36 protein-coding genes and 1 pseudogene (1 of these 37 running past the window's edge) are annotated in these 47170 nt (G+C 72.4%); 29 read left to right on the forward strand and 8 right to left on the reverse strand.

Going from position 1 to position 47170, the window contains the following annotated elements:
- A protein-coding gene (locus tag Q8R60_07240) for a glycosyltransferase family 4 protein (protein ID MDP3712261.1) crosses the window boundary here: on the reverse strand, nt 1-303 show its 5' end (the start). The gene continues 864 nt to the left of window position 1, outside the view; the window shows 303 of its 1167 coding nt (coding positions 1-303); its start codon is at nt 301-303; its stop codon lies off the left edge, out of view.
- A 271-nt stretch (nt 304-574) separates the two neighbouring features.
- Between Q8R60_07240 and Q8R60_07245 the strand changes: the two genes are divergently transcribed.
- Entirely contained in the window at nt 575-1354 is a 780-nt protein-coding gene (locus Q8R60_07245) for a class I SAM-dependent methyltransferase (GenBank protein ID MDP3712262.1), read from the forward strand.
- A complete protein-coding gene (locus Q8R60_07250; protein ID MDP3712263.1) occupies nt 1351-5625 on the forward strand; it encodes an alpha-(1->3)-arabinofuranosyltransferase family protein in 4275 nt (1424 codons plus the stop codon). Before Q8R60_07245 ends, Q8R60_07250 begins: the two co-directional genes overlap by 4 nt.
- Before the next feature lie 34 nt (nt 5626-5659).
- On the opposite strand, the pseudogene Q8R60_07255 reads toward Q8R60_07250, so the two are convergent.
- Nucleotides 5660-6691: pseudogene (locus Q8R60_07255) on the reverse strand (acyltransferase).
- Between the two features lie 112 nt (nt 6692-6803).
- Here Q8R60_07255 and Q8R60_07260 point away from each other — a divergent pair.
- Nucleotides 6804-7805, forward strand: a complete 1002-nt coding sequence (locus Q8R60_07260; protein MDP3712264.1) for a porin PorA family protein — start codon at nt 6804-6806, stop codon at nt 7803-7805.
- A 27-nt stretch (nt 7806-7832) separates the two neighbouring features.
- Here Q8R60_07260 and Q8R60_07265 read toward each other — a convergent pair whose 3' ends face one another.
- Nucleotides 7833-8639 carry a class I SAM-dependent methyltransferase gene (locus Q8R60_07265; GenBank protein ID MDP3712265.1) on the reverse strand — a complete coding sequence of 269 codons (807 nt, stop codon included), beginning with the start codon at nt 8637-8639 and terminating at the stop codon, nt 7833-7835.
- A 238-nt stretch (nt 8640-8877) separates the two neighbouring features.
- Between Q8R60_07265 and rpsA the strand changes: the two genes are divergently transcribed.
- The 9 genes from rpsA to Q8R60_07310 all read left to right on the forward strand — a co-directional run bounded on the left by rpsA (nt 8878) and on the right by Q8R60_07310 (nt 19479).
- On the forward strand, nt 8878-10329 hold the full coding sequence (rpsA, locus tag Q8R60_07270; GenBank protein MDP3712266.1) for a 30S ribosomal protein S1: 1452 nt from the start codon (nt 8878-8880) through the stop codon (nt 10327-10329).
- 242 nt (nt 10330-10571) lie between these two features.
- The gene (locus tag Q8R60_07275; protein MDP3712267.1) at nt 10572-11519 is read left to right on the forward strand and encodes a DUF559 domain-containing protein; all 948 of its coding nucleotides are present in this window, start codon (nt 10572-10574) and stop codon (nt 11517-11519) included.
- A gap of 250 nt (nt 11520-11769) precedes the next feature.
- Nucleotides 11770-12453 carry a dephospho-CoA kinase gene (gene coaE / locus Q8R60_07280; GenBank protein ID MDP3712268.1) on the forward strand — a complete coding sequence of 228 codons (684 nt, stop codon included), beginning with the start codon at nt 11770-11772 and terminating at the stop codon, nt 12451-12453.
- A gap of 59 nt (nt 12454-12512) precedes the next feature.
- Nucleotides 12513-13667, forward strand: a complete 1155-nt coding sequence (locus tag Q8R60_07285; protein MDP3712269.1) for a hypothetical protein — start codon at nt 12513-12515, stop codon at nt 13665-13667.
- A 51-nt stretch (nt 13668-13718) separates the two neighbouring features.
- Entirely contained in the window at nt 13719-15866 is a 2148-nt protein-coding gene (gene uvrB / locus Q8R60_07290) for an excinuclease ABC subunit UvrB (GenBank protein MDP3712270.1), read from the forward strand.
- A gap of 155 nt (nt 15867-16021) precedes the next feature.
- Nucleotides 16022-17278, forward strand: a complete 1257-nt coding sequence (locus Q8R60_07295) for a glycosyltransferase family 4 protein (GenBank protein ID MDP3712271.1) — start codon at nt 16022-16024, stop codon at nt 17276-17278.
- Nucleotides 17272-18003 (forward strand): class I SAM-dependent methyltransferase, encoded by a 732-nt coding sequence (locus tag Q8R60_07300; protein ID MDP3712272.1) that lies wholly within the window; start codon nt 17272-17274, stop codon nt 18001-18003. The genes Q8R60_07295 and Q8R60_07300 overlap by 7 nt, the downstream gene beginning before the upstream one ends.
- Complete coding sequence (locus Q8R60_07305; protein ID MDP3712273.1) at nt 17990-19057, forward strand: prenyltransferase/squalene oxidase repeat-containing protein; 1068 nt, start codon at nt 17990-17992, stop codon at nt 19055-19057. The genes Q8R60_07300 and Q8R60_07305 overlap by 14 nt, the downstream gene beginning before the upstream one ends.
- Nucleotides 19045-19479 carry a hypothetical protein gene (locus Q8R60_07310; protein MDP3712274.1) on the forward strand — a complete coding sequence of 145 codons (435 nt, stop codon included), beginning with the start codon at nt 19045-19047 and terminating at the stop codon, nt 19477-19479. Before Q8R60_07305 ends, Q8R60_07310 begins: the two co-directional genes overlap by 13 nt.
- 5 nt (nt 19480-19484) lie before the next feature.
- On the opposite strand, the gene Q8R60_07315 is transcribed toward Q8R60_07310, so the two are convergent.
- Nucleotides 19485-20078: a class I SAM-dependent methyltransferase gene (locus Q8R60_07315; protein ID MDP3712275.1), complete on the reverse strand. Its 594-nt coding sequence runs from the start codon at nt 20076-20078 to the stop codon at nt 19485-19487.
- A gap of 182 nt (nt 20079-20260) precedes the next feature.
- On the opposite strand from Q8R60_07315, the gene Q8R60_07320 reads away from it, so the two are divergent.
- From Q8R60_07320 to Q8R60_07335, 4 genes are all read left to right on the forward strand, one after another.
- Nucleotides 20261-21283, forward strand: a complete 1023-nt coding sequence (locus tag Q8R60_07320; protein MDP3712276.1) for a TerC family protein — start codon at nt 20261-20263, stop codon at nt 21281-21283.
- A gap of 103 nt (nt 21284-21386) precedes the next feature.
- Nucleotides 21387-23216: a right-handed parallel beta-helix repeat-containing protein gene (locus Q8R60_07325; GenBank protein MDP3712277.1), complete on the forward strand. Its 1830-nt coding sequence runs from the start codon at nt 21387-21389 to the stop codon at nt 23214-23216.
- On the forward strand, nt 23213-23758 hold the full coding sequence (locus Q8R60_07330; GenBank protein MDP3712278.1) for a hypothetical protein: 546 nt from the start codon (nt 23213-23215) through the stop codon (nt 23756-23758). Before Q8R60_07325 ends, Q8R60_07330 begins: the two co-directional genes overlap by 4 nt.
- 17 nt (nt 23759-23775) lie before the next feature.
- A complete protein-coding gene (locus tag Q8R60_07335; protein MDP3712279.1) occupies nt 23776-24612 on the forward strand; it encodes a phosphotransferase in 837 nt (278 codons plus the stop codon).
- A 75-nt stretch (nt 24613-24687) separates the two neighbouring features.
- Here Q8R60_07335 and Q8R60_07340 read toward each other — a convergent pair whose 3' ends face one another.
- The 3 genes from Q8R60_07340 to Q8R60_07350 form a co-directional block, all read right to left on the reverse strand.
- Nucleotides 24688-24828: a hypothetical protein gene (locus Q8R60_07340; GenBank protein MDP3712280.1), complete on the reverse strand. Its 141-nt coding sequence runs from the start codon at nt 24826-24828 to the stop codon at nt 24688-24690.
- 47 nt (nt 24829-24875) lie between these two features.
- Nucleotides 24876-25889, reverse strand: a complete 1014-nt coding sequence (locus Q8R60_07345) for a TerC/Alx family metal homeostasis membrane protein (protein ID MDP3712281.1) — start codon at nt 25887-25889, stop codon at nt 24876-24878.
- Nucleotides 25890-26116: 227 nt separating this feature from the next.
- Nucleotides 26117-26767: an MBL fold metallo-hydrolase gene (locus Q8R60_07350; protein ID MDP3712282.1), complete on the reverse strand. Its 651-nt coding sequence runs from the start codon at nt 26765-26767 to the stop codon at nt 26117-26119.
- Between the two features lie 111 nt (nt 26768-26878).
- Here Q8R60_07350 and uvrA point away from each other — a divergent pair, with 111 nt between their 5' ends.
- Nucleotides 26879-29845 (forward strand): excinuclease ABC subunit UvrA, encoded by a 2967-nt coding sequence (uvrA, locus tag Q8R60_07355; GenBank protein MDP3712283.1) that lies wholly within the window; start codon nt 26879-26881, stop codon nt 29843-29845.
- A gap of 11 nt (nt 29846-29856) precedes the next feature.
- Here uvrA and Q8R60_07360 read toward each other — a convergent pair whose 3' ends face one another.
- A complete protein-coding gene (locus Q8R60_07360) occupies nt 29857-31587 on the reverse strand; it encodes a CocE/NonD family hydrolase (protein MDP3712284.1) in 1731 nt (576 codons plus the stop codon).
- Between the two features lie 98 nt (nt 31588-31685).
- Here Q8R60_07360 and Q8R60_07365 point away from each other — a divergent pair, with 98 nt between their 5' ends.
- The 12 genes from Q8R60_07365 (at nt 31686) to Q8R60_07420 (ending at nt 46835) form a co-directional block, all read left to right on the forward strand.
- Nucleotides 31686-33479 carry a L,D-transpeptidase family protein gene (locus Q8R60_07365; GenBank protein ID MDP3712285.1) on the forward strand — a complete coding sequence of 598 codons (1794 nt, stop codon included), beginning with the start codon at nt 31686-31688 and terminating at the stop codon, nt 33477-33479.
- Between the two features lie 41 nt (nt 33480-33520).
- Nucleotides 33521-35551, forward strand: coding sequence for an excinuclease ABC subunit UvrC (gene uvrC / locus Q8R60_07370; GenBank protein MDP3712286.1), 2031 nt, complete (start codon nt 33521-33523; stop codon nt 35549-35551).
- The gene (rapZ, locus tag Q8R60_07375) at nt 35548-36423 is read left to right on the forward strand and encodes an RNase adapter RapZ (GenBank protein ID MDP3712287.1); all 876 of its coding nucleotides are present in this window, start codon (nt 35548-35550) and stop codon (nt 36421-36423) included. Before uvrC ends, rapZ begins: the two co-directional genes overlap by 4 nt.
- Entirely contained in the window at nt 36420-37400 is a 981-nt protein-coding gene (yvcK, locus tag Q8R60_07380; GenBank protein ID MDP3712288.1) for a uridine diphosphate-N-acetylglucosamine-binding protein YvcK, read from the forward strand. Before rapZ ends, yvcK begins: the two co-directional genes overlap by 4 nt.
- Before the next feature lie 13 nt (nt 37401-37413).
- Nucleotides 37414-38394 carry a DNA-binding protein WhiA gene (whiA, locus tag Q8R60_07385; protein MDP3712289.1) on the forward strand — a complete coding sequence of 327 codons (981 nt, stop codon included), beginning with the start codon at nt 37414-37416 and terminating at the stop codon, nt 38392-38394.
- Nucleotides 38395-38462: 68 nt separating this feature from the next.
- Nucleotides 38463-39464: a type I glyceraldehyde-3-phosphate dehydrogenase gene (gap, locus tag Q8R60_07390; protein ID MDP3712290.1), complete on the forward strand. Its 1002-nt coding sequence runs from the start codon at nt 38463-38465 to the stop codon at nt 39462-39464.
- Nucleotides 39464-40639 (forward strand): phosphoglycerate kinase, encoded by a 1176-nt coding sequence (locus Q8R60_07395; protein ID MDP3712291.1) that lies wholly within the window; start codon nt 39464-39466, stop codon nt 40637-40639. Before gap ends, Q8R60_07395 begins: the two co-directional genes overlap by 1 nt.
- Nucleotides 40636-41412, forward strand: a complete 777-nt coding sequence (gene tpiA / locus Q8R60_07400) for a triose-phosphate isomerase (GenBank protein MDP3712292.1) — start codon at nt 40636-40638, stop codon at nt 41410-41412. Before Q8R60_07395 ends, tpiA begins: the two co-directional genes overlap by 4 nt.
- A 211-nt stretch (nt 41413-41623) precedes the next feature.
- Nucleotides 41624-42634, forward strand: coding sequence for an ABC transporter permease (locus Q8R60_07405; GenBank protein ID MDP3712293.1), 1011 nt, complete (start codon nt 41624-41626; stop codon nt 42632-42634).
- 89 nt (nt 42635-42723) lie between these two features.
- The gene (locus Q8R60_07410; protein MDP3712294.1) at nt 42724-44415 is read left to right on the forward strand and encodes an ABC transporter substrate-binding protein; all 1692 of its coding nucleotides are present in this window, start codon (nt 42724-42726) and stop codon (nt 44413-44415) included.
- A gap of 181 nt (nt 44416-44596) precedes the next feature.
- Nucleotides 44597-45583 (forward strand): ABC transporter permease, encoded by a 987-nt coding sequence (locus Q8R60_07415; protein MDP3712295.1) that lies wholly within the window; start codon nt 44597-44599, stop codon nt 45581-45583.
- A 163-nt stretch (nt 45584-45746) separates the two neighbouring features.
- Entirely contained in the window at nt 45747-46835 is a 1089-nt protein-coding gene (locus Q8R60_07420; protein MDP3712296.1) for an ABC transporter ATP-binding protein, read from the forward strand.
- Nucleotides 46836-47170 lie beyond the last annotated feature (335 nt).

Below are 47170 nucleotides of genomic sequence, written 5' to 3' on the forward strand. Positions count from 1 at the left end.
CATGAGCACCGCGGCCCAGGCGTAGACGCTGAGGCGGTTGCCGCGCCGGACGTAGCGCACGCCGTTCTTCACCTCGTCGCGGGGGGCGTTGCGGTGCGCCGCGCAGAAGAAGGTGACGTGGTCGCCGGCAGCGGCGAGCCGGGCGGCGACCTGCTCGACGTAGAGCTCGGAGCCACCGCCCTCGGGGTTGGCGAGGTCGCGCCAGTTGAGGATGAGCACGTCGCGGCCGGCGGGCGGCGCGGTCGGGCGGACGGAGGGGCGGCGGGGCGACGGGACGAGGTCAGCTAGCGGCGCGTCGGGCACGGGGAGGGGTCGCTCCGCGTGCGCCGAGCCCGAAGTCAGGGAGCTCGTGGTGCGCGTGGTCACGCTGGTCTCGGGTCCTCTCGTCGCACGGCCGGGGCTCCTGTCCGTGCTGGGTCGGGTCGTGCCGCGTGCGGTGCACCGGCGTTGCACCAGCCTCCGTCAGTGGGACGCTCTTGGACATGGCCCGACGGGACCATCCTGAGGTGGTCCTTTTAGGCGGTACCGGGACGATGTGGGCAGGACGGGACGGTCGGGCCGTAGGGTCGCGGGCGTGGTGACGCCGGGTGAGCAGACGTCCGTCGGAGCGGAGCCGCTGCCGCCGCTCGGCTCGCTGGCCCGCAGCCGGGCGCTGTGGAGCGCCTACGGCTACGAGCAGAGCGACCCAGCCCGCTTCTACTCGCTGCTCGCCCGCGACAGCGCGCGCCAGGTGGCCAGCTACGCCGACCTGACGGGTGCGCTGCTGCTCGACGTCGGAGGTGGCCCCGGCTACTTCGCCGACGCCTTCCGGGCCCTCGGCGCGCACTACGTCGGCCTCGACGCCGATGCGGGGGAGCTGTCCCTGCACGGCCGTGACGTCGCGGCGGGCACGGTCCTCGGGAGCGGGCTCGCGCTTCCCTTCCGGGACGGCGCCGTGGACGTCTGCTACTCCAGCAACGTCCTCGAGCACGTCGCGCAGCCGGTGGTGATGGCCGACGAGATGGTGCGGGTGACCCGGCCGGGCGGCGTGGTCTTCCTGTCCTACAACAACTGGCTGGCCCCGAACGGCGGCCACGAGACCGCGCCCTGGCACTACCTGGGCGGCCACTTCGCCGCCGAGCGCTGGGCCCGTCGTCACGGGCAGCGCCCGAAGAACGACTACGGCCACTCGCTGTTTCGCACCTCGGTCGCCCAGATGCTGCGGTGGAAGGACGAGCGGGTCGCAGCGGGCGTCGTCGAGGTCGTCGAGGTCCTCCCGCGCTACCACCCGCGGTGGGCGTCCTGGGTGGTGCGCGTGCCCGCGCTGCGCGAGGTCGCGACGTGGAACCTCGCCCTGGTGCTGCGCCGCCGGTGACCGAGCCACCGCGGCCGGCAGCACCCGGCTCCGGCGCCGTCGAACGCCTGCGCGTCGCGGTCGCCTGCCTGGTCCTGACCGCGGTGGTCGCCCGTCAGGAGGGCGGCCGGGTCGTCGGTGACACCAAGCTCGACCTCACCGCCGACCCGCTGGGCCTGCTGGCCCGGGCCCTGCACCTGTGGGACCCCGAGGGCGGCGCCGGTCAGCTGCAGAACCAGGCCTACGGCTACCTGTTCCCGCTGGGCCCGGTGATGCTGGCGCTGCAGTCGGCCGGCGTCCCCGACTGGTTCGCGCAGCGGCTGTGGCAGGCGCTCGTGCTGTGCGTCGCCCTGCTCGGCGTGCGCGCGCTCGCAGAGCGCCTCGGCATCGGGACGCCGTCGACCCGGCTGCTCGCCGGGCTGGCCTACGCGCTCGCGGCCCGACCCGTGTCGCAGCTGGGTGCCATCAGTGTCGAGGTCTGGCCCTACGCGCTCGCTCCCTGGGTGCTCGTGCCGCTGGTCACCGGTGCCCAGCGGGGGAGTCCGCGCCGTGCCGCGGCCCTGTCGGGCCTCGCGGTCCTCCTCGTCGGTGGCGTCAACGCCGCGGCGACGCTGGCCGTCGTACCCCTCGGCGTGCTCTGGATCGCGCTGCAGCCACCCGGTCCTCGTCGCCGCAGGCTCGCGGCCTGGTGGTCGGTGTCGCTCATCGGCGCGACCGCCTGGTGGCTCGGGCCGCTGCTGGTGCTCGGGCGCTACTCGCCACCGTTTCTCGACGTCATCGAGTCCGCGGCCACGACCACCCGCCAGACCGGTCTGTGGTCGGTCCTCACCGGCAATGACCTGTGGCTGCAGTACCTCGCGCTCGGTGCGCCGGCCCGCCCGGCCGGTCACCTGCTCGTCACCGAGGCCGCGCTGGTCGTCTGCTCGACAGCGGTGGCCGCGCTCGGGCTGGTCGGTGTCCTGCACCGCCGCACACCGCACCGCGCCTTCCTCGTCGGAGGTGTGCTGCTCGGCCTGCTCGTCGTCGGTGCCGGCCACGTCGGGGACCTCGACGGTCCGTTCGCGGCCGTGGAGCGCGACCTGCTCGACGGGGCGCTGTCGCCGTTGCGCAACGTCCACAAGTACGACCTGCTCCTCCGGCTCCCGCTGGCGCTCGGTCTCGCGGCAGCCGCGGCCACGGTGCGCCGGCCGCTCCGGCACCTCGGGCGAGGTCGGGTGCCGCGGGCCGCGACCCGGCCGGTCGCGGTGCTCGCGGCCCTCGCGATCGCGGGAGCGGCCACCCCCGCGCTGACGTCGCTGCAGCCGACGGGATCGCACCAGGGCGTGCCCGGCTACTGGCGCGACGTCGCCGAGTGGCTCGCCGACGCCGAGCCCGGACCAGCTCCCGCGCGGGCGATGGTCGTGCCGGCCGCACCCTTCGGCAACAACGCCTGGGGCCGCACCGGCGACGAGCCGCTGCAGGTGCTCGCGCGCTCGCCCTGGGTGGTCCGCGACGCAGTGCCGCTCGGCGGGCCGGGCGTGACCCGGGTGCTCGACGCGGTCGAGGAGGCGCTGCGCTCCGGCCGCGGCTCGCCCGCGCTGGCCGCCTACCTGGCGCGGGCCGGTGTGCGCCACCTCGTGGTGCGCAACGACCTCGACACGACAGCGAGCGGCGCGACCCGACCGCTGGTCGTCCATGCCGCGCTGGCCGCGTCGCCGGGCCTGCGGCGGGTCGCCGTGTTCGGGCCCCCGGTGGGCGCCGGCTTCGGCACGGGCAGCCAGGTGTACGACGCAGGGCTGTCCCCGACGTACCCCGCCGTCGAGGTCTTCGAGGTCCTCGACGGCGACGGGGTGGTGGCCGTCGAGTCGTGGTCGCGGGCCGGCACGCAGCGGGTCTCGGGCGGCCCCGAGTCGGTCCTCCCGCTGCTCGAGACCGGTGCCCTCGCGGTACGCGGCGCCGTCCGCCTGGCGGGCGAGCCGGAGCTGCCCGGGGAGCAGAGCGAGCTCCGCACGGTCACTGACGGCTACCGCGACCGCGAGGTCGACGTCGGTCGAGCCAGCGACGGCCCGTCCGCCACGCTCGGCGGGGGGAGCGGGCGGCGGCTCGAGCGACCGGTCGCCGACTACCTCCCCCTGCCGGTGGGTCCGACGCGCACGACCGCCGTGGTCACGGGCGTGACGGCGGTCCTCGCCTCGTCCTCGGCGTCGGACGCCGACGCGTTGCTGCTGCGCGGCCGCGACCACCACTCGGCCGCCGCCTTCGACGGCGACGGCGCGACGACCTGGGCGACGGGCGGAGTGGTCCCGGTCGGGCAGTGGGTCGAGGCCCGCTTCCCCCGCACGACCCTGACCGCCGTCGAGCTCACCGCGCCGCTGCTCGCCGGGGCCGCTGCCGTGCCGTCTCGCGTCCGCGTCACCACCGACGACGGCAGCACCGAGGTGCCGCTTGCCGGCGGGACGACCAGGGTCGGCCTCGGCGGGTCGACAACGCGGCTGCGACTCACGATCACGTCCGTCACCGGCGCGGGGAGCTCCGGCCTCGGCGTCAGCGCCCTCGAGGGCCGGTTGCTGACCGGCGACGGGGACCTGCTGGCCAGCCGGGCCCTGCGTGTGCCGGCCGATGCCGCCGTGCTGACCGGCGGTCGCCCCGCTGCGGGCCCGGCGTCGTTCGTGCTCTCGGCCGGCCGCCGCGACCGTGCGGGCTGCCTGCTCGTCGGCGACCGCCCGACCTGCTCGCCGGCGCTCCCGCTCGACGACGAGGACGACGAGGCTGTCGACCGCGTCCTCACCGTCGACGAGGCGGCCTTGCTCGGGGTGGCGCTGCGCGGGCGGGCACGGGGCGGCGAGGCCCTCGACGCCCTGCTGCAGCAGGGTCAGCCGATCACCGCCCGGGCCAGCAGCCGGGCCGTCGCCGACCCGGCCGCGCGTCCCGCGGCGGTGCTCGACCGTGACTTCCGCACCGCGTGGTCGGCCGCGCCCCTCGACCCCGACCCCATCGTGGTGCTGGAGCTGCCGACCGCCCAGCGGATCACCGGCGTCACCGTCGTCGTCGACCCCTTCCTGCCGGCCTCGCGCCCGCGCTCGGTCTCCGTCCGCGTCGACGGCGGGCCGGTGCGCACCGCGGCGCTCACCCCGGCCGGCGAAGGGGTCGTCCCGGCCGCGGTGGGGCGTCGCGTCGAGATCGGCTTCCCCGACGTCGAGCGCCGCACGAGCATCCGCCCGGACGGGCTCGTCGAGGAGTTGCCGGTGGGCGTGACGGAGCTCCGGCTGCTGGGCCCGCCCCGCGACCTGCGGCAGTCGGTGCCCGCGGACCGACCGCTCGCCCTGCCGTGCGGGCAGGGCCCAGCGGTCGCCGTCGATGGAGCGCTGCGGGTCGTCACCCGGGTCACGACGACCGTCGGCGACGTCCTCGCCGGCCGCGACGTGACGGTGCTCCCCTGCGGGGGCGGCCCGCTCGAGCTGTCCGCCGGGGAGCACCGGGTGCAGGCGGCGCGCACCGCCACGGTGCAGGTCACCGGGCTCGTCCTCACCGACCTGGCGCGCGGGGCCCCGACCGTGGCTGCGGACCGCGTCGACGCGGTGCGCAGCTGGGGTCCCGTCCGCCGCTCCCTCGACGTGGCGGCCGGTCCCGAGGCCTGGCTGGTCGTGCACGAGGCCTTCAACGAGGGGTGGACCGCGCGCCTCGGGGACGAGCGCCTGCGGCCCGTGCGGCTCGACGGGTGGCAGCAGGGCTTCCTGCTGCCGACCGGCGGTGGTCAGGTCGTCCTCGAGTTCGCACCCGACCGGCCCTACCGCCTGGCGCTGCTCGGCGGCGCGGCGCTCGCGGTGTGGCTCGTGCTGCTGGCCGCGGTGCGGCCGAGGCGCCCCGCTCCCGACCTGCGCCTCGACGCACGCCGCCGGCGGTGGCCCGGGCTGCTCCTGGCCGCGGTCGCGGTGCCGATCGTCGGGGGACCGGCCGGTGTGGTGGCCGGGCTCGGGGCCGCCGCCCTGGTCCGCCTCGGCGGCTGGCGGCTCCTCACCCCCCTCGGAGTGGCGGGCCTCGTGGCCGCGGGCAGCCTGGTGGCCCTGGAGCCCTGGCCCGGTCGGGCCCTCGTCGCGGCACCCGCGCAGGCCTGTGCGCTGCTCGCCGTGGCAGCGCTGGCCGTCAGCCTGTGGCGACCGGCCCCTGCCCTGCCGTCCCCCGACCCTCGCCCGGACCAGGGCCAGGACCCCGAGCCCCAGGCCGATCCCTCGTCCGACCCGGACCCCGGCCGCGCAGCCGCATCGCCGGCTCCTCCACGGCCCGCTGCAGGGCCCACGACACCGCCAGGGTGACCCCGACCGTCACGGCGAGCACGGTCCAGAACCGCCCGGTGAAGAAGCCGATCTCCAGGCCGTCGAAGACGAGCGCCAGCACGACGAGGTGCAGGAGGAAGATGCCGTAGGAGATGCGCCCCAGCCAGGCCACCGGCCGGCTGGTTAGCAGTGCGCCGACCGCTCCGGTGGACCCTTTCCCGGGTGCCGCCGCCGCCGTGGCGGGCAGGACGAGCAGCACCGCAGCGGCGCCGTAGAGCAGCGTGCGCGAGAGCGTCTCGCTCGGGGTCAGCAGTGCCAACCCGTAGGGGCCGGTCAAGGGCGTCGTCGCGACCGCGAACAGTGCCGCCGCACCCACCCAGCAGGTCGTGCCGTCGCCGGCCAGGTCGCGCAGCCACGGCACGCCGCTCGCCGACAGGGCCGCCAATCCCATGCCCAGCCCAAACCAGTCCGCGTGCCCCGGCAGCCAGTAGCCGGCGTGCGGTGGGAGCAGGTCGTGCGCGACCGCCGCCTGCCAGCCAAGACCCACACCGACCATCAGCCCGCACAGCCGGAGCTGGCTGCGCAGGGTCCGGCCGGCGAGCCGGCCCAGCAGCGGCAGTGCCAGGTAGAAGGTGACCTCGGTCGCGAGCGACCACATCTGGGTGAGGCCAGCGGGGAGGCCGCTCTCGACGTAGACCTGGGTCAGGGTCAGCTGCCGCACCCAGTCGACCGCTGTGAGCCCGTCGTTGGCCGGCAGCAGCAGCAGCGCCGCCAGCACGGCCACCCAGTAGCCGGGGAGGACCCGCAACGCGCGACGCCAGAGGTAGGGGACGACGGCGGGCAGCGGAGCACCGCGCAGCGCCGCCACCGCCTGCGGGCGGTGGAGCAGGAAGCCCGACAGCACGAAGAAGACGGCCACCCCGATGTCGAGGCGGGCCAGGGCGGCCCGGGCCGGACCGGAGACGGCCTCGCCGGTCTGGAAGCCCACGTGGGTCAGCACGACCGCGAGGGCAGCCACCGCGCGGACGCCGTCGAGCGCCGGGAAGCGCTCGGGGGAGCTGACCCGACCCACGACCGGAGCCGGACCGCGTGGGGCGGTCGACATGTCTGGGCTGTCCAAATCTGGTCCTTTCGGGCCATGGCGTGCGGGCGGGTCTCGCTTGAGACTGGCATGCAACGAAGCAGCACCCTGCGTCCGTGCTCAAAGAGGAGACACCGTGCCCCGAAAGACCGCCACCGCACTGATCGGAGCCGGTGCGTTCTCGCTGGCACTCGCGGTCATGGTGCCTGCTGTGATCGCCCCCGCGCTGCTGAAGGCCCCGGGCACGCAGGACCTGGTGACGCACTCGCGAGGCGAGGCCCAGAAGCTCAACAGCGCGACGGGCGAGCTCGAGCCGATCACGGTCGACCTGACCCGCACCCTGACCACTCACGCCGACGCCGAGGGCAACCTCGTCGGCAGCAGCAGCACCGCCGTCTACGACGAGCTGCTCAACCTGGCGGTGGTCGGCCCTGACGGCGACGTCCAGACCGTCGACGCGCGCGGTCGCTACACCGGGCTGCGCGCCGGCTCGTCCGTCATCGCCTTCGACCGCTCGACCGGCGAGGGGGTCCCCGGCGAGTTCGGGGAGACCTACGGCACGACGGCCCACACCGTGAAGCTGCCGTTCGACACCCAGCAGACCACTTACGACTTCTACGACCAGTCGTCCAGGAAGGGCTGGCCGGTCTCCTACACCCGCACTCTCGAGGTCGACGGCCTGGAGGTCTACGAGTTCGTGGGGAGCATCCCGGAGGTCTCGCTCGGTCAGTACGGCGTGCTCGAGGGCACCGACACCCTCTACTCCAACCCCAACCGCACCCTGCTCGTCGAGCCGGTGACCGGGTCCATCGTCAGCATCGTCAGCTCGCCGCAGACCTCGATCCGCTTCGCGGACGGCAAGGTCAGCCCGGCGCTGCTGGTCGACGCGCTCGGGCCCACCGCCGACACCGTCGCCGGTCGCGTGGCCGACGCCAAGGACAGCAAGAGCAGCGCGTTGCTCCTGCAGCGCGCCCCCTGGGTCCTCGGTGGCCTGGGCCTGCTGCTGCTCGCCGGCGGACTGCTCGCCCGCCGCCGCCGCACGACTGCCCGCGCCGACGACGATCTGCGCCCCGACGTGTCGCACGTCCTGCCCGTCGCGCGCGGCGAGGCCCCCGCGGAGCAGCGCCTCGCCCGCTAGTCCACCCCGTCACGAGGCCCGTCACCGTCAGCCGGTGGCGGGCCTCGCGGCGTGCAGGACGAGGGTGCCCGGCAGCAGCCGGCCGCGCAGCGGTGACCACTGGCCCCACTCCTGCGTGTGACCGTCGGGCCACTCCGGCTCGAGCAGGTCGGTGAGGACGAGCCCCGCGCCGACGACGGCGCGCACCCAGTCGCCGACGGTGCGGTGGTGCTCGACGTAGGTCGCCACCCCCCGCTCGTCCTGCTCGACGTAGGGCGTGCGGTCGAAGTAGCTCTGCCGCACGACCAGCCCGTCTGGTCCCGGGTCGTCGGCGAAGGCCCACCGGAAGGGGTGCGACACCGAGGCCACGAGGCGCCCGCCGGGCCGCAGCAGCCGTCGTACCTCCTGCATCGTCCCCGGGGCGTCGGCGACGAAGGGCAGGGCGCCGAAGGCCGAGACCACGAGGTCGTACGACGCGTCGGCGAGCGGGACCGCCTGCGCATCGGCCTGCAGGTAGGCGATCCCGGTGGTCCCGGTGCGGGCGTCGATCTCCCGGGCCTGGTCCAGCTGACCGCGGCTCACGTCGTACGCCGTGACCCTCGCCCCCTCCCGCGTCAGCCAGCGCGCGCCCTGCGCGGCCCCGCAGCCCATCTCCAGCACGTCGAGGCCGCGCACGTCGCCGAGCAGGCGAGCCTCGGCCTCGCGCAGCCGCTCGGGGCACCAGACGAGGTCGGTGTCGCCGAGGAACGCGCCGTGCTCGGCGTAGTAGTCCTGCGCCGCGCCGTCCCACCAGCTGCGGTTGGCTGCGGCGCTCTCCCCGGGGCCCGGCGCGCGGTTCGACGGGGGAGCGTCCATGCGCCTACTATGGACGAACGCGCTGCGGGCGCGCGCTCACGCGTGCCCGTGCTCGTCCCTGTTGGTCTGACTCCCGTCCGTCCGCCTCGACGATCCGCCCGCTGCGCGCACCTTGACTCGCCCACCAGGGGCGGGTCACGATCCCACCGCAGCCGGAGCAGACTCCTTGACCAGCACCCTCGACACCCCCGCGGTCCCCTACGCGGCGCCCCAGGTCGCCATCAACGACATCGGGTCCATGGAGGACTTCCTCGCCGCCATCGACGAGACGATCAAGTACTTCAACGACGGCGACATCGTCGAGGGCACGATCGTCAAGGTCGACCGCGACGAGGTGCTCCTCGACATCGGCTACAAGACCGAGGGCGTCATCCCCTCGCGCGAGCTGAGCATCAAGCACGACGTCGACCCCAACGAGGTCGTCGCCGTGGGCGACATCGTCGAGGCGCTCGTCCTCCAGAAGGAGGACAAGGAGGGTCGTCTGATCCTGTCCAAGAAGCGCGCGCAGTACGAGCGCGCCTGGGGCACGATCGAGAAGATCAAGGACGAGGACGGCATCGTCACCGGCACCGTCATCGAGGTCGTCAAGGGCGGTCTCATCCTCGACATCGGCCTGCGCGGCTTCCTCCCGGCGTCGCTGGTCGAGATGCGCCGCGTGCGCGACCTCCAGCCCTACGTCGGCAAGGAGCTCGAGGCGAAGATCATCGAGCTGGACAAGAACCGCAACAACGTGGTCCTGTCCCGCCGCCAGTGGCTCGAGCAGACCCAGTCCGAGGTCCGCTCCACCTTCCTGTCCACCCTGCAGAAGGGCCAGGTCCGGTCGGGTGTCGTCTCCTCGATCGTCAACTTCGGCGCCTTCGTCGACCTCGGTGGCGTCGACGGCCTCGTGCACGTCTCCGAGCTGTCCTGGAAGCACATCGACCACCCGTCCGAGGTCGTCGAGGTCGGCCAGGAGGTCACCGTCGAGGTGCTCGACGTCGACCTGGAGCGCGAGCGCGTCTCCCTGTCGCTGAAGGCGACCCAGGAGGACCCGTGGCAGCAGTTCGCCCGGACCCACGCGATCGCCCAGGTCGTGCCGGGCAAGGTCACCAAGCTCGTCCCGTTCGGTGCGTTCGTGCGCGTCGACGAGGGCATCGAGGGCCTGGTCCACATCTCCGAGCTGGCCGAGCGCCACGTCGAGATCCCCGAGCAGGTCGTCAACGTCGGCGACGAGCTGCTCGTCAAGGTCATCGACATCGACCTCGAGCGTCGCCGCATCTCGCTGTCCCTCAAGCAGGCCAACGAGAACGGCCCGCAGGCCGAGGAGCACTTCGACCCGGCGCAGTACGGCATGAACGCCTCCTACGACGACGCCGGCAACTACATCTACCCGGAGGGCTTCGACCCGGAGACCGGCGACTGGCTGCCGGGCTACGAGTCGGCCAAGGAGGCCTGGGAGAAGCAGTACGCCGACGCCCAGAAGCGCTTCCAGGCCCACCAGGAGCAGATCAAGCGGATGGCTGCCGCCGACGCGGAGGCCGCCGTCCCGACGTCGTACTCCTCGGAGTCCGGCGAGGACGGCGACGAGGCCGTCGAGGGCGAGGAGGGCGCTGCTGCGCCGCGTCCGACCCCGGCCCCGTCCGGCGGCACCCTGGCCTCCGACGAGGCCCTGCAGGCGCTGCGCGAGAAGCTCTCGGGCGGCGGCGCGTAGTCCAGCCGGCATGCACGTCGCGGAGGCCCGCACCCCTCGGGGTGCGGGCCTCCGCCGTGTCCCGGTCCCTCACGTCGGCCCCACGGCGGCGGATCTGCGTGCACGTGGCGCAGGTCGGCGCGTTCCCGGTGGCCGTCTCGCGTGCACGGTGCGTGGGCAGCGGCAAGTGCACGCAGATGCGCCTGTCCACAGGTTGGGTGCGGGTCCCGTCGACGGGCCGTTTGACGCGGCAAGGTAACGCTGTGGACACGCTCTCTGCCGTGACGACCTGCGGTTGCCGCCGCGAGGGCCTGTCGTCGCTGCGCTCCCTGCGCGCGGCAGGGCTGGATGTGCGTCGGCTGCACAGCACCGAGGGCGTGCACCGGCTGTTGCGAGGCGTCTACTCGTCCCGGCCGCTCCCGCCGTGGCCGCGCTTCGTCCTCAAGGACGCGATGCTGTCCGAGGCCTACGTCGTACGCGTGCGTGCGGCGCTGCTCCACCTCGGCCCGCGTGCTGTCGCCTCCGGGCGCACGGCGGCTCTGCTCCGCGGCTGGGCGCTGCTGATGGAGCCCCGTTCGGTCGAGGTGGCACTGCCCAACGGACGTCGGCAGCCGAGCGCCACCTGGGTCGTCGTCCGTCAACGGCGCGGGGACGTGGCACGCGAGCTGCTGCACGAGTCCCTCGGGCGGGAGGGGCTGTGGGCGACCGCGGCCGTGCAGACCGCGGTCGACTGCCTCGTCCAGCTCTCGCGCCTCGAGGCGGTCGTCGCGGTGGACAGCGCGCTGCGCTCGAAGCAGGTGACCCTGCAGCAGGTCGCCGACGCCGTGGACGCACTGCCTGGCCGGCCCGAGCGTGCTCGGGCACGACGCGCGCTGGCGCAGTGCGACCCGCTGAGCGAGTCCGTGCTGGAGTCGGTCCTGCGGGTCCGCATGCTCGACGCCGGCCTGGTGGGCTTCGCCAGCCAGTCACCGCTGCGCTGCGCCGACGGCACGAAGCGTGCGGACTTCTGCTTCGCAGCAGCGCGGCTCGTGGTCGAGGCCGACGGTGCCCGGTGGCACCCCGACGGGAGCCTCGACCGTCAGCGCGACAACCAGCTCGCAGCCGCGGGCTGGCGCGTCCTCCGCTTCACGTGGGCTGAGGTGGTCCACCGCCCGGCGACGGTCATCGCGTTGATCCGCGCGGCGCTCGCCGCGGTGTCGGCAGCGGCGTGACCGGCCGGGGATCCGGCAACGGCGACGGCGGCATCGCGTGCGCTTCACGGACGGTCACGTCCGGCCGGGCGTGACGTCGCGTCTCACGTCCGCCCGCGGCTCCAGGTGCACGCAGATGTGCCGACCGGCAGGCGCTGCCGTGTCGCCAGGGCGGCGAGGCGCGGGGTGGGCGCGGGGTGGGCGCGGAGGGGGCGCGGAGGGGGCGCGGGGTGGGCGCGGCGAGCGCGGCGGCTCCGCTAGGGTCCGGCGGGTGCTGGTCGTGGGACTCACCGGGGGCATCGGGTCGGGCAAGTCGGCCGTGAGCGGCATGCTCACCGAGCGCGGTGCCGTGGTGCTCGACGCGGACGTGCACGCCCGCGAGGTCGTCGCACCGGGGACGCTCGGGCTCGCGGCCGTCGTCGCGGCCTTCGGCGACGCGGTGCTCGCGGCCGACGGCACCCTCGACCGCGAGGCCCTGGGCTCGATCGTCTTCACCGACCCGGAGGCGCTGGCCCGGCTCAACGCGATCGTGCACCCGCTGGTGGGCGAGCTGTCGGACCGGCGGCGGCGCGAGGCGGAGGCGGCCGGCATCGAGGTCGTGGTCCACGACGTGCCGCTGCTCGCGGAGAACGGCCTCGCGGCGATGTACGACGTCGTGGTGGTCGTCGACTGCGCCGAGACCACGCAGATCGCGCGGCTCACCGGCCAGCGCGGCATGACGCAGCGCGACGCCGAGGCGCGGATGGCGCGCCAGGCCAGCAGGGAGCAGCGGCTGGCCGTCGCCGACGAGGTGATCCGCAACGAGGGGACGCTGGCCGAGCTCGAGGATCAGGTCGACGCCCTGTGGGCCAGGCTGCGGGCACGGGTCGACCACGAGGCCCACGCCGGACGCGTCGACACCGCCACCGGGGACAGCAAGGACCAGGACAGCAAGGACCAGGACAGCAAGGAGTGACGGTGCGGCCAGGTGCCGTTTCGCGGACAGCGGGCATCCCGAGTCCTTAGCGTCAGCGGGTGCCCCCCACACCCCCCGTCCGCCGGCGCACCCGCCCGGTCCGTGCGGTCGCGGCCGCCGCCACCCTGACCCTCGCGCTCGGGGTAGGTGCCGCCGCCTCACACGACGCACCCGCGCCCGCGGTGCGGGCCGTCACCGCGGCGTCCGTCGTCGTACCCCCGGTGGCCGGCAGCGTCGCGAGCACCCTCGCCGACGCGGCCGCCCGGGCGCTGCCCGAGGCCGCGCCGTCCGCCCCGGCGCCGACCGCCCGCGCCACGAAGGCCCCTGCCGCGCCGCGGCCGAAGGTCGCGCACGCCAAGGTCGCCCGCTGGCTCCCCACCGGCACCGGCATGTGGCTGCACGAGTGGCAGCGCTCCGAGCAGGGCCACGCACCGGTGGTCGTGAAGCGCGCCCAGGCCGCGGGCCTCACCCACCTCTACGTCCAGACCGGCTCGAGCCGCAAGGGCTGGATCGGCGACGAGGTGCTGGGCCAGCTGCTGCCCGCCACCAAGGGCACCCAGCTCCGCGTCATCGCCTGGGACTTCCCGAAGCTCGTCGACCCGGTCGCGGATGCCCGCCGGATGGCGCGGGCTGCGCTCTACCGCAAGGCCGGCGCGCCCCGCGTCGCCGCTGTCGCGCCGGACGTCGAGACCGGCAGCGAGGGCACCCACCTGTCGGCCCGCGGCATCGACCTCTACTACTCCACGCTGCGGCGGCTGCTGCCCCCGCACATCGCGATCCTGCCGACGGTGCCGTGGCCGAGCGAGCACCGCATCACCAGCTACCCCTACGAGCGCACCGCCCGCTTCGCCGACGCGATCGTCCCGATGGCCTACTGGTACAACCGCGACCCCGCCCGCGTCACCGCCACCTCCATGCGGGTGCTGACGCGCTACGGCAAGCCCGTCATGCCGGTCGGACAGGGGTACGACGGACGCCTCGACGCGCCGTACCTCGCCCCGGACCCGCACCCTGACGCCTCCGTCCAGGCGTTCCTCACGACGGCCAAGGAGATGGGCGCCCGGTCGGTCTCGCTGTGGTCGTGGCAGACGACCGGCGCGAAGCAGTGGCGGGTCCTCGCGCGGGCGGGTCAGGCGAAGGCGTTCCTGCCCGGCGGCACGGTCCCGAGCCCTGCGCCGACGGTCCCGTGGACGACCCGCGGGAAGAAGAAGTAGGCCCACCCCTGCGGCGACGGGACTGTCGGAGGTCCGACGTACCGTGGCTGCGTGGCCTCTCAGCGCAGCAGCACCCCGACCGTGGAGCGGCTCGCGACCGACCTGAAGCGCAGCACCCGGCGCTTCGAGGTGGTCAGCGACTTCCAGCCCGCCGGTGACCAGCCGGCCGCCATCGACGAGCTCGAGCGACGACTGGTCAAGGGCGAGCCCGACGTCGTCCTGCTCGGCGCGACCGGCACCGGCAAGTCCGCGACGACCGCCTGGCTGGTCGAGCGGGTGCAGCGCCCGACGCTGGTCATGGCGCCCAACAAGACCCTGGCCGCGCAGCTGGCCAACGAGTTCCGCGAGCTGCTGCCGCACAACGCGGTCGAGTACTTCGTCAGCTACTACGACAACTACCAGCCCGAGGCCTACGTCCCGCAGACCGACACCTACATCGAGAAGGACTCCTCCATCAACGAGGAGGTGGAGCGCCTGCGCCACTCCGCCACGATGAGCCTGCTGACCCGCCGCGACGTCATCGTCGTGGCGAGCGTGAGCTGCATCTACGGCCTCGGCACCCCGCAGGAGTACGTCGACCGGATGGTGAAGCTCACCGTCGGCGACACCATCGAGCGCGACAAGCTCCTCCGGCAGTTCGTCGACGTGCAGTACACCCGCAACGACCTCGCCTTCACCCGCGGGACCTTCCGGGTCCGCGGCGACACCGTCGAGGTCTTCCCGGTCTACGAGGAGCTCGCGGTCCGCATCGAGATGTTCGGTGACGAGATCGAGCGGGTCATGACGCTGCACCCGCTGACCGGTGAGGTCGTCGCGGAGCACGAGGAGGTCTTCGTCTTCCCGGCGACCCACTACGTCGCGGGTCCCGAGCGGATGGAGCGCGCGACCGCCGGCATCGAGCTCGAGCTGGCCGACCGGCTGGCCGAGATGGAGGCGCAGGGCAAGCTGCTCGAGGCCCAGCGGCTGAGGATGCGCACCACCTACGACCTCGAGATGATGCGCCAGGTCGGCTTCTGCAACGGCATCGAGAACTACAGCCGCCACATCGACGGTCGCTCGCCCGGCACCGCGCCGCACACCCTGCTCGACTACTTCCCCGACGACTTCCTGCTCGTCATCGACGAGTCGCACGTGACCGTCCCGCAGATCGGCGGGATGTACGAGGGCGACCGCTCCCGCAAAGCGACCCTCGTCGACCACGGCTTCCGGCTGCCGAGCGCGATGGACAACCGGCCGTTGCAGTGGGAGGAGTTCCTCGAGCGGGTCGGCCAGGCCGTCTACCTCTCCGCGACGCCGGGGCCCTACGAGCTCAGTCGCGTCAAGAACGACGTCGTCGAGCAGGTCATCCGCCCGACCGGCCTGGTCGACCCCGAGATCGTCGTCAAGCCCACCAAGGGCCAGATCGACGACCTCGTCCACGAGATCCGGCTACGCGCCGAGCGCGACGAGCGGGTGCTCGTCACGACCCTGACCAAGAAGATGTCGGAGGACCTCACCGACTACCTCCTCGAGCTCGGCATCCGGGTCCGCTACCTGCACTCCGAGGTCGACACGATCCGCCGCATCGAGCTGCTCAAGGAGCTGCGCAAGGGCGAGTACGACGTGCTCGTCGGCATCAACCTGCTCCGCGAGGGGCTGGACCTCCCCGAGGTGTCGCTCGTGGCGATCCTCGACGCCGACAAGGAAGGCTTCCTGCGGTCGGGCACGAGCCTCATCCAGACGATCGGCCGCGCGGCGCGCAACGTCAGCGGCCAGGTCCACATGTACGCCGACACGATCACCCCCAGCATGGCCAAGGCGATCGACGAGACCACCCGACGGCGGGCCAAGCAGGTCGCCTACAACACCGAGCGCGGCCTCGACCCGCAGCCGCTCCGCAAGCGGATCGCGGACATCCTCGACGACATCGTGCGCGAGGACGCGGAGTCAGGGGCAGCCCTGGTCGGTGGCAGCGGCCGCAGCCAGTCCCGCGGCAAGGCACCCGTCCCCGGGATGAGCAGCAAGGGGGCGGCGGGGACCCATGCGAAGGACTTGGCGGGCATGCCGCGCGCCGAGCTCGCACAGCTCATCCAGCAGCTCCAGGACCAGATGCACGACGCCGCCCGCGAGCTGTCCTTCGAGCTCGCCGCCCGGCTGCGCGACGAGGTCAACGAGCTGAAGAAGGAGCTGCGTGGCATGGACGCGGCCGGGGTCCGGTAGCCCGACCGGCCCACCTGGCGGGACGCGCCCGCGAGGTCGTGGTGTTACCGCCGGTAGCATCAGGGGTTCCGGCCTGACGCAGGCCACGAGGGAGCACGACTTTGACAGACCCACTCGCCGGGCGGCCGCTCACAGCCGCCGACGGGGGACGCCCGCTGCGCATCGCGCTGCTGTCGTACCGCAGCAAGCCGCACTGCGGCGGCCAGGGCGTCTACGTGCGCCATCTCTCCCGCGAGCTGTGCGCGCTCGGCCACGAGGTCGAGGTCATCAGCGGCCCGCCCTACCCCGAGCTCGACGAGGTGCCGGGCCTGCGCCTGACCGCGCTGCCGAGCCTCGACCTCTACCGCGACCCCGACCCCTTCCGGCTGCCGTGGCCGAAGGAGTTCCGCACCCGCTACGACGTGCTGGAGTTCCTCCACATGTGCACGGCGGGATTCCCGGAGCCGCTCAGCTTCTCGCTGCGCGCCTGGGAGGAGCTCCGTCGGCGCCCGCTCGAGGACCGCCCCGACATCGTCCACGACAACCAGACGCTCGGCTACGGCCTGCTGCTCATGCAGCGCGACGGGCTCGACGTCATCGCCAACGTCCACCACCCGATCACGGTCGACAAGAAGCTTGACCTCGCCGCCGCCCACTGGCGCAAGAAGCCGTCGATGCGCCGGTGGTACGGCTTCCTCGCGATGCAGGGCAGGGTCGTACGCCGGCTGCCTGCCGTGCTGACGGTCAGCCAGAACAGCTTCGACGACATCGTCACCGACTTCGGCGTCGACGCCGCGAAGATGACGGTCGTCCCCGTGGGGGTCGAGGCCGACGTCTTCGTCCCGCCGACGCTGCCGCGCGTGCCGGGGCGCATCGTCGCCACCGCCAGCGCCGACGTGCCGCTCAAGGGCATCGTCCCGCTGCTCGAGGCGGTCGCCAAGCTGCGCACCGAGCGCGACGTCGAGCTCGTCATCGTGGGCAAGGCCAAGGAGGGCGGCCACGCCGCCAAGGCCATCGAGCGGCTCGGCCTCGAGGACAGCGTCCGCTTCGTCACCGGCATCAGCGAGCGCGAGCTCGTCGAGGTCTTCGGTAGCGCCCAGGTCGGTGTCGTCCCGAGCCTCTACGAGGGCTTCAGCCTCCCCGCGATCGAGCTGCTCGCCTGCGCGACGCCGCTCGTCGCAACGACCGCGGGCGCGCTGCCCGAGGTCGTCGGTCCCGACGGCGAGTCCGCGCTGCACGTCCCGCCGGGCGACCCGGAAGCCCTCGCCGCCGCGATCGGCCGGCTGCTCGATGACGACGCGCTCGCGGCCCGCATCGGGGCCGCCGGACGCGCCCGCGTCGAGGCCATCTACACCTGGCAGGCCGTGGCGGAGCAGACCGTCGCCTGGTACCGCCGCCATCTGCAGGAGACAACGGAGGACCCCTCGTGCTGACCGTCGACTTCGAGCAGTTCCCGGTAGGACCGGGTGACCGCGTCCTGGACATGGGCTGCGGGGGAGGGCGGCACGCCTTCGCCCTCGCCAAGCGCGGCGCCGACGTCGTCGCGTTCGACTACGACGCCGCGGAGCTCAAGGACGTGCGCGGGATGTTCGGCGCGCTGTCCGACAGCGGTGACATCCCGGCGGGCAGCCTCGCCGCCGCTGTCCGCGGCACGGCGTACTCCCTGCCCTTCCCCGACGCCACCTTCGACCGCATCGTGGCCGCCGAGGTCCTCGAGCACCTGCCCGAGGACGAGCTCGCGATGAGCGAGCTGTCACGCGTGCTCAAGCCGGGCGGCATCATCGCGGTGACGGTGCCGCGCTGGCTGCCGGAGAAGGTCTGCTGGGCGCTGTCCGACGCCTACCACGAGGTCGAGGGCGGTCACGTCCGCATCTACAAGGGCTCGGTCCTGCAGCAGCGCCTCGAGCGGACGGGGCTGCGCAAGACGGGCCACCACCACGCCCACGGCCTGCACGCGCCCTACTGGTGGCTCAAGTGCGCGGTCGGGGTCAGCAACGACGCCAACCCGCTGGTGAAGGCCTACCACTCGCTGCTGGTGTGGGACATGGTCAAGGCGCCGCTCGCGACGCGCCTGGCTGAGCGAGTCCTGCAGCCGCTCGTCGGCAAGTCCCTGGTCGTCTACTTGAGCAAGCCGGAGGCCCTCGATGTGGCTGCGTGACCTTCCCGAGGTCCTGACCAAGGAGCAGCTGGCGCAGACCGTCGACTGGCTGGTCTCCGTGCAGCAGCCCAGCGGCTCGGTGCCGTGGCCCGACGGCCACACCGACGCGTGGGACCACGTCGAGTGCGCGATGGCGTTCGTCCTCGGCGGTCGCCTCGACGAGGCGCGCCGCGCCTACGACTTCCTGCGTCGCACTCAAGGACCCGACGGCTCCTGGCCGACCTCGATGGACCAGGAGGCGACCCTCGACGCCAAGGTCGACACCAACCAGGTCGCCTACGTCGCGGTCGGCATGTGGCAGTGGTGGCTCGTCACGGGCGACCGGACCTTCCCGCGCGAGATGTGGCCGGTGGTGCGCAAGGCCCTCGACTACGTCATCGACATGCAGGCGCCCGGTGGCGAGCTGTGGTGGGCGCGCGAGGGTGACGGCACCGTCGTCCGCGACGCCCTGCTGACCGGCTCTGCCTCGTCGTACCAGTCCCTGCGCTGCGGGCTGGCGCTGGCCGAGATGATGGACGACCCCCAGCCCGAGTGGGAGCTCGCGGCCGGTCGGCTGCAGCACGCCGTGGCCCACCACCCGGAGGCGTTCCTCGACAAGTCGCGCTTCTCGATGGACTGGTACTACCCGATCCTCGCCGGCTCGGTGCGCGGCGCGGCCGCCGACGAGCGCTTCGCCAAGGAGTGGGGCGACTTCGTCGTCCCGGGCATCGGCTGCCGCTGCGTCTCGGACCGGCCCTGGGTGACCGGCGCGGAGACCGCCGAGCTCGCGATGTCGCTGCTCGCCTGCGGTGACCGCGAGCGCGCGCTGCAGGTCTTCACCGACGTGCAGCACCTGCGCGCCGACGACGGTGCCTACTGGACCGGCCTGGTCTACGACGAGGACGTCCGCTGGCCTGCCGAGCAGAGCTCGTGGACGGCCGCGGCGATGGTGCTCGCGGCCGACGCCCTCGTCGGCGGGACGACGCTCGCGCTGTTCTCCGGCGAGACGCTCCCGACGGGGGTCCTGCTGCCTGCGGATGCCTGCCTCGAGGCAGAGGCTGAGTGCGCGCTGTGAACCTCGACGAGCTGCCCCCGGCCGACCCGGTCGCCGTTGCTGCCGCGATCGCGATCGTCGAGGAGCGCTGCGCCGCCGACCCCGACCTCGTGCACGGTGACGTGGTCGAGATGGTGGCGATGGAGAGCGAGCTGTCGCTCGCCGTCGCGCTGTGTGTGCAGACCATGGGCTTCGTGCCCGACACGGTGCGTCGCCGCATCGTGGAGGCCGAGTTCGAGGAGACCATCGCCGCGGACCGCGAGCGGCGCGCGGAGCAGGCCGTTGTGGCAGGCAAGGCCGCGGCGCGGTCCGCCAAGGCCGCGGCGACCCGCGCGGCCACCGCTGCCCGCGAGTCGGCCGAGCAGGCCGCGAAGATGCGCTCCAACCGGTGCGACGTCTGCTTCCAGGTCCGCAGCCCGGCCGGCACCTGCGGCTGCGACTAGCGGGGCTAGCGGGTCCGGCGCAGCACCCGCAGCGAGCCGGTCTCCGAGACCTGCTCGTAGCCCTCGGTCAGGGCGCGCTGCACGACGTGCCACGGCGGCTGACCGCCGTCGGCAGGGTCGGGGAAGACGTCGTGCACGGCGAGCGTGCCGCCGACCGCGAGATGCGGTGCGAAGGCGGCGTAGTCGTGCTGCGCGACCTCCTCGGTGTGGTTGCCGTCGAGGAAGAGGAAGGCCAGCGGGGACGCCCACCAGCGGCCGACCTGCTGGGTGGAGCCGACGACGACGGAGACCACGTCGTCGAGGCCGGCGTCCCACAGGGCGTGGCGCAGCGACGGCAGGGTCTCGAGCCGCCCGGTGTGCGGGTCGACGAGCGAGGCGTCGTGCCACTCCCAGCCGGGCTGGTTCTCCTCGGAGCCGCGGTGGTGGTCGACGGTGACGAGGTGCGCGCCGGCCTCGCGGGCCGCCGAGCCGAGGTGGACCGTCGACTTGCCGCAGTAGGTGCCGATCTCGAGCCACAGCCCGGGGATCGCCGCGAGGGCGGCGGCGCGCAGGGCAAGGGCCTCTTCCTCGGGCAGGAAGCCCTTGGTGGTTGACGCCACAGCTCGCCAGTCGGTCGGGACAGGTATCGTCGAGGTCACGGAGGGGAGTATCCCCGTCGCACCCGCGTCGTCAGCACGGGCCCGGTCAGTCAGGGCCCCGGCGCGGGAGGCCCCGCATCTGCGCTCGCAGGGTGGGAGAGACCTCCGGTGAACCGCTGTGCTTCACCGGAGAAGGAGAACTCGTGCTCGACGTGTCCACCACCGCCTGGATCGCCACGATCGGCGGCCTGGTCCTGCTGCTGGCGTTCGACCTCGTCATCGCCGCCAAGAAGGGCCCGCACAAGGTCACGACCCGGGAGGCCACTGCCTGGGTGTCGTTCTACGTCGGCCTCGCGATCGCCTTCGGCATCGGGCTGGCCGTCGTGGGCGGTGGTGAGTTCGGCGGGCAGTTCTTCGCGGGCTACATCACCGAGTACAGCCTGAGCGTGGACAACCTGTTCGTCTTCGTCATCATCATGGCGAGCTTCGCCGTCCCCGCCGAGCACCAGCACAAGGTGCTGCTGTTCGGCATCGTGCTCGCGCTGGTCCTGCGCGGGGCCTTCATCGCCGTGGGCGCGGCGGCCATCGAGCGCTTCGAGTGGGTCTTCTTCGTCTTCGGCGCGTTCCTCGTCTACACCGCCTACAAGCTCGCCACGACCGGCGAGGAGGAGCACGACAGCGAGAACAAGCTCGTCGTGCTCATGGAGCGGATCCTGCCGACCACTCGTGAGTACGACGGGTCGAAGGTCGTCACCAAGGTCGCCGGCAAGCGCGTCGTCACCCCGATGCTGCTGGTCATGATCGCGATCGGGTCGACCGACATCCTGTTCGCCCTCGACTCGATCCCGGCGATCTTCGGTCTCACCGAGGAGCCCTACATCGTCTTCACCGCCAACGCTTTCGCGCTGATGGGCCTGCGCCAGCTCTACTTCCTGCTCGACGGGCTGCTCGACCGCCTCGTCTACCTCTCCAAGGGGCTCTCGGTCATCCTCGGCTTCATCGGCGTCAAGCTGGTCCTGCATGCCGCCCACGACTACAGCTGGGGCAGCTGGGCGCCCGACATCGGCACCTTCACCTCGCTGGGCGTGATCGTGGGAGTGCTGACCGTGACCGTCGTGCTGTCGCTGCGGGCCGTCAAGCGCGACCCGTCGCTCATCCACACCCGCGAGGAGCACACCGGCGAGGCGCTCGCCCAGGTGCCCGAGCGGGCCTCCCGCGAGGGCTGACCCGCCACTCACCGGGACACCTCCTCTCGCGAGCGGGCAGGACACGGGACGATCCGTGTCGAAAGGGACGTCACGCGTTCCGTCCGTGTTGCTGGAGGCCCCCGTGCGAAGGTTCTCGACCGTCCTCACCGTCCTGCTCGCCGGGCTCGTGCTCGGCGCCGGGCCCGCCCTCGCCCACGAGGAGCGCGAGTCGCAGTTCCCCTCCGGCAAGGGGGTGACGCCCACCTACCGCACCTTCGAGCAGGCAGCCGACCGGCTCGTGGTCTGCAAACCGTCGAGCGCGAAGGCCGTCGCGGAGATGAAGGACGCCCGTCTCAGGGCCTTCAACCAGAAACTGCTGAAGCAGTGCCGCTTCCAGCACCTGCAGGCAGCCGTCGACGCGGTGAAGAAGCAGAAGACCAACATCTACGTCCTGCCGGGCCTCTACCGCGAGGAGCCGTCGCACGCCCCGGCCTGCACCAAGGCCTACGACGGCGGCGTCGTCGAGTACGACCTCATCGTCAGCTGCGGTGAGGTCATCAACCTCGTGACGATCGCGGGTGACGACCCCAAGGATGCCGACACCGTCTGCGACAACGCGCTGTGCCGGCTCCAGGTCGAGGGCACCGGGGAGAAGATGACCGACGTCGTCTTCCGGGGCGGCTTCACCAACGACGGCGACTGGGTCAAGCACAACGGCATCAAGGCCGACCGCGCGGACGGCTTCTACCTGCGCAACCTCACCGCCGAGCTGTTCCGGGAGAACGCGCTCTACGTCCACGAGACCGACGGCTACGTCCTCGACCGCGTGAACGCCCGCAACAACGACCTCTACGGCATCCTCACCTTCACCAGCGACCACGGCCTGATCCAGGACTGCGACACGTCCTTCAACGGCGACTCCGGCGTCTACCCGGGCTCGGCGGCCGACGTCAACGCGCTGTCGACGGTGACCGCCCCGCTGACCCGCTACGCGGTGGAGATCCGTCGCTGCAAGACCTATTACAACGCCCTCGGCTTCTCCGGAACCGCCGGCAACAGCGTGTGGTTCCACGACAACGAGGTCTTCAGCAACGGCGCCGGCTACGTCACCGACTCCTTCGTCGGCGGGCACCCCGGGATGCCGCAGGACCACGCCTACCTCACCAAGAACAAGATCTTCAGCAACAACAGCAACTACTACGAGCGCTTCGTGCACAGCGGGATCTGCGACAAGAAGCCTGGGGAGCGCGGCTACGGCAAGGGCACGGTCTGCCCGGCCTTCCCGGTGCCGGTGGGCACCGGGGTGATGATCGCCGGCGGCAACCGCAACTTGGTGACCGACAACCTCATCTACGACAACTGGCGCACCGGCGCGATGCTGTTCTGGGTCCCGGCCGCGATCCGCGGTGAGATGGCGCCGACCGCTCAGTACGACACCTCCAACGGAAACCACTTCACGAGGAACCGGATGGGCTTCCACCCGTCCGGTGTGAAGCAGCCCAACGGCACCGACTTCTGGTGGGACGACCAGGGCGTCGGCAACTGCTGGGAGACCAACACCTCGGTGCGCGGTGAGATCACCCACAACGCCACCTCTCCGCTGGGCCTGCCCCTCTGTGCGTCACCCTCGCTGCTGCCGGTCGGCAACGCTACGAAGTCGGTTGGTCTGCTGCCGTGCTCGCAGTACAACCGCGAGGACAACAAGGACCCGGTGGGCTGCGACTGGTTCGACAACCCGACCCCACCGACCGACCGCGAGGCCGCGCCCGGCCAGCCGGCCCGCCCGCCGGCGTCCGCCGACCTCCCCGGGATCTCGGCGAGCTCCGCGTCGCTTGCCGCTCGTGACACCGCACCCGGCCTGCCGGCCACCGGCGGCTCCTGGCTGCTCGGCCTCGCCGGCGCCGGCCTGGTCGGCGCGGTGCTCGCGGCCCGCCGCCGCAACACCCGGGTCGGGGCCGGAGCGGCCGTATGAGGCGCACGGTCGTCGCTGCCGGCCTCGGTGTCGCTCTCGTCGGCGGTGCGGCAGCGGCGGTCTCGGTGCCCTCGGTGGCCGTCGCCGCGCCCGCCTTCTCCGGCGTGGCCGTGACGACGGTGGCGGAGTACGGCCCCCGCGGCACCCACGTCATCGACTACCGCCATGGCCAGGTCCTGCGGATCGCGCTGCCGGTGACCAACACCGGGCGCGCGCCGCTCACCGTCATCGGCGCCACCTTCGCGGAGGGGCCGCTCGCGCTGCTCACCGTGCGCGACGTCGCCGACGTCAAGGTCCCCGCCGGAGCGACCCGCACCGTCGTCGTGGAAGCCCTGCTCGGCAACTGCAAGTACTTCCACGAGCGCGAGACCCAGACCTACGACGGGCTGATCCTGTCGGTGTGGTCGCTGGGTCGCTCGGCGGACCGTGCCGTGTCCCTTGACCGGCCGCTGCTGGTCCACAGCCCGATGATCGTCGGCTGCCCGGACCGCAAGCTCAACCGGCAGGCCAACGACCGTCGGGACGCCAGCGTCCGGGGCTGACCGGCCATGATCGGCGGGTGACAGACGCGCGTACGACGTGGGCCGTCGCCACAGCGGTCGCTGTGGCGCGGGCCCAGGGCCTGCGCGTCGACGACCCGGTCGTCCTCGCCGAGGGCTACAGCGTGCGCGTGCACGTCGCACCGAGCCCGGTCGTGGTCCGGGTCCCGACGGTCGCGGCGACCACCCGGCCACCGATCAGGCCGTGGCTCGAGCGCGAGCTGGCCGTCACGACCTGGCTGCACGCCGTCGGCGCCCCGGTGGTGCCGCCGACCGACCTCGCCGACCCTGGGCCGCACGAGCACGACGGGGGAGTGGTGAGCCTGTGGCAGCGCGTCGACGTCGACCCGCAACCGGTGGAGGGGCCCCGCTACGCCGCCGCGCTGGCCGACCTGCACGACGCGCTGGCGTCGTACCCGGGAGAGCTCCCGGTCCTCCCGGGACCGCGCACCGACATCGCGTTCGGGCTCCCGGCGTGCGAGGCCCTGCTGGTGCCCGACGACCTCGCGGTCGCCCACGCCACCCGTGCCCGGCTGGCCCCGTGGCTCGACGGCCATCCCGACGGGCTGGTGCCGGTGCACGGCGACTCCCACACCGGCAACCTCGTGCGGACGACGTCGGGTGCGCTGCTCTGGAACGACTGGGAGGACGTCGGTCTGGGGCCGGTCGAGTGGGACCTGGCGTCGCTGACGCTCGGGGACGGGGTGGCCGCGGCGTACCCCCGTGCGCTGGACCCGCAGCGGCTCGCCGACTGCCGCCTGATGCGTCGGCTGCAGGTGCTCGTGGGCACCGTCGGGGCCGGGTTCGAGGTCGACGCGACCGTCCTGGGGCAGTGGGTCGAGGGGCTCGGGCGCTGACTGCGCGGCGCTGGTCGTCGAGGAGCAGGCGGACGACGTCGCGCTGCTCGTCCTCCGCGTCGACGCCTGACGTCGCTAGAGCGCGCCGAGCAGCCGGACGCCGAGCAGCAGGCCGCAGAAGGTGATCACCAGCGGCCAGGTGATCCGCACGCGTGGCACCCACCGGTGTGCGACGTAGAAGACGGCGAGCCCGATGACCAGGATCCGGAGGAGCACCCCGCCAGCCTCTCAGGTCGGTTGTCCGACCGCGCACGGCTACCTGGTCAGGCCCGAGCCTTCCGCCCTTCTGCGTCCTCGGTGGCCACCCGGTCCGGCTTCGCGTTCGCGCGCAGGCTCGTTGCCGTCACGAGGGCGAGGACGCCGATGATGACGCCGAGTGAGAGCAGCGTCGGGATCTCCGGCACCCAGGCCCAGATGCCGTGCGCCCAGTGCAGGACGAGCTTCACTCCGATGAAGCCGAGGATCGCCGCGAGTCCGTAGCCGAGGTGCACCATCTTGGACAGGACCCCCTGCAGCACGAAGTAGAGGGCGCGCAGGCCGAGCAGGGCGAACGCGTTCGTCGCGAACACCAGGAACGGGTCGCCGGTGATGCCGTAGACCGCCGGAACGGAGTCCACGGCGAACACCACGTCGGTGGCGAGCACGGCGAGGACCACCAGGGCGAACGGCGTGGCCGTGCGCACGCCGGCCTCGCGCACGAAGAGCCGAGGCCCCCGGTAGTCGGACGTGACCGGCATGAACTTGCGGAGCAGCACGACCGACCGCAGGGTGTCGATGTCCACCGCGTGGCCGTGCCCGCTGCGCTGGTCGCGCAGGACCTTCCAGGCGGTGGCCAGCAGCACCGCGCCGAAGAGGAGGAACGCGAACGACAGCTCCTTGAGCGCTGCCGCGCCGAGGGCGATGAAGACGCCGCGCAGGACGAGCGCCCCGACGATGCCGTAGAGCAGCACCCGCTGCTGCAGCGCCGGCGGTACGGCGAACGCGGTGAGCAGCAGCATGAAGACGAACAGGTTGTCGACGCTGAGCGACTTCTCGACGAGGTAGCCGGTGAGGTACTCGACGCCGGTCTGGGACCCGAAGCGGGACCACAGCCAGGCACCGAAGGCGAGCGGCAGCGCGACGTAGAAGACCGACCAGGCGGTGGCCTCCCGCATCGACACCTCGTGCGGCTTGCGGGTGACGAGGAAGTCGACGACGAGCAGGAGGACGACGGCGCCGAGGGTGAGGGCCCACAGACCGGGCGTCGCGATGGTGGTGAGCTCTTGGGACAGGATCACGGGTCTCCTCGGACGGGGTCCGAGGTCTCCTCCACCCGCGAGCCGGGCCGCGTCCCGGAGCTGCCGCTGGGCAGCCGTACTGACCGGTGACGCGCGTTGGGAGTACTCCCCTCTGAGGGCAACGCTACCAAGCAGCGCGCAGCAGTGCCTGTCGAGCGCCGGGACTCGGTCAGGTGTCCGGGTCCGGGTGCGGAGCTCTCACCGAGACCCGACGGGGCAGGGCCGCGTCACCAGCCGCGGGCGCGCCACTCGGGCAGCGACGGGCGCTCGGCGCCGAGGGTCGTGTCCGAGCCGTGGCCGGCGTAGACCCAGGTCGTGTCGGGCAGCGCGCCGAAGAGCTTGGTCTCGACGTCGCCGAGCAGTGACGCGAACCGCAGCGGGTCCTTCTCGGTGTTGCCGACGCCACCGGGGAACAGCGAGTCACCGCTGAACAGGTGGCCGCCGTCCTCGGCGTAGTAGAGCGCCACGGAGCCGGGGGTGTGGCCGACCAGCGTGATCGCGGTGAGGCGGGCGTCGCCGACCTCGACGGCGTCGCCGTCGGCGAGGACCCGGTCGACGGGCACGGGCAGGTCGGCGGCGTCGGCCGCGGTGGCGAGGACCGGTGCGCCGGTGGTCTCGACCACCTCGACGAGCGCCTGCTGGTGGTCCCAGTGCCCGTGCGTCTCGACGATCCCGACGAGGCGGCCGTCGCCGAGCGCCTCGAGCAGCCGGTCGGCGTCGCCGGAGGCGTCGACGAGCAGCGTCTCGCCGCCGGGCGCGCGCAGCAGGTAGCAGTTGTTGTTGAAGGGGTTGGTGGCGACCTTGGTGATCGTCAGCCCGCCCAGCTCGCGGACGTCGACGGGACCGCCGACCTCGACCTCACCTGTGTACGCCGTCACGTGTCCTCCGGGGAAGCAGACTGTCGGAGGCCGACGTTAGCCTGGGAGACGCGCGCTGGGCCTTCCCCGCCCCGACCGGCGCGACCTCTCACCAGACCCCCGAAGGACGCTGTGGCTGACCGCCTCGTCGTGCGCGGTGCGCGCGAGCACAACCTCAAGGACGTCTCGCTCGACCTGCCCCGCGACGCCCTCATCGTCTTCACCGGCCTGTCCGGCTCCGGGAAGTCCAGCCTCGCCTTCGACACGATCTTCGCCGAGGGGCAGCGACGCTACGTCGAGTCGCTGTCGGCCTACGCCCGGCAGTTCCTCGGGCAGATGGACAAGCCCGACGTCGACTTCATCGAGGGCCTGTCGCCGGCGGTGTCGATCGACCAGAAGTCGACAAACCGCAATCCGCGCTCCACCGTCGGCACGATCACCGAGGTCTACGACTACCTCCGCCTGCTCTACGCCCGGGCCGGCACGCCGCACTGCCCGGTCTGCGGCAAGGTCATCAGCCGCCAGCAGCCCTCGCAGATCGTCGACCGGGTCCTCGAGCTCGAGGAGGGCAGCCGCTTCCAGGTGCTCGCGCCGGTCATCCGCGAGCGCAAGGGGGAGTACGTCGACCTGTTCGCCGACCTCCAGACGAAGGGGTTCAGCCGCGCCCGCGTCGACGGGGTCGTGCACGCCCTCACCGAGGTCCCCAAGCTCAAGAAGCAGGAGAAGCACACCATCGAGGTGGTCGTCGACCGCCTCACCGTCAAGGAGTCGAGCAAGCGCCGGCTGACCGACTCGGTCGAGACCGCGCTGCAGCTCGGCGGCGGGCTCGTGACGCTGGACTTCGTCGACCTGCCCGAGGACGACCTGCACCGCGAGCGCACCTTCTCCGAGCACCTCGCGTGCCTCGACGACGACCTGTCGTTCGAGGAGATGGAGCCGCGGTCGTTCTCCTTCAACAGCCCCTTCGGTGCCTGCCCGGACTGCCACGGCCTCGGCACCCGCCAGGAGGTCGACCCGGAGCTGGTCGTCCCCGACCCCGACAAGTCCCTCGCCGAAGGTGCGCTGCAGCCGTGGTCCAGCGGCCACAACATCGAGTACTTCGGCCGGCTGCTTCAGGCGCTCGGCGACGCGGTCGGCTTCACGCTGAAGCAGCCCTGGTCGTCGCTGACCAAGAAGCAGCAGCAGGCCGTTTTGCACGGCCACGACACCGAGGTGCACGTCCGCTACAAGAACCGCTACGGCAGGGAGCGGAGCTACTACACGGCGTACGAAGGTGTGATCCCGTTCCTCGAGCGCCGCCACTCCGAGGCCGAGAGCGAGACCAGCCGGGAGCGCTACGAGGGCTACATGCGCGAGGTGCCGTGCCCGGTGTGCCAGGGCGCGCGGCTCAAGCCCGAGGTGCTCGCCGTGACCCTCGGCGGCCTGTCGATCGCGGCCGTCGCCGCGATGTCGATCGGCGACTGCGCGCAGTTCCTGCGCTCGCTCGAGCTCGACGACCGGCAGAAGATCATCGCCGAGCGGGTCCTCAAGGAGGTCAACGCGCGGCTGGGCTTCCTGCTCGACGTCGGCCTCGACTACCTCTCGCTCGACCGGGCCGCGGCCACGCTGGCCGGTGGAGAGGCGCAGCGGATCCGGCTCGCGACGCAGATCGGCTCCGGTCTCGTCGGCGTCCTCTACGTCCTCGACGAGCCGTCGATCGGGCTGCACCAGCGCGACAACCGTCGGCTCATCGAGACCCTCGTGCGGCTGCGCGACCTCGGCAACACCCTCATCGTCGTCGAGCACGACGAGGACACCGTCCGGACCGCCGACTGGGTCGTCGACATCGGGCCCGGCGCGGGCGAGCACGGCGGCCAGGTCGTCGTGTCGGGCACCGTCGAGGACCTGCTGACCAGCGAGCACTCCATCACCGGGATGTACCTCTCCGGTCGCCGCTCCATCGAGGTCCCGGCCGTCCGTCGACCGCAGGACCCGTCCCGCGAGCTGCGCGTCGTCGGCGCCCGCGAGCACAACCTGCGCGACGTGAGCGTCTCCTTCCCGCTCGGCAACCTCGTCGCCGTCACCGGCGTCAGCGGGTCGGGCAAGTCGACGCTCGTCAACGACATCCTCGCGACCGTACTGGTCAAGCAGCTCAACGGCTCGCGCGAGGTGCCCGGCCGCCACAAGCGGGTCGAGGGCCTCGAGCACCTCGACAAGGTGGTGCGCGTCGACCAGTCGCCGATCGGGCGCACCCCGCGCTCCAACCCGGCGACCTACACCGGCGTCTTCGACCACATGCGCAAGCTGTTCGCCGAGACGACCGAGGCGAAGGTCCGGGGCTACCTCCCCGGCCGCTTCTCCTTCAACGTCAAGGGCGGCCGCTGCGAGGCGTGCGCCGGCGACGGCACCATCAAGATCGAGATGAACTTCCTGCCGGACGTCTACGTCCCGTGCGAGATCTGCGCCGGCGCCCGCTACAACCGCGAGACGCTCGAGGTCCACTTCAAGGGCAAGACCATCTCCGAGGTCCTCGACATGCCGATCGAGGAGGCCGCGTCGTTCTTCGAGGCGGTCCCCGCGATCTCGCGCCACCTCAAGACGCTGGTCGATGTCGGCCTCGGCTACGTCCGGCTCGGCCAGCCCGCACCGACCCTGTCCGGCGGTGAGGCGCAGCGCGTCAAGCTCGCCTCTGAGCTGCAGAAGCGCCAGACCGGCCGGACCGTCTACGTCCTCGACGAGCCGACGACCGGCCTGCACTTCGAGGACATCCGCAAGCTGCTCGGTGTCCTCAACAGGCTCGTCGACGCGGGCAACTCCGTGATCGTCATCGAGCACAACCTCGACGTCATCAAGACCGCCGACTGGGTCGTCGACATGGGCCCGGAGGGTGGCTCGGGTGGCGGCACCGTCGTCGCGGAGGGCACCCCCGAGCACATCGCGGGCGTCAAGGCCTCCCACACCGGGCGCTTCCTCGGCGAGCTGTTCGCGGGTCGCGCGGCCCCGGCCACGACGGCCACGACGGCCACGCCCGCGAAACGGGCCGCCAAGAAGGTCGCCGCGGCGTCATCGGCCAAGCCCGCAGCCAAGGCGTCCCGGCGTACCCCCTCTCCCTCCCGTTAAGACCGAGGGGCTTAGGGGAGGGCGCGGGTGGAGCCGGTGACGGGGAGGGTGAGCGTGGTGCCCGCGCCGACCTTCAGCGTGAAGCCGGTGCAGGTCGCGCAGGGGGTCCCGTCGTAGACCTTGGGGATGACCCACTCGGCCTGCTCGCCGGACACGACGAGCGCGATGCGGTGGCCGCGCGTGAAGGTGTAGTCGGTCGGCTTGAGCGTCACGCCGTGGGCGCGGGCGCCCGGGGCAGAGAGCCGCTGCTTGTCGAGGCCCTTCTCGTAGCGGGTGTCGAGCCAGCCGCGGGTGACGGCCACGTCGGCGGCGCCCTCGGTACTGACGTCGACGAGGGAGACCGCGAGCGTCAGCCAGGTGCGGCCGCTGTCGACGGAGACCTTGACGCTCGGCGAGCCGAGGATCCGCAGGTCCTGCGCGAGGACGTCGGAGGTCAGCACCGCGTAGGTCTCGTGGCCGCCGGGGCTGAGGTCGGCGAGCGCCACGGACTCCGTGCCGCTGCCGGTGACGGTGATGCCGGCGGTGCCCGTGCCGGTGCCGGCCCCGCGGACGAACTGGAAGTCGCCGGTCGAGCCGAGCCGCAGCGGGGTCGTCTTCAGGCTCGTCGCGGTGAGGAAGCCAGCCGCGCCCTCGTTCGTCGAGGTCTGGGTGGTCACGGTCGGCAGCTCCTTCTCGATGCCGTTGCGCACCCCGCCGACCCAGCGGTCCATCCAGGCGACGAGGGTCGCCTTGTAGGTGCCGCCCGGTGTGCCGTGGCCGTCCCAGCGGGTGCCGAAGAACAGCCGCCGCTCCTTCGACCCTGTGAGGCTGTTGAACAGCCGGAGGGCGGTGTCCTGCTTGACGTTCCAGTCACCCCAGTTGTGGACGACCATGACCGGGATCGTGATCTTGGAGGCGAGGGCGGCGTAGTCGCGCTCGACCCAGAAGGCGTCGTAGTCCGGGGTGGTGTCGTAGCCCTTCATGGTGTGCTCGACCTCGTCGCACACGACCGTGGTGGCGGCGAGCCGCTCGGCGTAGCCGGGGCTCGTGACGTCGGTGGGCGGCAGGGTGGAGAACCCGAAGTCGAACGCGAGTGGCGTGTCGAGGCCCTCGTCGGTGACCGACCCCGGGCCCTGCGGGCCGCGCGCCTCGTTGTTGAGGGTGTAGCGGATGCCGCCGCTGTAGGCGTAGTCGTACCAGCGGCTGATGGCCGCCTCAGGGACGATCGTGGCGAGCGCCGGCGGGCGCATCACGGCGGTCGCGGTGGCGGTGGTGCCGTCGTAGGAGCCGCCGCGCATCCCGAGCCGCCCGGCCGACCAGGGCTGCTTCGCGATCCACTGGACGATGTCGAAGCCGGTCTCCTTCTCGCGCTTGCCGCCGTAGTCGTAGCAACCGCCGGAGTCGCCGGTGCCGATCGTGTCGGCCGTCATGCGGGCGTAGCCGCGGGGCACCCAGGTCGAGGCGTCACCGTTGCGCCCGAGCTGGCTGTAGGGGGTGATGGTGAGGATGCCGTGAGCGCGCAGCACCTTGCCGCCCGACGTGGGGTGCACGACGTTGAGCGCGATCGGGCCGTGGCGGGTCGGCACGGTGTAGACGGCATCCAGCGACCCGTCGACCTTCGGCGCGGGGGCTGGGCCCGGCACGACGGTCGTGAAAGCGGTCGCGGGCTGGGTCGGGGCCGCGCCGGCGGGCACGGCGAGGGCCGCGGCGACGACGCCGAGCGCGAGGCCCGCGGCGAGCAGGACGGGTCGGGGGGAGCGCATGGGGACGGGTCTTCGACGCGCGGGGCCCGGCTCCTGCCTGCCGGGAGGCCCGTCGAGCGCCTAGATTGCGGCTCTCGCCCCCATTGGAAGGCTGGCTCGTGCCCCTCTCGACGCTGACCCGCGCGGCGCTCGTCGGCGCCGTCGCCGGCGCGCTCCTCACCGCCGGAGCCGTCCCCGCGCGTGCCGCCTCCCCGACGCTCTCCGGGCTCGCACCCACGAGCGCCCGCCCGGGCGCCACCGTGACCCTGACCGGCACCGACCTCGCCGGCGCGACCGCCGTGTCGCTGGGCAGCGCGCCGATGGCCTTCACCGTCGTCGACGCGACCAGCCTCACCGCGATCGTGCCGACCGGTGCGGTCACCGCCTCGGTCTCCGTCACGACGCCCGAGGGCACCGCTCCCGGCCCGGTCCTCACCGTCGTGCCGCCCCCCGCCACCCCGTCGGTGACCGGCCGCGCGGGCCGCGGCACGGTCGAGCTGCGCCTGACTGGGCCCGGCAGCGCCGGTGTCGTCGTGCGGGCCCTGGCCGGGACGACGCCTCCCGCGACGACCACCGAGGGGCGCGCGCTGACCGGCGCGGCCCTCGTCACCGACACCGGCCTCACCGACGGCACCCCCGTCTCCTACTCGGTGTGGGCGGTCGACACCGACGGCACCACCAGCGCCTCGCCCGCCACGACGACCCTCACCCCCGGCCCGCCGGCGCCCACGACGCTGCGGATCGCACCGCAGACGGGCACCACGGTCTACGCCGGGAGCCGGGTCACCGTCACCGGCCGGCTGTTCCAGACCACGGGCGGGAAGGCCGTCAGTGGAGTCCTCGTCGACCTGCTCGCCCGCACCGGCGGCACCACGACCGTCCGCAAGGTCGTGACGCTGCGCACCCGCCCGGACGGGCTCGTGGCCTACCCGCTCACCCAGCGGGTGGCCACGGAGTACCAGCTGCGCTTCGCCGGCGACGCCTTCGACACGGCAGCGGCCAGCCCGAAAGCCGTCGTCCGGGTCCAGCCGAGGATCAACGCCCGCTTCTCGCCCGGCGCGGTGCTGAAGGGGCAGGGCACGACGCTGCTCGGCACGATCTCGCCCGCCTACCAGGGTGCCCGGGTGGCGCTGCAGCGCAAGACCGGCTCTGGGTCCTTCGTCACGGTCCTCACGGCCGCGACGGCGTCCGACGGCCGCTACTCCGCCGGCGTCACCCTGACCGCCACCACGACCTACCGCGCGGTCCTGGTCGGGACCAGCGCCTACAACGCCGCGGCCACGGCTCCGCTGACGGTCCGGGTCGACCCGCGTGACCTGCGGATCGGGATGCGCGGCGCGGACGTGCTCGCGGTCGAGCAGGCGCTGTGGTCGCAGGGCAGGGCCGACGTCGGGCGCATCGACGGCATCTTCGACAACGACACCCGCCACGGCGTCATCGCCTTCCAGAAGTCGCAGGGCCTGGCCCGCACCGGGGTCTTCCAGTCCGTCACCCGCACCCGACTCGCGGGCCACAGCCAGCGGGCCCCGAGGGTCGCGCCCACGGCCGCCCGCACCGTCGAGATCGACCTGTCGCAGCAGGTCCTGCGGATGTACGAGAAGGGCCGCCTGGTCCGCCTCGCCGACGTCTCGACCGGCAACGACGAGAACTACGTCTCCGACGGGGTCACCTACAAGGCCTACACCCCCATCGGTCGCTTCAGCGTGCAGCGCAAGATCGACGGCATCCGGGTCAGCCGGCTCGGCGAGCTCTACCGGCCGGCCTACTTCACCGGGGGCTGGGCGGTCCACGGCTCGCCGTCGGTGCCGACCTACCCCGCGAGCCACGGGTGCGTGCGCGTCACCAACAGCCAGATGGACCGGCTCTACCCGCTGCTCACGATCGGCGTCCCCGTCACGGTCTACGCCCGCTAGGCCGGGCGCCTGCGTCGTACCTCGGACGTAGTCTGGGGCACGTGGCAGACCCGTCGACCTACCGCCCGGCGGCGGGGTCGATCCCGGTCGAGCCAGGGGTCTACCGCTTTCGCGACGCGACCGGCCGGGTCGTCTACGTCGGCAAGGCCAAGAGCCTGCGCAGCCGGCTGTCGTCGTACTTCCAGGACCTGGGCAACCTGCACCCGCGCACCCGGCAGATGGTCACCACGGCGGCGTCGGTCGAGTGGACCGTCGTCGGCACCGAAGTCGAGGCGCTGCAGCTGGAGTACAGCTGGATCAAGGAGTACGACCCGCGGTTCAACGTGCGCTACCGCGACGACAAGAGCTACCCGTCGCTGGCCGTGACGCTGCACGAGGACTACCCGCGGCTGCAGGTCATGCGCGGGCCCAAGAAGACGGGCGTGCGCTACTTCGGGCCCTACGCGCACGCGTGGGCGATCCGCGAGACGCTCGACCTGCTGCTGCGCGTCTTCCCGGCCCGCACCTGCTCCTCTGGCGTCTTCACCCGCGCCGGCCAGGTCGGCCGGCCGTGTCTGCTCGGCTACATCGGCAAGTGCTCCGCGCCCTGCGTCGGGCGGGTCTCGCAGGTGGAGCACCGCGCGATCGTCGACGACTTCTGCGACTTCATGGCCGGCCAGACCGGGCCCTACCTCAAGCGGCTCGAGAAGGAGATGGCCGCGGCAGCGCAGGCCCAGGAGTACGAGCGCGCCGCCCGCCTGCGCGATGACGTCGGGGCGCTGCGGCGGGCGCTCGAGAAGCAGGCAGTGGTGCTCGGCGACGGCACCGACGCCGACGTGGTCGGCATCGCCGAGGACGCCCTCGAGGCCGCGGTGCAGGTCTTCTTCGTGCGCGGCGGGCGGGTGCGCGGCCAGCGCGGTTTCGTCGTCGACAAGGTGGAGGACCTCACGACCGGCGAGCTCGTCGGGCAGTTCCTCGCCCAGTCCTACGGCGACGACCCGCTCGCGGAGGAGGAGCAGGACCGCCGGATGCTGCCCGGCGCTGGCGTCGAGGTCGGGGTCGACGACGTGCCCCGCGAGGTCCTCGTGCCAGCGCTGCCGCCCGACGCCGAGGCGATCACGACCTGGCTGGCGCAGCTGCGCGGGACCCGCGTGGCCCTGCGGGTGCCGCAGCGCGGTGACAAGAAGGCGCTGATGGAGACCGTTGAGCGCAACGCCGCGCAGGCCTTCGCCCTTCACAAGACCAAGCGCGCCAGTGACCTCACCGCCCGGTCGAAGGCGCTCGCCGAGATTCAGGAGGCGCTCGGTCTCGACCAGGCGCCGCTGCGGATCGAGTGCTTCGACGTCTCCAACCTGCAAGGCACCTCCGTCGTCGCCTCGATGGTCGTCTTCGAGGACGGCCTGGCCCGCAAGTCGGAGTACCGCCGCTTCGCCGTCAAGAGCGTCGACGGCCAGGACGACGTGGCCTCGATGAACGAGGTCCTCACCCGCAGGTTCGCCCGCCACGTGGCGGAGCGGCTCGAGACCGGCGGGGACGGGCCACACGCTGCCGGTCCGCTCGACCCTGCCGGGCCGCTCGACCCCGAGACCGGCCGGCCACGGCGCTTCGCCTACCCGCCGCAGCTCGTCGTCGTCGACGGCGGCCCGCCGCAGGTCGCGGCCGCCCAGCGCGCCCTCGACGCCCTCGGGGTCGACGACGTGGCGCTGTGCGGGCTGGCCAAGCGGCTCGAGGAGGTGTGGCTGCCCGGCCACGAGGACCCGGTGATCCTGCCGCGCACGTCGGAGGGGCTCTACCTCCTCCAGCGGATCCGCGACGAGGCCCACCGCTTCGCCATCGCCTACCACCGCCAGAAGCGCTCCAAGAGCATGGTCGTGTCGGCCCTCGACGACGTCGCGGGCCTCGGTGAGACCCGCAAGAAGGCCCTACTGCGACACTTCGGCTCCCTCAAGCGGCTCAAGGCCGCCTCGGTGGAGGAGCTCATGGAGGTGCAGGGCGTGGGACGGCGTACGGCGGAGTCGGTGGTGAGCGCCCTGTCGGGCGGCACCCCCGCTGCTCCGGCCTTCGACCCGGTCACCGGGGAGGTCGTCGGATGACGGCCCCCGCGGGGCTCGAGGTCGTCGTGGTCACCGGGCTGTCCGGCGCGGGTCGGTCCACCACGGCGAAGGCGCTCGAGGACCTCGGGTGGTTCGTCGTCGACAACCTGCCGCCGTCCTTGCTCGCGACCATGGTCGACCTCGGGTCGCGCTCCGCGGGCGCCGTCGACCGGATCGCCGTCGTCGCCGACGTGCGCTCGCGGGCCTTCACCTCCGACCTCCGCTCCGCGCTCGACGAGCTCGAGCGGCGCGGGGTCAGACCACGGGTGCTCTTCCTCGAGGCCTCCGACGAGGCGCTCGTCCGGCGCTTCGAGGGGGTCCGCCGGCCCCATCCGCTGCAGGGAGACGGTCGGCTCGTCGACGGCATCGCGGCCGAGCGGGCGCTGCTGCGCGACCTGCGCGGTGACGCCCACCTGGTGCTCGACACCAGCAGCCTCAACGTCCACGAGCTGCGCGGCAAGGTGTCTGCGGCCTTCGGTGCCGAGTCGGCCACCGACGGGGTGCAGCTGACGGTGCTGTCCTTCGGGTTCAAGTACGGCCTGCCCGTCGACGCCGACCTCGTCGTCGACTGCCGCTTCCTGCCCAACCCGCACTGGGTCCCCGAGCTGCGGCCTCACACCGGCCAGGACGAGGACGTCCGCGACTACGTGCTCTCCCGGGAGGGCGCGGCGGAGTTCCTCGACCGCTACGAGGAGCTGGTGCGGCTACTCGCCCCCGGCTACGCCCGCGAGGGCAAGCGCTACGTCCTGCTCGCGGTCGGCTGCACCGGAGGCAAGCACCGCTCGGTGGCCGTCGCCGAGCAGCTCGCGTCGCGGCTCGCCGTCGACGGCATCTCGACGCAGGTCGTCCACCGCGACCTGGGGCGCGAGTGAGCGCCCCTCGGGTCGTCGCGCTCGGTGGCGGCCACGGTCTGCACGCCGCGCTGTCCGCCCTGCGCCTCGTGACGCCCCACGTCACCGCGGTCGTGACCGTCGCCGACGACGGCGGGTCCAGCGGCCGGCTGCGCGACGAGCTCGGTGCGCTGCCGCCCGGCGACCTGCGGATGGCGCTGTGCGCGCTCGCCGGCGACGACGACTGGGGCCAGGCGTGGGCGCGGCTGCTGCAGCACCGCTTCGGCGGCGGCGGCCCGCTCGCCGGGCACGCCGCCGGCAACCTGCTGCTCACCGCGCTCGCGGAGACGACCGGCGACCCGGTCGAGGCGCTCGAGCTCGTCGGTCGCCTCGTCGGCGCCACCGGCCGGGTGCTGCCGATGAGCCCCGTGCCGCTCGTCGTGGTGGCCGAGGTGGTCGGGCTCGCCGGTGGGTCGAGGGAGGTCGTCGGCCAGCACGCCGTCGCCGTCACCGAGGGCTCGGTGGCCGCCGTCCACCTCCGCCCCGAGGACCCGCCCGCCTGCGCGGAGGCCGTCAAGGCCGTCGAGGAGGCCGACTGGGTGCTGCTCGGTCCCGGCTCGTGGTTCACCTCCGTCCTGCCGCACCTGCTCGTGCCGGACCTGCGCGAGGCGCTCGTCCGCACCACCGCCCGGCGCCTGGTCGTGCTCAACCTCGCAGCGCAGGCGGGGGAGACCTCCGGCTTCTCCCCGGAGGCCCACCTCGAGGTGCTCGCGGCGCACGCGCCGGAGCTCGTCCTCGACGTCGTGCTGGCCGACGAGGCGGCGGTGGTGGACACCCGTGGTCTCATGTCCGCGACGGAGGCGGTGGGTGGCCGGCTCGTCCTGGCGCCGGTCGCGGTCGGTGACGGGACCCCCCGCCACGACGCGCGACTGCTCGCGGCAGCCCTCGACAGCATCTTCTCGAACGACGGCTTCTCGAACGACGGCTTCTCGGACAACGGCTTCCCGGACAACCAGTGACAGGAGCGTGCACGTGGCGATGACGGCGGCGGTCAAGGACGAGCTCTCGAGGCTGGTCGTGACCAAGCCCTGCTGCCGCAAGGCCGAGATGGCGGCCCTGCTGCGCTTCGCAGGAGGGCTCCACCTCGTCGCGGGCAAGATCGTCGTCGAGGCCGACCTCGACGCCGGCTCGACCGCGCGCCGGCTGCGCAAGGAGGTCGCGGAGGTCTACGGCCACGCCTCCGACGTGCACGTCGTCGCCGCGGGCGGCCTGCGCAAGGGCAACCGCTACGTCGTGCGGATCTCCAAGGACGGCGACGGGCTGGCTCGCCAGACCGGTCTCGTGGACACCCACGGCCGGCCGGTGCGGGGCCTGCCGCCGACCGTGGTGGCTGGCGCGACCTGCGACGCCGCGGCGGCCTGGCGCGGGGCGTTCCTCGCCCACGGCAGCCTCACCGAGCCCGGCCGCAGCTCGAGCCTCGAGATCTCCTGCCCCGGCCCGGAGGCCGCGCTCGCGCTGGTCGGTGCCGCCCGCCGGCTCGGCGTGCAGGCCAAGGCGCGTGAGGTCCGCGGCATCGACCGGGTCGTCGTCCGCGACGGCGACGCGATCGGGGCGCTGCTGACCCAGCTCGGCGCGCACGAGAGCGTGCTCGCCTGGGAGGAGCGCCGGATGCGGCGCGAGGTCCGGGCGACCGCCAACCGGCTCGCCAACTTCGACGACGCCAACCTGCGCCGCTCTGCACGGGCAGCCGTCGCCGCCGGGGCGCGCGTCGAGCGGGCCCTCGAGATCCTCGGCGACGACGCCCCCGACCACCTCCTGCAGGCCGGCCGGCTGCGGATGGAGCACGCCAACGCCAGCCTCGAGGAGCTCGGCGCGCTGGCCGACCCCGCCATGACCAAGGACGCCGTGGCCGGCCGCATCCGCCGGCTGCTCGCGATGGCCGACAAGCGCGCCCAGGACCTCGGGATCCCCGACACCGAGGCCAACGTCACCGCCGACATGCTGGCCCCGTAGGAGGGCCGCCGTACGTCCTCGGCTAGCCTCGCCGCTGCCCGACACCGTCGTCGTACGAGGGAGCTCCAGTGACTGTCCGCGTGGGAATCAACGGCTTCGGCCGCATCGGCCGAAACTTCTTCCGGGCGGTGATCGCCAGCGGCGCGGACATCGAGATCGTGGGGGCCAACGACCTCACCGACAACAAGACGCTGGCGCACCTGCTGAAGTACGACTCGATCCTGGGCCGCCTCGGCGACGTCTCCTACACCGGTGACTCGATCACCGTCGGCGGCAAGACCTTCCGCGCCTTCGAGGAGCGCGACCCGGCCAACCTCCCGTGGGGCGAGGTCGGCGCCGACGTCGTCATCGAGTCGACCGGCTTCTTCACCGACGCCACCAAGGCCAAGGCGCACATCGACGGCGGCGCCAAGAAGGTCATCATCAGCGCGCCGGCCTCCAACGAGGACATCACGATCGTGATGGGCGTCAACCACGAGCAGTACGACGCTGCCACCCACCACGTGATCTCCAACGCCAGCTGCACCACCAACTGCCTGGCCCCGATGGCGAAGGCGATCGACGACGAGCTGACGATCGTCAAGGGGCTCATGACGACGGTGCACGCCTACACCCAGGACCAGAACCTCCAGGACGGCCCGCACAGCGACTTGCGCCGGGCGCGCGCCGCGGCCCTCAACGTCGTCCCGACGAGCACCGGTGCCGCCAAGGCGATCGCGCTGGTGCTGCCGCACCTCAAGGGCAAGCTCGACGGCTACGCGCTGCGCGTGCCGATCCCGACCGGCTCCGCCACCGACCTCACCCTCGAGGTCGGCCGCGACACCACCGCCGAGGAGGTCAACGCGATCGTCAAGGCGGCCGCCGAGGGTGCGCTCAAGGGCTTCCTGAAGTACACCGAGGACCCGATCGTCTCCTCCGACATCGTCACCGACCCCGCGTCGTGCATCTTCGACGCCGGCCTGACGAAGGTCATCGGCAACCAGGTCAAGGTCGTCGGCTGGTACGACAACGAGTGGGGCTACTCCAACCGGCTCGTGGACCTCGTCGGGCTCGTCGGCTCCCGCCTCTAGTGCGGCTCCACACCGAGCTCGGCCCGCTCGCCGGCAAGCGGGTCCTCGTCCGATGCGACCTCAACGTGCCGCTCGACGGGTCGCGGATCACCGACGACGGTCGCATCCGGGCCTCGCTGCCGCTCCTGCGCGAGCTCTCCGAGCAGGGCGCGCGCGTGGTCGTCACCGCTCACCTGGGCAGGCCGAAGGGCGCTCCGGACCCGGCGTACTCCCTCGCGCCTGTGGCCGCTCGCCTCGAGGAGCTGCTCAGCCGCCCGGTGGCCTTCGCCACCGACGTGGTCGGCCCGAGCGCACAGGCCGCCGTGGCCGAGCTGCGCGACGGAGGGCTGGTCCTGCTCGAGAACGTCCGCTTCGAGGCCGCGGAGACGTCCAAGGACGACGCCGAGCGCGGTGCCCTCGCCGACCAGCTCGCGGCCTTCGCGGACCTCTACGTCGACGACGCCTTCGGCGCGGTCCACCGCAAGCACGCGAGCGTCTACGACGTCGCGCAGCGCCTGCCGCACGCGGCGGGCCCGCTCGTCGCGGCCGAGGTCGAGGTCCTCGACCGGCTGACCGAGACGCCCGAGCGACCCTATGCCGTGGTGCTCGGCGGCTCGAAGGTGAGCGACAAGCTCAAGGTCATCGAGGCGCTGCTGCCGACCGTCGACACGCTGCTGGTGGGCGGCGGGATGTGCTTCACCTTCCTGAAGGCGCAGGGCCACGACGTCGGCACCAGCCTGCTCGAGGCCGACCAGGTCGAGACCTGCAGGGCCTTCCTCGCCACTGGCAAGGTCGTGCTCCCGAGCGACGTCGTCGCGGCCACCGCCTTCTCGGCCGACGCCGAGCACGACGTCGTGGCGATCGACGCGATCCCGGCCGACCGGATGGGCCTGGACATCGGCCCGGATTCGGTACGGGCCTTCGCCGCCGCGCTCCAGGGCGCGAAGACCGTCTTCTGGAACGGCCCGATGGGCGTCTTCGAGATGGCGCCCTACGCCGAGGGGACCCGCGGCGTCGCCGAGGCGGTCGCCTCGCTGCCAGGAGCCCTCACCGTCGTTGGTGGCGGCGACTCCGCGGCCGCGGTCCGCGCGCTCGGCATCGACGAGGCGCGCTTCGGTCACATCTCCACCGGCGGCGGCGCGTCGCTGGAGAAGCTCGAGGGCAAGCGCCTTCCCGGCCTGGAGGTCCTGTCATGAGCAGGCAGCCGCTGATCGCGGGCAACTGGAAGATGAACCTCAACCACCTCGAGGCCATCGCCCTGGTGCAGAAGCTGCACTTCAGCCTCAAGCCGGAGGACCACGAGGCCGTCGAGGTCGTCGTGCTGCCGCCGTTCGTCGACCTGCGCAGCGTGCAGACGCTGGTCGACGGCGACAAGCTGCCGATCCGCTACGGCGCGCAGGACCTGTCGCCGCACGACAGCGGTGCCCACACCGGTGACATCAGCGGCGCGATGCTCGCCAAGCTGTCGTGCAGCTACGTCGTCGTCGGCCACTCCGAGCGACGCGAGCACCATGGCGAGACCGACGAGGTCGTGCGCTCGAAGGTCCTCGCCGCGGCCCGTCACGGGCTCGTCCCGCTGCTCTGCGTGGGGGAGGGGCTGACGGTCCGGCAGGCCGGAGGCCACGTCGACCACTGCGTCGCCCAGCTCACCGCGGCGCTGGTCGACGTGCCGGTCGACGTCGTCGCCACGCTCGTGGTGGCCTACGAGCCCGTCTGGGCCATCGGCACGGGCGAGGTCGCCACCCCCGAGGACGCCCAGGAGGTCTGCGCCGCGCTGCGCGCCGCCCTGGCCGATCTCTACCCCGGTGACACCGCCGACGGCGTGCGCATCCTCTACGGCGGCTCGGTGACGTCCTCGAGCGCCGCCGAGATCTGCGCGCAGCCCGACGTCGACGGCGGGCTCGTCGGGGGTGCGTCGCTCGACGCCGTGGAGTTCGCTGCCATCGTGCGGGCCGCACGACCGGCCTGACCGCTTCGCCCCGGTGCGTGACCGGCGTGTCGCGCACCTGTCACAGCCGCGTCACAGCCCGATCGGTGCACCGGTCACGATCGTGCAACGCGGCGCGCCCGGCCTTCCGCTGACCTGTCACACCGCCTAGAGTCCGCCTGCGACGCTGCTGACCCCGCGCCGCCCGCCCCGAGAGAAGGACCCCCGAGATGCTGAAGCCGGAGCCGACTGCGTGACCACGCCGCTCGACGTCTCGCCCAGCGCTGAGGTCGCAGACCCCGAGGCCGTCGCCAACATCCCTGGCGAGCAGATCGTCGGTCGCTCGCTCGGCCAGATCGCCTGGATGCGCCTCAAGCGGGACCGCACCGCCCTGGTCTCGGCCGGGATCATCGTCTTCCTGCTGCTGGTGGCCGTGTTCGCGCCGCTGATCACCAAGATCTCCGGCTTCGGGCCCAACGAGTTCAACAACGACCTGCTGGACGGTGCCACCACCGCGCCGCTCGGGGACTTCGGCGGCATCAACACCGATCACTGGTTCGGCGTGGAGCCGGTCACCGGCCGCGACGTCTTCGCCCGCATCGTCTACGGGGCGCGCGTCTCGCTGCTCATCGCCGTGGCCGCGACGCTGCTCTCGGTGGTCATCGGCGTCGTGTTCGGCGTCATGGCGGGCTACTTCGGCGGCTGGATCGACTCGGCCATCAGCCGTGTCATGGACGTGCTGCTCGCCTTCCCGCTGCTGCTCTTCGCGATCGCCCTCGTGGGCATCGAGGTCGACGAGCGGGTGGCGGCGCTGCCGCTCGTCGACAGCAACAGCGCCCGCAAGGTGCTGCTGGTGCTCATCATCGGCTTCTTCTCCTGGCCCTACATCGGCCGCATCGTCCGCGGGCAGACGCTGTCGCTGCGCGAGCGCGAGTTCGTCGAGGCGGCGCGCGCGCTCGGCGCGAGCAGCAGCCACATCCTGTTCAAGCAGCTGCTGCCCAACCTCGCGGCGCCGATCCTCGTCTACGCGACGCTGATCATCCCGACCAACATCCTGTTCGAGGCGGCGCTGTCCTACCTCGGCGTGGGTATCAAGAGCCCCGACTCCTCGTGGGGCGAGATGATCTCGCGCAGCGTGCCCTTCGCGCTCGCCGACCCTTATTACATCGCCGCACCCGGCATCGCGCTCGTCGTGACCGTGCTGGCGTTCAACCTCCTGGGCGACGGACTCCGTGACGCCCTGGACCCGCGAGGGAACCGCTGAGTGCGGCCCCCTCGCACCTCACACGTCCGCCGGCAGAGAGCCGGTGGCGAACCCCGCGACGACCTCGCGGGAAGAAGGGAGACGAGCGCATGACGCGCTTCGCCAAGGGGGGCAAGGCGGCTGCGGCCGGCCTCATCATCGCCCTCACTGCTGCCGCTTGCGGCGGGGACTCGGACTCGGGTGACACCGAGACCAAGGCCCCCGACGTCCCGAAGGGCGGCACGCTCAAGCTGCTGTCCGTGTCGGACTTCGAGCACCTGGACCCGCAGCGGGCCTACGTGTCCAACGCGCTCAACGCCGGTCGCCTCATCTACCGCACGCTCACGACCTTCAAGTCGGCCTCCGGCGCCGAGGGCAACGAGATCGTCGGCGACCTCGCCAAGGACACCGGCGAGCCGAGCGAGGGCGGCAAGGTCTGGAAGTTCACGCTCAAGGACGGCCTCAAGTACGAGGACGGCACGGCGATCGTCGCGGCCGACATCAAGTACGGCGTCGAGCGCTCCTTCTCGGACCTGCTCCCCGAGGGCCCGCAGTACGCCAAGCAGTACCTCGAGGGCGGCGACAAGTTCGACGGCCCCTACAAGACGCCGGCCGGCCTGGCCTCCATCGAGGTCCCGGACGAGAAGACCATCATCTTCAAGCTCAAGCAGCCTGTCGGTGACTTCAACTACACGGTGACCCTCCCGACCTTCTCCCCGGTCCCCAAGGGCAAGGACACCAAGACGCAGTACGACAACAAGCCGTTCTCGTCCGGTCCCTACAAGATCGAGACCTACGAGCGCCAGAAGAAGCTCACGCTCATCCGCAACGAGTCCTGGGACCCGAAGACCGACTCGGTCCGCAAGGCCGGTCCGGACCGCATCGAGTTCACCTTCGGCCTCGACCCGGCGCAGATCGACCAGCGCCTGATCAACGACAGCGACCCCAACGCCGCCTACATCGACGCCGGTGGCATCCAGGGCGCGTCCGTCGTCCAGGCCATCAAGCCGACCGTCGACGGCCGTCGCGTCGAGGGCACCACGCAGGCCCTGCGCTACATCGCGATGGACATCAACTCCGCGCCCTTCGACAACCCGAAGATCCGCGAGGCGATCCAGTTCGCGGTCAACCGCGAGACCCTGCAGACCGCCCGTGGCGGCACGCGCGCAGGTGGCGAGCTGATCTACCAGACGCTCATCCCCGGCCTGCCCGGCCGCAAGGAGTTCAAGGCGTTCGACGTCCCCTCGACCGGTGACGTCGCCAAGGCGAAGGCAGCTCTCGCCGAGGCCGGAAAGCCCGACGGCTTCACCACGCAGCTCTACTCGACCAACGTCGGCAAGGGCAAGGCCGTGGCCGAGGCGTTCCAGGACGCCATGGCGAAGGTCGGCATCAAGGTCAACCTCAAGCTGGTCGACCCGGCCGTCTACTACACCGAGATCGGCAAGTCGAAGACGCAGAACGCGCTCGTCGTCGCCGGCTGGGGACCGGACTGGCCCAACGCCAGCACCGTCATCCCGCCGCTGTTCGACGGCCGTCAGATCAAGACGGAGGGCAACCAGAACTTCTGCGAGCTCAACGACGACGCGATCAACAAGCGCATGGACGACGCGCTGGCCGAGACCGACCTCGGCAAGCAGGGTGAGATCTGGGCCGAGCTCGACGAGACCATCTCGAAGACCGGCTGCATCATCCCGTTCACGGTCGACAAGTCCGTCTTCGTCGCCGGCTCGAAGGTGAAGAACCTCTTCATCCACCCGTTCTACGGTGAGCCGGACGCTGTCGCTCTCGCGGTCGAGAGCTAGGCACCAGCACCACCCGCACCACCTGCACGTCATAGGACCGGTCCCGGGGCCTCGCGCCCCGGGGCCGGTCCTCGGCGGGTCGCGCACCCGCCCCGCACGGCCGCCACATCTAGGCACAGCACAGCAGTAGGAAGCCGCACCGAGAGAGAGGAGCGGCGGGCCCACCCGGCCCGCACGCCTCATGGGTCGTTACATCATTCGGCGCCTGATCGGCGTCGTCACCCTCGTCTTCATCGTCATGACGCTGACGTTCGGCATCTTCTTCCTCGTCCCGGCCTCGCCGGCGACGCTCGCCTGCGGCAAGTCCTGCAGCCCGGAGCGCATCGCCGACATCAACGTCAAGCTCGGCCTCGACAAGCCGATCCACGAGCAGTACGGCTCCTACGTGAAGGGCTTCTTCGTCGGCCGCGACTTCGCCGACGGCACCGTGCAGTGCGACGCGCCCTGCTTCGGGGTCTCCTTCCAGACCGACGAGGACGTCCTGCGCGACCTGCTGCTCGACCGGCTGCCCATCACCGTGTCCATCGCCATCGGCGCCGCCATCCTGTGGCTGCTGATCGGCACCACGGTGGGGGTCATCAGCGCCCTCAAGAAGGGCACCGGCATCGACAAGTCCGCCATGGCTCTCGCTCTCGGAGGCGTGTCGCTACCCGTCTACCTGACCGCCCTGGTCATCTCGACGATCATCTGCGGGCGACTCGGCTGGTTCGAGTACCCGAAGTACAACGACTTCAGCGAGAGCCCGATCGCCTGGGCGCAGGGCCTCGCGCTGCCGTGGCTGGTGCTGGCGTTCCTCTACGCCGCCCTCTACGCGCGCATCACCCGCGCCAACATGATCGAGACCATGGGTGAGGACTACATCCGGACCGCACGTGCCAAGGGGCTCAAGGAGCGCACGGTCGTCGGCAAGCACGGTCTGCGGGCGGCGCTGACGCCGATCGTCACGATCTTCGGCCTCGACCTCGGCGCCCTGCTCGGCGGTGCCGTGCTCACCGAGTCCGCGTTCGGTCTCAACGGCGTCGGCAAGCTCGCCATCGACGCGATCGGCTCGGTCGACCTGCCGGTCATCCTCGGCGTCACGGTCTTCTCGGCGTTCTTCATCGTCTTCGCCAACTTCGTCGTCGACATCGTCTACGCCGTCATCGACCCCAAGGTCAGACTGGCCTGACACCAGACCATCCGCAGCCCGCGCGCAACGCGCGGGAGGCGCGCCGTGCTTCCCGCGCCAACCGCGGCGGCGTGTGGCGTACCGTCTTCCCGGGCTGCGGCCCGTCGCCGATCTGACCATCGGCACGCACCGCTCCTGGACCATGACCCGAGGGGACCTCTCGATGACCGCAGTGCAGACCGGCCCTGCCGGCACACCCGGCGACGGCGACGCGCCGCCCGCCGGACGCCCCGGCACGGCCTTCGTGGAGGTGCGCGACCTCGTCGTGCACTTCCCGACCGAGGACGGTCTGGTCCGTGCCGTCGACGGCCTGTCCTTCAGCGTCGACAAGGGCGAGACGCTCGCGATCGTCGGCGAGTCCGGCTCGGGCAAGTCCGTGACGAGCCTGGCCATGCTCGGCCTGCAGAAGGGCACCAGCGCGACCCTCGGCGGTCAGGCCTGGGTCGGTGACAAGGACATCGTGGCGGCCAGCCGCGAGGACGTCCGTCACATGCGCGGCAGCCGGATGGCGATGATCTTCCAGGACCCGCTGTCGGCCCTGCACCCCTACTTCACCGTCGGCTCGCAGATCGCCGAGGCCTACCGCGTCCACAACAACGTCTCGCGCAAGGCCGCCAACACGCGCGCCGTCGAGATGCTCGAGCGGGTCGGCATCCCGACCCCCGACAAGCGCGCCAAGAACTACCCCCACGAGTTATCCGGTGGCATGCGCCAGCGGGCCATGATCGCGATGGCGCTGTCCAACAACCCCGAGCTGCTCATCGCCGACGAGCCCACGACCGCACTCGACGTCACGGTGCAGGCGCAGATCCTCGACCTCATCGGTGACCTGCAGAAGGAGTTCGGCTCCGCGGTCATCCTCATCACCCACGACCTCGGAGTCGTGGCGGAGGTCGCGACCAAGGTCCTGGTGATGTACGCCGGCCGCGCCCTCGAGACGGGCACGTCGCGCGACATCTTCTACCGTCCGGAGCACCCCTACACCTGGGGCCTCCTGCAGTCGGTGACGCGGCTCGACCGCATCAAGCAGGACCGGCTCAACCCGATCGCCGGCTCGCCGCCGAGCCTCATCAACGCCCCGAAGGGCTGCGTCTTCCAGCCGCGCTGCCCCTACCGCGACCGGCCGGGCGAGCTGGCCATCACCGAGCGCCCTGCGCTGCTCGAGGCCGCGCCGGGTCACTTCGCCGCCTGCCACCTGCCCGCGCCCGAGCGCCGGCAGATCTTCGAGACCGAGGTGCGACCCAAGCTGTGAGCACGCCCACCACCCCTGGCCGGGTCCGCAGGCCCGCCACGGCCGCCTCCCTCCCGGCTGCCCCGGTCACCTCCGGCAAGGCCGCCCCGGCCAAGGCGACCGCCCCTGCCAAGGCTGGGTCCTCGAAGGTCGCGCCAGCAAAGGCTGCGGCCGCCACGAAGGCCGCGGTTCCCGCGAAGGCTGCGCCGGCGAAGGCCGCCGCGCCGAGGAAGGCCGCTCCCGCCAAGGCCGTCAAGGCGGCCGCTACCGCCGTCAAGCCCGCCAAGGCCACCCCCGCCCCCCAGGCCCCCCCCCCCCCCCCCGCCCCCCCCCCCCCCCCCGCGCCCCCCCCCCCC

Source organism: Mycobacteriales bacterium, from assembly GCA_030697205.1.
Taxonomy (GTDB): domain Bacteria; phylum Actinomycetota; class Actinomycetes; order Mycobacteriales; family SCTD01; genus JAUYQP01.

Bases quoted from the DNA above. Each gene is read 5' to 3' on its own strand.
- Q8R60_07265 (MDP3712265.1), bottom strand. From the start codon at position 8,639: ATGGACGCTCCCCCGTCGAACCGCGCGCCGGGCCCCGGGGAGAGCGCC.
- rpsA (MDP3712266.1), top strand. From the start codon at position 8,878: ATGGAGGACTTCCTCGCCGCCATCGACGAGACGATCAAGTACTTCAAC.
- Q8R60_07305 (MDP3712273.1), top strand. From the start codon at position 17,990: ATGTGGCTGCGTGACCTTCCCGAGGTCCTGACCAAGGAGCAGCTGGCG.
- Q8R60_07330 (MDP3712278.1), top strand. From the start codon at position 23,213: ATGAGGCGCACGGTCGTCGCTGCCGGCCTCGGTGTCGCTCTCGTCGGC.
- Q8R60_07360 (MDP3712284.1), bottom strand. From the start codon at position 31,587: ATGCGCTCCCCCCGACCCGTCCTGCTCGCCGCGGGCCTCGCGCTCGGC.
- rapZ (MDP3712287.1), top strand. From the start codon at position 35,548: ATGACGGCCCCCGCGGGGCTCGAGGTCGTCGTGGTCACCGGGCTGTCC.
- tpiA (MDP3712292.1), top strand. From the start codon at position 40,636: ATGAGCAGGCAGCCGCTGATCGCGGGCAACTGGAAGATGAACCTCAAC.
- Q8R60_07410 (MDP3712294.1), top strand. From the start codon at position 42,724: ATGACGCGCTTCGCCAAGGGGGGCAAGGCGGCTGCGGCCGGCCTCATC.
- Q8R60_07415 (MDP3712295.1), top strand. From the start codon at position 44,597: ATGGGTCGTTACATCATTCGGCGCCTGATCGGCGTCGTCACCCTCGTC.
- Q8R60_07420 (MDP3712296.1), top strand. From the start codon at position 45,747: ATGACCGCAGTGCAGACCGGCCCTGCCGGCACACCCGGCGACGGCGAC.